Origin of the sequence: Vogesella alkaliphila (assembly GCF_014652475.1) — a bacterium.
Taxonomy (GTDB): domain Bacteria; phylum Pseudomonadota; class Gammaproteobacteria; order Burkholderiales; family Chromobacteriaceae; genus Vogesella; species Vogesella alkaliphila.
The window spans coordinates 240137-290141 of the sequence record NZ_BMYW01000005.1 but is presented as its reverse complement, the minus strand read 5'-3'; the positions used below and the strand labels follow the sequence as shown (position 1 = coordinate 290141).

Sequence of the window (50005 nt, the reverse complement as noted above, 5' to 3'; positions counted from 1 at the left end):
CAAGTCGTTGATTTCACAAGTACCCCACCAGCAACAAAAATGAAAAAGGTTGGCCGCAACGATTCTTTGGCGTGACGCAGCACGCGGCTGGCGATTCTGCTAATCTTGCTTTTTTGTTTCAGCGCGTGCTTTCACCACGGTTTCCGAGCGATTCGACAATGACAACACTGAAGTTTGATGTCCTGATTATTGGTAGCGGCCTGGCCGGCATGACCCTGGCGCTGCATCTGGCAGAGCATTACGAGGTCGGCCTGATCACCAAGCGGGATTTGCTGGAGGGCAGTTCTTCTTATGCGCAGGGCGGCATTGCCGCGGTGCTGGACACCGGCGACTCGGTCGCCAAGCATATAGACGACACGCTGATCGCCGGTGCCGGGCTGTGCAACGAAGAAACCACCCGCTTCATCGTCGAGAACTCGAAGGATGCCATTGACTGGCTGGTGGACCTCGGTGTGCCGTTCACCCGGGATGCCAGCCACCAGACCGGCTTTCACCTGACCCGCGAGGGCGGGCACAGCCATCGCCGCATCATCCACGCCGCCGATGCCACCGGCGCAGCGGTAACGTCCACGCTGGGCCAGAAGATCAAGGCTCACCCGCGCATCCGTGTGCTGGAAAACCATATCGCGGTCGACCTGATCACCGGCAAGAAGCTGGGCCGCGCGGAAAACCGCTGCTATGGCGCCTATGCGCTGGACAAGGAGCAGGACGAGGTGGTGACCATTGCGGCCAACCATACCATCCTCGCCTCCGGCGGCGCCGGCAAGGTCTACCTCTACACCACCAACCCGGATACCGCCACCGGCGACGGCATCGCCATGGGCTGGCGTGCCGGCTGCCGGGTCGGCAATATGGAGTTCATCCAGTTCCACCCGACCTGCCTGTATCACCCGCACACCAAGTCGTTCCTGGTCTCGGAAGCGGTACGCGGCGAAGGCGGCATCCTGCGCCTGCCGGACGGTACCCGCTTCATGCCACAACACGACGAACGCGCCGAACTGGCACCGCGCGACGTGGTGGCGCGCGCTATCGATTTCGAGATGAAGAAGCACGGCCTCGACTGCGTGTATCTGGACATCTCCTACAAGCCGGCCAGCTTCATCCAGGAGCACTTCCCCAATATCTACGCCCACTGCCTGGAACTGGGCATCGACATCACCCAGCAGCCGATTCCGGTGGTGCCGGCGGCGCACTATACCTGCGGCGGTCTGGTCACCGACCTGGAAGGGCGCACCGATGTCGACGGCCTGTACGCAGTCGGCGAAGTCGCCTGCACCGGCCTGCATGGCGCCAACCGTCTGGCCAGCAACTCGCTGCTGGAGTGCATGGTGATCGGCAAGGCGGCGGCGGCCAACATCGTGGCGTCGAAGACGGTGCCGCTGCCGGCGATTCCGGACTGGGACGACAGCCGCGTCACCGATCCGGACGAAGAGGTGGTGATCTCCCACAACTGGGACGAGCTGCGCCGTGCGATGTGGGACTACGTCGGCATCGTGCGCACCAACAAGCGGCTGGAGCGGGCGCTGCACCGCATCAACCTGCTGTCGGAAGAGATCAACGAGTACTACAGCCACTTCCACGTCAGCAACGACCTGATCGAGCTGCGCAACCTGGTGCAGACCGCCGAACTGATCGTGCGCTCGGCCCTGCTGCGCAAGGAGAGCCGCGGCCTGCACTTCAGCCGCGACTACCCGCAGACCGACGCCACCTGCCACGATACCGTGCTGACGCCGGCAGGCTGAGGCACAAGGTTGGCCGCAGCCGTTGCGGCCAACCTTTGCCGGCGTCCGGCTACTGCGCGCCGTTGTGGCCGGACAGCGGCAGGGTGAACCAGAACACGCAGCCGCCGGCCAGCGTGTCGCTGACGCCGAATTCGCCGTGGTGGAACTCGACGATGGAGCGGCAGATATTGAGGCCGATGCCCATCCCGTCCGGCTTGGTGGAATAGAACGGCGTAAACAGGTTGTCCTTCACCTCCTGCGCCAGCCCCGGCCCGCTGTCGCTGACCTCCACCCGCCAGAAGCGCTCGCCCGCCTCGGTGCGGATCGCCACCAGCGGCCGCCGCACGTCGGCCTCGCGCATCGCCTCCACCGCATTCTTGATCAGATTGAGCAGCACCTGCTCGATCAGCACCGGGTCCATCTGCACCGTCACCGGCTTGCCGCCCGGCTCCCACAGCAGCTGGGCGCCGTACTTCTCCGCCAGCGGCAGCGCCAGCGCGTGGGCGCGCGACACCGCCAGATCGGGATCCGCATTCTCCAGCTGCGGCGCGTGCTTCTTGACGAAGGCGCGGATGCTGTTGACGATCTGCCCGGCCCGGCGCGCCTGCTGCACGATGGCCTGGATCGCCTCCTGCACGCCGTGCTGCTGCTGCACCGCCTCCGGCAGCCGCCGCGACACGCCGGCGGCGTAGGTGGAAATGGCGGTCAGCGGCTGGTTCAGCTCGTGCGCGAGGCTGGACGCCATCTCGCCCATCGCGATCAGGCGCGAGGTGGTCTGGAAGCGCTCGTCCTGCGTGCGCGCCCGTTCGTCGCGCTGGCGCTGCTCGGTGACGTCGACCAGCATTGCCAGCCACGCCTCTTCATCGTTGACCCAGCTGATCTTGCGGTACTGCAGCTGGAACCAGTGTTCGTCGTGGTCCGGCGAGAACTCCAGCGACACCCGGTCCGCCTGTGCCGCGCCGGCCAGCCCCGGCAGCATCGGACAGTACAGCCCCGCCGGTTCGAACTGCGCCCACATCTCGGCGAAGGCCGGGTTGGCGTACAGCAGCTGCGAGCTGGCGCCGTCGGTCACGCACAGGCCGACGTCGAGGCCGTTGAGCACCGACAGGAAGCGCTGGTGCGAGTAGTTGAGCGCCAGCCGCTTTTTCTTCAGCTCGGTGATGTCGTACAGCGACGCCACCCAGCCGGTGTGGCGGCCGTCGTTGCCGCGCAGCGGCGTGGCGTAGAAGCGCACCTCGAAACGTTCGCCGTCGCGATGGCAGAACGGCAACTCGAAGCCGTGCTCCGGCAATTCGCCGTTAAGCACCGCCTGCATCGCCGCCTGCAGCAACGGCGCCTCGTCCTGCGGCCAGAAGGAATACGGCGGCGACTGGCCGACCAGCTCGGTGCTGTCCAGCCCGGTCAGCTCGCAGAAGGCGCGGTTGACGTGCACGATCTGGCCGCGCAGGTCCAGCGCCAGCAGCCCGCTTTTCATGCTGTTCTCGATCGCCTGGCGCAGGATCATCTCGTGCTGCAGCGCCTTTTCCGCCTGCGCCCGCTCGCGCACATGGCCGCGGATGCGCCACAGCGAATACAGCAGCGCCAGCGTCAGCAGGCCGATGAAGCTGGACAGCACCGGCAGCGCCAGCCCGACACCGGCACGGTAGCTGACCGCGCGCAGGCTGAGGCCGTAGCCGGGCGGATCGAAACTGATCTGGTGGAACAGCGTGTTCTGCGGCGGCGTCTGCTCGAACTTGCTGGCCAGCGCCTTACCCTCCAGATCGACCACGCTGATGTGGTACTGCGAGGCGATCCACCACGGCACCTGGTGGTGCAGCAGCGCCGCCAGGTCGTAGACGATGCGCACCCCGCCCTGGTAGCGGCCGTGCACCAGCACCGGCACCGCCAGGTCGAAACGGTACTTGCCGTCCGCGGCGCGATACGGCGCGCCGAACACCGGCCGCTTCAGGCGCTCGGCGCGCCACAGCGCGTCGTAGCTGCCGCCTTCGAGCTGCTGGCCACCGTTGCTCACGCCGCTGCCGTCGAGCAGCACGCGGCCACGGCCGTCCACCCACTGCACTTCGGCGATCTCGCGGCTCTCGCGCCGCAGCAGGCTGGCGGCGGCGACAAAGCGCTGCTGCCCGGCGGCGCCGCCCTGCAGCTCCGGCGCCATGTTCTCCACCGTCTGCTGGTGCCCTTCCAGATGCAGGCGCAGGCTCTGTTCCAGCCACAGCAGCTCCTGCACCAGGCTGTCGCGCTGCTCGTCGACCCAGTCGCGATAGACCACGGAATAGAGGCCGGCCAGCGCCGCCAGCAAGGCGGCCAGGGTCAGGATCACCCCCAGCCACAGCAGGCGGGGCGACGATTTCAACGGGGGGGTAGCTATCAATTGCATACGGGCAACCTGGGCAAACAGCATCAATCACTAGGGAAAACCCCAATGCGGAAGTCCCCAATGGTCAGCCCCCATTGCGGGAACTACTGTTGATGTGGCGGACAGTCCGTTTGTCTGACACGGACGATAACACGCACAACACGACAAATAACAGGAGAGTACCGAGATGAAACTGAAATATGCAGCCCTCGTAATCGGGGCCACCTTCGGCTTCGCTGGCGCAGCCCACGCCGCTGATTTCGTCATCAAATTCAGCCACGTCGTGGCGCAGGATACCCCGAAGGGCAAGGCCGCCGAATACTTCAAGAAGCTGGCCGAAACCCGCACCAAGGGCCGCGTACAGGTGCAGGTGTTCCCGAACAGCCAGCTGTACAAGGACAAGGAAGAACTGGAAGCGCTGCAGCTGGGCGCGGTACAGATGCTGGCACCGAGCCTGGCCAAGTTCGGCCCGCTGGGCGCCAAGGAATTCGAGGTCTTCGACCTGCCCTACATCTTCGACAGCTACGACGAGCTGCACAAGGTGACCCAGGGCCCGATCGGCATGCAGCTGCTGGCCAAGCTCGAAAACAAGGGCATCAAGGGTCTGGCCTACTGGGACAACGGCTTCAAGATCTTCTCCGCCAACAAGCCGCTGAAATCGCCAGCCGACTTCAAGGGCCTGAAGATGCGCATTCAGTCGTCCAAGGTACTGGAAGAAGAAATGCGCGCGCTAGGCGCCATGCCGCAGGTGATGGCCTTCTCCGAGACCTACCAGGCGCTGCAGACCGGCGTGGTGGACGGCACCGAGAACCCACCGTCCAACATGCTGACGCAGAAGATGCACGAAGTGCAGAAGCACGCCACGGTAACCAACCACGGCTACCTGGGCTACGCCGTGATCGTCAACAAGAAGTTCTGGGACGGCCTGCCGGCTGACATCCGCACCACGCTGGATGGCGCGATGAAGGAAGCCACCGTCTACGCCAACAAGATTGCACAGCAGGAAAACGAAAGCGATCTGGCCAAGATCAAGGCCTCCGGCAAGACCCAGATCTACATCCCGACGGCGGCAGAACGCGCCGCCTTCAAGAAAGCCCTGACTCCGGTTCACGCCAAGATGGACGACCGCATCGGCGAAGGCCTGGTACAGCTGATCTACAAGCAGACCGGCTACACCCCGAACTGAACCGTACCTGACTGACAAAAGGTTGGCCGCATCCCGCCGCATGGCATGCGGCCAACCTTTGTCTTAACCGGAGTCACTATCATGAAATTCCTCGACCACCTCGAGGAGTGGCTGATCGCCACCCTGATGGCCGCCGCGACGCTGATCACCTTCTTCGCCGTCGTGCACCGTTACGGGAGCGGCATCGAGCTGCTTCAACCCCTGCTTGCCGATATCCATACCAGCTGGGCGCAGGAACTGACCATCTACCTGTTCGTGTGGATGGCCAAGTTCGGCGCCGCCTACGGCGTGCGCACCGGCATCCACGTCGGCGTCGACGTGCTGATCAACAAGCTGTCCGACAACAATCGTGCCAAGTTCATCGTCATCGGCCTGCTCGCCGGCGCGCTGTTCACCGGCATCATCGGTACCCTGGGCGCCACCTTCGTCTGGGAAATCGGCCATACCGAGCAGACCTCGGCCGACCTGGAAGTACCGATGTGGCTGGTCTACCTCGCGGTGCCCTGCGGCTCTTACCTGATGTGCTTCCGCTTCCTGCAGGTAATGGTCAACTTCCTCAAGACCGGCGAGCTGCCCAAGCATGACCACAGCCACGTCGAAGGCATGGACGACGTCGCCGAAGACATCAATTGGTACGCCATGGACGACAACCTGCATCCGCACGACACCAGCCACAAAGGAGGCAAGCAATGAGCGCCCTCATCATTTTCAGCCTGCTGCTGGTGCTGATGCTGACCGGCATGCCGATCTCCATCTCGCTCGGCCTCACCGTGCTGACCTTCCTGTTCACCATGACCGACGTACCGATCGAGGCGGTGGCGCTGAAGCTGTTCACCGGCATCGAGAAGTTCGAGATCATGGCCATCCCGTTCTTCATCCTCGCCGGCAACTTCCTCACCCACGGCGGGGTGGCGCGGCGCATGATCAACTTCGCCTCGTCCATGGTCGGCCACTGGCACGGCGGCCTCGGCCTCGCCGGCGTGATGGCCTGCGCGCTGTTTGCCGCGGTATCGGGTTCCAGCCCGGCCACCGTGGTGGCCATCGGCTCCATCCTGCTGCCGGCCATGGTGAAGCAGGGCTTCCCCAACAGCTTCGGCGCGGGCGTGATCACCACCTCCGGCGCGCTGGGCATCCTGATCCCGCCGTCCATCGTGATGGTGATGTACTCGGTCGCCACCAACACCTCGGTCGGCCAGCTGTTCATGGCCGGCGTGATCCCGGGGCTGATGCTGGCCACCTTCCTCGGTCTGACCACCTGGTACCGCGCGCGCAAGTTCAACTACCCGCGCCTGCCGAAGGCCTCGTTCAAGCAACGCGTCAAGGCGCTGCGCGAGTCGATGTGGGGCCTGTTCCTGATCGTGGTGGTGATCGGCGGTATCTATACCGGCATCTTCACCCCGACCGAAGCCGCCGCGATGTCGGCCGTGTACGCCTTCGTCGTCGCCGTGTTCATCTACAAGGACCTGACGCTGAAGCAGGTGCCCAAGGTGCTGCTCGATTCGGCCAGCATGTCGGCGATGCTGCTGTACATCATCACCAACGCGGTGCTGTTCTCCTTCCTGATGACCAGCGAAGGCATCCCGCAGGCGATGGCCGGCTGGCTGATCGACGCCGGCCTCGGCCCGATCGCCTTCCTGCTGGTGGTCAACATCCTGCTGCTGGTCGCCGGCAACGTGATGGAGCCGTCGTCCATCGTGCTGATCTTCGCGCCCATTCTGTTCCCGGTGGCGATGCAGCTGGGCATCGACCCGGTGCACTTCGGCATCCTGATCGTGGTGAACATGGAAGTCGGCATGTGCCACCCGCCGGTGGGCCTCAACCTGTACGTCGCCTCCGGCATCACCAAGATGGGCATCACCGAGCTGACGGTGGCGGTGTGGCCGTGGCTGCTGACCATGCTGGCCTTCCTCGGCCTGGTCACCTACGTACCGATGATCTCGCTGTGGCTGCCCAAGACCCTGGGCATGATGTAACGAGCACGTTGGCCGCAAAACGCGACGGGATTTTCCCGTCGCGTTTTTTGTCGGACACGGCATAGCCCCCAACTAAGGGTTGGCCCTATAATGTCAACCCTCTCCACACCCTCATGAAATAATAATCAGGAGCCAACAGAATGGACGAGCAACTGCGTCAAGCCGCACTCGATTTCCACCAGTTCCCACAGCCGGGCAAGATCCAGGTCGCCCCTACCAAGCCGCTGGCCACCCAGCGCGACCTGGCCCTTGCCTACTCGCCAGGTGTGGCAGCACCTTGCGACGCGATCGTTGAAGACCCGCTGAACGCCTACAAGTACACCGCCCGTGGCAACCTGGTTGCCGTGGTCACCAACGGTACCGCCGTGCTGGGTCTGGGCAATATCGGCCCGCTGGCCGGCAAGCCGGTGATGGAGGGCAAGGGCGTACTGTTCAAGAAGTTCGCCGGCGTCGACGTGTTCGACATCGAGCTGAACGAGAACGACCCGGACAAGCTGGTCGACATCATCTGCGCGATGGAGCCGACCTTCGGCGGTATCAACCTGGAAGACATCAAGGCGCCGGAATGCTTCTACATCGAGAAGAAGTGCCGTGAACGCATGAACATCCCGGTGTTCCACGATGACCAGCACGGCACCGCCATCGTGGCCGCCGCCGCGGTACTGAACTCGCTGCGCCTGGTGAACAAGGACATCGGCAGCGTGCGCGTGGTGGCCTCCGGCGCCGGCGCCGCCGCCATCGCCTGCCTGGAGCTGCTGGTCGCCCTGGGCGTGAAGCGCGAGAACATCACCGTCTGCGACTCCAAGGGGGTGATCTACCAGGACCGCGACGACAAGATGGACGAGTCGAAGAAGCGCTTCGCCATCCCGGACAACGGTCAGCGCAAGCTGGCCGACGCCATGGTCGGCGCCGACATCTTCATGGGCCTGTCCGGTCCGAAACTGGTTTCCCAGGACATGGTGAAGTCCATGGCCGCCAACCCGGTGATCCTGGCCATGGCCAACCCGGAACCGGAAATCCTGCCGCCGCTGGTCAAGGAAGTGCGTCCGGATGCCATCATCGGCACCGGCCGCTCCGACTTCCCGAACCAGGTGAACAACGTACTGTGCTTCCCGTTCATCTTCCGCGGTGCGCTGGACGTGGGCGCCACCACCATCAACGAAGAGATGAAGCTGGCCACCGTGCGCGCCATCGCCGACCTGGCCATGGCCGAGCAGAACGACGTGGTGGCCACCGCCTACGGTGACCAGGAGCTGTCCTTCGGCCCGGAATACGTGATTCCGAAGCCGTTCGACCCGCGCCTGATCGTGAAGATCGCCCCGGCCGTGGCCCAGGCCGCGATGGACTCCGGCGTCGCCACCCGCCCGATCGCCGACATGGACGCCTACGCCGACCAGCTGGCGCAGTTCGTGTACAAGACCAACCTGTTCATGAAGCCGGTGTTCTCGCAGGCCAAGAAAGCGCTGAAACGCGTGGTGATGGCCGAGGGTGAAGACGAGCGCGTGCTGCACGCCACCCAGGAAATCGCCGCCCAGGGTCTGGCGTTCCCGATCCTGATCGGCCGCCCGACCGTGATCGAGAAGCGCATCAAGAAGCTGGGCCTGAAGCTGGAAATCGGCAAGGACTTCGAGCTGGTCAACAACGAATCCGACCCGCGCTACGCCGAGTACTGGAAGGACTACTACCAGCTGATGAAGCGCAAGGGCGTGAGCCAGGAGCAGGCGCGTCGCCGCGTGATCGGCAACACCACCCTGATCGGTGCGCTGATGGTGCGCCGCGGTGAAGCCGACGCGCTGATCTGCGGTACCTACGGCCCGTATCGCCAGCATTTCGACATCATCGAGAACGTGATCGGCTACGCCCGCAAGGACAAGGTGGCCGCCGCGATGAACGCGCTGATCCTGCCGACCGGCAACATCTTCATCGCCGACACCTACGTGAACCCGAACCCGGACGCCGAGCAGCTGGCCGCCATCACCGAGATGGCAGCGCAGTCGGTACGCCGCTTCGGCATCAATCCGAAGGTGGCACTGCTGTCCAACTCCAGCTTCGGCACCTGGAACTCGGAAGGCGCCTGCAAGATGCGCGACGCGCTGGCCCTGGTGCAGGAAGCCCATCCGGAACTGGAAATCGACGGCGAGATGCAGGGCGACGCGGCGCTGGTGGAAAGCATCCGCCAGCAGGCGATGCCGGAAAGCACGCTGAAAGGCGCGGCCAACCTGCTGGTGATGCCGAACGTGGAAGCCGCCAACATCAGCTACAACCTGCTGCGCGTATCGGCGTCCGACGGCGTGACCATCGGCCCGATCCTGATGGGCATGGCCAAGCCGGTACACATCCTGACCCCGATCTCCTCCGTACGCCGCATCATCAACATGGTGGCGCTGGCATCGGTAGATGTACAGGCAAATGGCTAAGCGCCGATAGTGGTTATACTGAACGGGTGAACGTCATGTTCACCCGTTTTTTTTATGTTGCGGCCAACCTTGTGGAGGTTACGATGAGTGCCGATTTCAATCCTGCCGATCCGTTCGCCCTGTTCCGCCAGATGATGCAAAGCGCGACCCCGCCGGGCGCGCAGCCCTTCCTGCCGCCGATGAGCGAAGAGGAAATCGACCGCCGCATGGCCGAGCTGCGCGTGGTGGAAACTTGGCTCACCATGAACCTGGGCGCGCTGTCGATGCAGATCCGTACCCTGGAAATGCAAAAGGCCGCCCTCGCCGCCCTGCGCCCGAAAAGCGAATAAAAAAACGTTGGCCGCAACATTGCGGCCAACGTTTGGTTCACGACGCGACGGGTTCAGCCCGCCAGTGCCGCGATGTCGAAACGGCAGGGATTGAGCGGCGTTTCCCCGTGCGGAATGCGGCTGGCGCTGCGCTCGTACCGCAGCCATAGCTGGCGCCGCGCCGGGGTGTCGAACATCCGCGCGTGCAGCTGGTCGAGGAAGTGCAACATGGTCTGCGCATCCACCCTGGCCTTGCCCAGCGTAGGCTCACCCAGCACGCAGGACATCGCGTAGCGTACCTGCGTCACCTCCGGCCCCAGCCTGGCCGGATCGGTCTGCCGCACCGCGCGCTGCCACGCCCGCGCCAGCTGGCTGCTGGCGGCAAACGCCGCCGCATTGCCGGCAAAACGCGCGGCGATCATGTCGCCGACGTCGTCGCGCAGCAGGTCGCCATTGCGATCCGGCGGAAACACGGACTCCGCCACCGGCAGGCGCTCCGGCGCCAGCAGCAACCACAACCCCAGTACGCCACCGCAGGCAGCGGCACTGATCAGCAATCGCCCGCTCATCCTCGTCTCCCGTTTCTGCTCGTCCTGTTCCTGCTTGTTCTATAGCAGAGACCGCCGGTACGGCAGCCCCTCCCGACTTACAGCAGCCCCAGCCCCTTCAGCATCACCAGCAGGATCAGCAGCGGGGTCACGTATTTCAGCAGCGCGTACAGCAGCTGCACCACGACACGGTTGTGCAGTACCCCCTCGTTCGACAGCGCCATCATCATCTTGTCCTTGCCCCACACCCAGGACACGAACAGGCAGATGAAGATGCCGCCTATCGGCAACAGGATGGACGACGACACGAAATCGAACAAGTCGAAGAAGGTCATGCCGAACAACTTGACGTCGGCCAGCACGCTGTTGGACAGCGCGCAGCTGGCGCCGATCACGCCCAGCAGCAGCAGGTTGATCAGCGTCGCCCTGGCACGGCTGATGTTGAAACGGCCGACCATTACCGACACCGGCACCTCCAGCAGCGACAGCATCGCCCCGGTGGCCGCCACCGCCGACAGCACGAAGAACAGCACCATGAACAGGTGTCCCATCGGCATGCTGGCGAATACCGCCGGAATGGTGATGAACAGCAACGACGGCCCGGCTTCCGGCTTGAAGCCGAAGGTGAACACCGCCGGGAACACCACGATACCGGCCAGCATCGACACGAACAGGTCGGCGCTCATCACCCGCACCGTGGTGGACGGAATATTCTGGTCGTCACGGAAATAGCTGCCGTAGGTCATCATGGTGCCCATGCCGATCGACAGCTTGAAGAACGCCAGCCCCATCGCGATCAGCGCCACTTCGGCGGTAATCTTGGCAAAATCCGGAGCGAACAAAAAGGCCAGCCCCTGCGCCGCACCCGGCAGCATCAGGCTGCGCACGCCCAGCACCAGCAGCAGGATGAACAGCACCGGCATCAGCTTCTTGGTGACCGCCTCGATGCCCTTGGCCACGCCCAGCAACAGGATGCCGCCGATGAACAGCAGCACGCCCCACTGCCACAGCAGCGACTGCAGCGGATCGGACACCAGCGCGCCGAACGCGGCCGAGGTCTGCGTCGGGTCCTTGCTCAGGATGTCGCCGCCGATGGCCTTGAACACGTAGGCGAACACCCAGCCCGCCACTTCGGAATAGAACGACAGGATCAGGAACGCCGCCAGCACGCCGGAGGCACCGATCAGCCACCAGTACTGCCCGGCCGGTGCCAGCACCCGCAGGGTGGTGACCGCGTCGGCCTTGGCTTTGCGGCCGAGCATGATCTCGGCAATCATCACCGGCAGGCCGACCAGCAGCGTGGCCAGCAGGTACACCAGCAGGAAACCGGCGCCGCCGTTGGCGCCGGTGACATAAGGAAACTTCCAGATATTGCCCAGCCCGACCGCGGAGCCGAGCGTCGCCGCCAGCACGCCGAAGCTGCTGGTAAAGGCATCACGCGCCTGACCCGCGGGTGTCGCGGGTTGCGTAGTTTGTTTCATGGTTTATCCCACCTTGAAATGACAACAAGCCCGCCGCCGTGGGTAACGGCGCGGGCATCACACTCCATTGCAATGGAGGGTCGGGATTTTGAAGGGGGAACGAAAGACAGTAAAGGAGATTCTTAGAGCGTGCTCATGATCCGCACGCTCACGCGAGACAAGGCGAAAACGGCTAAGGAAGCGGAGTTGGCATGGGGTCAATGAGCATTCCGAAGGCGTTTTCAACGCGGTATCGCCGAAGCGCAGCAGATCGTGAACAGGCTCTTACAGCCCGGCCGGGCGGGAAAGACGTGTAGTCAGCCGCAACAGCCAGTCGCGGCACAGCGCCAGCTGGCCAAGCTCGACAAACTCGTCGGGACGGTGCGCCTGCTCGATCGAGCCGGGGCCGCACACCACCGCGGCAATGCCGGCCTCGGCAAAGCGGCCGGCCTCGGTGGTGTAGGCCACCGCCTCGCCGCGGCAACCGTGGCACAGCGCGTCGACATGCTGGCGCACGCTGCTGCCGGCGTCCGACTCGAACGGCGGGCAATTGACCAGCGGCTCGAAGCTGATCGCCGCCTCCGGCGCCACCTGCTGCATCTCCGCGCTCAGCAGCGCCGCGTATTCGCGCACCGAGTCGACGAAACGCTGGTGATCGTCGCCCGGCAGCCAGCGGCACTCGAACACGAACTCGCAATCCTTGGGCACGATGTTGGCCGCGGTGCCGCCGTGGATGACACCGGTCTGCAAGGTGGTGAACGGCACGTCGTACAGCGCCTGGCGCATGCCGAAGCTCTGCTCGGCATCGGCCAGCTTGCGGATGTGCACGATCAGCCTGGCGGCATACTCGATGGCGTTGACGCCCCTGGGCGTCAGCGAGGAGTGCGCGGCGCGGCCGAGCACGCGGCAACGGTAGTGGGCGATGCCCTTGTGTGCGATCACCGGCCGCATCATGGTCGGCTCGCCGATGATGCAGCCCTCGACCGGCAGCTGCCGCCGCTGCAGGTCGGCAATCAGGCGCCCGACGCCCAGACAGCCGACCTCTTCGTCGTAAGACAGCGCGATGCCGATGGCGCGTTGCAGCTGGCCGGCTGCGGCCAACCTCGTCCACTCTTCGACCAGGGACAGCACGCAGGCGATGAAGCCCTTCATGTCGCAGCTGCCGCGGCCGTAGAGACGGCCGTTGCGCTCGCTCATGACAAAGGGGTCGCTTTGCCAGCTCTGGCCGTCGACCGGCACCACGTCGGTGTGCCCGGACAGCACCACGATCGGCAGCGCCGCGTCCCCGATCACCGCGAACAGGTTGGCCTTGTCGCCGGCATCGGAAAAGGTCAGCGTGCTGTCCACGCCAAACTGCGCCAGATAGTCCTGCACCCACCGGATCAGGGCCAGGTTGGACTCACGACTGGTGGTGTCAAAGGCAATCAGCTGGGCGAGGATGGCTTGCATGGCGCGATCAGAGGTAGTTGAACAGGGACAGGCTCTTCACCTGGGAAAAGGTTTTCTGCGTCACTTCCAGCGCGGTCCTCGCCATCTCGAAGTCGGACACCGCCTTGGCCAGATCCAGGTCTTCCAGATTGCTGATCTGCGACGCGTATTGCACGCTCAGCGCGTCACCCATCTCGATCAGCGAGTCGGTCTCCTGCATGCGCGAGCCCAGCGAGGCGCGGCTGGCCAGCACCTGCGACAGGCCATCATCCAGCCCCTGGATAGCCGTCGCAATATTGGTGGCGTAGTTGGGGTCCACCGAGCCGGCCGTCAGTGCCTCGTCGAATACCGACAGCGCCTGCCACAGCTCGTTGCCGGCGGCAGCCGGCCCTGCCGGTGCGGGGCCTGCCGGCGCCGAGGTGCGACCGAAGACCTGCGAGCCGGGCTCGGTCACCGCGATCTCGCGGCTGGACGAGATCGCCATGTACTGGCGCTGGTCGTTGCCCTGGTAGTTGATGTCCAGCTGCGGCACGGTCGCCTGTATGGTCAGGGTAAACGGCGGCTTGCTCTTGTCGGTCCCCCCGAAGATATAGTTCGACGCGCCGTCGGTGCTGTTGGCCAGCGAAACCAGCTCCTTCACCTTCTCGCGCATCTCGTTCTGGATCGCCTGCCGGTCCTCGTTGGTCAGCACGGTATTGCCCGCCTGCACTGCTAGGGTCTTGATCGAGATGATGGTATTCGACACGTTGCCGAGGATGGTATCGGTCACCGCCAGCTGCGACGCGGCCGCCTTGGCATTGCTGGATTGCTGCGTGTTCATCGACTTGGACTGGTTGATGTCGACCAGCGAGGCCGCCGCCACCGGATCATCCGATGCCCGGTTGATGCGTTTCAGCGTCGACAGCTGCTCGTTGAGGCGGTTGAGCTGGGAACCCTTGCTCTGCAGGTTGTAGGTACCCATGATGTACTGGGTGTTGCTGCTGACTCTCATTGCCTTATCCTCTGAAAACTATCAGCGCAGGTCCAGCAGCGACTGGAAAATTTCCTGCGCCACCTGAATGACCTTGCTCGATGCCTGATAGGCCTGCTGATAGCGTATAAGATTCGCCGCTTCCTCGTCGAGATTGACGCCGGAGAGCGATTCTCTCTTCAATTTGACTTCCTGCAGCGCCGCCTCCTGTGCCGTCAGGCTCACCTGGACCACGTTGGTACGGCTACCGACATAGCTGACGGTCTGGCCATAGAACGATTGCAAGCTACCGGTACGCGCGGCCCCAACGGCTGGCATGAAGGTCGAGGTGGAATTAGGCGTCGCCGCCATCAGTGGCCGTGTCTGCAAACGGGCCATCTCCAACAGGTTGGCGTTATCCAGCTGTGCCGACTCGCTGGCCGCGCCGGTACGTGGCGTCACCGGAATGGTCTGGGCGGTTGCCGCCTGCCCTTCAAACTTGAAGGCGATATGTTCGCCGCTGGCGAGGGTGAATTCGTAAACGCCGGACTGGGTAGCCGACTGGGTCACCGGCACGATGGTGCCACCGTAGTCCGCCTCGAACGGCGGGGTGTTACCCGGAATATAGTTCAATGCCAGCGCCGGAGCCGCCCCCAACAGCGGGTTGGCCGCCGGCGACAGATTGGACACCTGCCAGATTGCCGTAATGGCCGGCTTGCCACCCGGCACCTCGGTCGGGTCGACCGGTACGGCAGCACCGGCCTGGATGCCCGAGGCGACCGCCAGCTGGGCCGGGTCCTGCACCGCCACGGCAAAGCGACGCAAGGCATCTCGCATCGCCTTGGCCTCACCGGCCGGTGTGGTCGCATTCTCGGCATTGGTCCGGAACGCAGTCAGATCGGCAAACATCGGCGCCGTAGCAGGCTGGCCATTCAAGTCGACACCCAGTGCCTGCTGCCGGTTCATCGCGTCGGAAAACTCGACCGCCATGCGACCGAGGTCGGTCTGCACACGGGCGACATCGTATTGCAGCGTGGTCATGGCACCGGCGATGCTGCCACCACCGATCAGCTGGGAATTGAGCACCACCGTGTTGTTGGTACCTGGCAGCTTGATGGCCAATGACGGCGCTTCCGGGTCTTCCGGCTGCGCCGGTGCGCCGCGCGTCATGGTCATTTCGTAACTGGTCTCGCCGATCACCAGCGGGTGGCCCTGGCCGATGTAGACGCTGTACATGCCGTCGGACTGCTCCACTACGTCGGTCTTGATCAGCTTGTTCAGGTCGCGCACCAGCGTATCGCGCTGGTCCAGCAGGTCGTTGGGCACGCGGCCCTCGCCCTGGTTCAGGGAAAGAATCTGCTCGTTGAGGGCGGCAATCTGCCTGGCGTAGGAATTGACTCCATCCACCGAGGTATTGATCTGGTTGATCAGGCCGTTACGCACCTCTTCCATGCGCGTATTCATCGACTGGAAACGGCCGGACAACGACTCGGCCTGGCTGATCACCGACTGCCGCGCGGCGATGGAAGCTGGTTGCTGGCTGAGGGTCTGCAAACTGGCGTAGAAACCCTGCATCTGGTTGGAGAGACCGGCATTAGCATCGGTGATCAGGTTGTCGATATCGGAAAGTGCCGTAGCTTGGGCCTGGAAACCACTACTGGACGCAGTGACATTCTGCAGCTGCTCGTCCATGAAACTGTCGTACAGCCGCGATACCGCATACAGGTCGACACCACGGCCGGCGTAGCCGTAGCCGACAAACTGCGGCGTCGCCGCACTCTGGGAAAGACGCTGGCGGTTGTAGCCATCGGTATTCACATTGCTGATGTTGTGGCTGGTCACGTCCAGTGCCGCGCGCGCCGCATTGAGACCACTGATACCGATACTGAAAATACCACTCATGATTCACTCTCCCGTTGTTCTTTATCGGCAGTCAGGTGCCCGAACTTTAGCGTGCCAGCAGAGACTGGGCGACGCCGGCCAGTTTGCGCGCATACGCCGGATCGGTGGCGTAGCCGCCCTGCTGCAGCGCCACGGCAAAGCCCTGCGCGTTATCGCCCTGGTTCAGCGCGCGCTGGTAGCGGCTGCTGCCTTCCAGCAACTTGGCGTAATCGTCGAACGCCGCCTGCAGGCTCGGATAGGAGCGGAACGATTCCACCTGCTTGCGCGGCTTGCCGTCGACGTACTCGGTGGTCAGCGTCGCCACCGACTCGCCGCGCCACGAGCCGCCGGCCTTGATACCGAACAGGTTGTAGCTCTCGCGGCCGTCCGGGTGGCGGATGCTGCGACTGCCCCAGCCGCTTTCCAGCGCCGCATGGCCGACCAGCAACTCCGGCGCCACGCCGAGGCGCTCGGCCGCCTGGCCGGCATGCGGCAACAGGGTGCTGACAAATGCCTGCCGTTCGCTCGGAATCGCCACCGGTGCCGGTGCCGTCGTGGCGGTGCCGGCGGCTTCCGTGTACTGGCGGATGGCCTTCGCGGTCGCGGCGGGCAGCGCCGGCAGGGGCAGCATGCCGCCGCTGGCGGCCGGCGTCGCCGCCCGGTCTATCCGCGCCACGCCCTCGATCTGGCGGGCCAGCATCTCGGCCAACCCGGTCCCGCCGCCCTGCACCATCGCGTTGACCATCTGCTGGTCGAGCATGCCGCGATAGGTGCCTAGCTCCGAAGAATCCTCTTCGCCGTCGAAACCGTTGCTGCGCATCGACGCCATCATCTGGTTCAGCAGGATGGCCTCGAACTGACTGGCGACCTGCCGAATCGCTTCCTTCGGATTGCTGCGCGCAAGGGAAGACAAACGCTCGGTCGCATTGGGATCGATCGCTAACTGATTGCTGGCATCGCGGGAAACTTGCATGGCGGGAACGCTAAACAGACACAGACGCCGGGTTTACAGCAAGAATCAGGCCAGAAAAAAAGGCGATGCCCGTCGGGACATCGCCTTGCCTGCTGCTTGCGGCCAACCTTGCCGCTCAGATGATCTGCAGTTCCGCCTTCAGCGAGCCGGAAGCCTTCATCGCCTGCAGGATGGAGATCAGGTCCTGCGGCGTGGCGCCGACCGAATTCAGGGCGCCCACCACCTCCGACAGCGAGGCCCCGCCGGGAATGTTGACCACCTTGCTGCCGTCGGCGCTGACGCTGACGTCGGCCTTGCGGGTGACGGCGGTCTGGCCGCCGCTCAGCGGTGGCGGCTGGCTCACCGTCGAGGTGCTGTTGACCGTCACCGACAGGTTGCCGTGGGCAATCGCGCACGGGTCGATGCGCACCGCCTTGTTCATCACGATGGAGCCGGTGCGGGCGTTGATGATCACCACGGGGGAAACTTCTGCCGCCTCGACGGCAATATTTTCCAGCCGCGACAGAAACTGGATCCGTGCATTGCTGTCCTGTGGCGCCCGCACCTCGATCTGGCGGCCGTCCAGCGCACGCGCCGTCTGGCCGCCCAGCTCGCGATTGATCGCCTGCACCACGCGGTTGGCGGTGGTGAAGTCCGACTCCAGCAGCTGCAGCGCCACCATGTCGCCCATGCCCAGCGAGGCCGGCAGCTCGCGCTCGACCGTCGCCCCCGCCGGAATGCGGCCAACGCTGAGGTGGTTGATCTGCGTCTTGCTGCCCCCGGCGGCGGCACCGGCACCGCCGACCACCACATTACCCTGTGCCAGCGCGTAGATCTGGCCGTCGATACCCTTCAGCGGCGACAGCAGCAAGGTGCCGCCGCGCAGGCTCTTGGCGTCGCCGAGCGACGACACCGTGATGTCCAGCGCCTGGCCGCGCCGCGCAAACGGCGGCAGGGTCGCGGTCAGGCTCACCGCGGCCACGTTCTTCGGGTCGACCTTCATCCCCTGCGGGATCTGCACCCCGAGCTGGTTCAGCATATTGCCCAGCGACTGGCCGGTGAACGGCGAGGCACTGGCCTTGTCGCCACTGCCGTCGAGGCCGACCACCAGGCCGTAACCGATCAGCGGGTTGGAGCGCACCCCGGCCACGCTGGCCAGCTCCTTGATCTTCTGGGCGGCAAACAGCGGGCTGGCCAATAGCGCCAGACAGACCGCCAGTACAAAACGCGACATCGCTTATCCTTTAAAACGGCAGCAGTGACAGGAAGATTTTCTGCAGCCAGCCGGTGTCATTATAAGCGCGGCTGCGGCCCTGGTTGATCTGCTCGATGCGGGCATCGGCCATGCGCGTCGATTCGACGTTGTTGCCCTGCTTGATGTCTCGCGGATTGATCACCCCGGACAGGCGGATGAACTCGTGCTCGCCGTTGATCTTCATCTGCTTCTCGCCGCTGACCAGCAGGTTGCCGTTCGGGTAGACGTCGATCACGGTCACGGTGATGGAGGCGTTGAAGGAACTGCTGTTGGTGTTGCTGCTGGAGCCGCTCTCGCTGGCGCTGCCACTGCCGTTCAGACTGGCACCGCCCAGCTTCTTCTCGATGGCACCGGGGAAGAACGGCAGCGACACGCCGGCATTGATGCCGCCGTTGATGGACGAGTCGCGCTCGCCCTCGGTTTCTTCCTTGCTGCTGGAGCGGTTGTTCTCGCGGATGGTGACGGTGAGGATGTCGCCGACGCGCACCGGCACCTTGTCCTCGAACAGCGGCTGGTAGCTGGCGGCCTGGAAGATGGAGCCGTCGGCCGGCAGCTGCGCCGGCTGCGGCTGCGGCCGCACCGCCATCGGCTGGTGCGTGATCGGCGCCGTCTGCACCGCGCAGGCGGCCAGCAGCAGCGCCGAGCACAGCGGCAACACGAGATTCGGCAGGCGCTTCATGGGCTACTCCTTAGACTTAGAGCTGGGTCAGTTTCTGCAGCATTTCGTCGGCGGTCTTGATCGCGCGCGAGTTGATCTCGTAGGCGCGCTGCGCGGTGATCATGTTGATCAGCTCTTCGGTCACGTTGACGTTGGAACCCTCGACATAACCCTGCGAAATGGTGCCGCGGCCATCGAGGCCGGGCTGGCCTTCGATCGGGTCGCCGGACGCGCCGGTCGCCAGATACAGGTTGCCGCCTATGCTCTCCAGCCCTTGCGGGTTGATGAAGGTGGCGGTGTTGATCTGGAACGAACCGGTGGCGGTCGTCGCCCCAGCGTCGAAATACTCCAGCAGACCTTCCGGCGACAGCGTGATCTTGGTGGCGGTCGCCGGAATGGTGATCGCCGGGTCCAGCGCGAGGCCGGCGGCGTTGACCACCAGGCCTTCGTTGTTGCGCTTGAACTCGCCGTTGCGGGTGTAGGCGATGGTGCCGTCGGTCTGCTGGATGCGGAAGAAACCGTCGCCGGCAATCGCCATGTCCAGCGACTGCTCGGTGCGGATCATCTCGCCCTGGGTGTGCACCCGCGCGGTGGCCACCGGTGCGGCACCGGTGCCGGCGTGCAGGCCGGTTGGCAGCACGTTGCCGTTCGACAGCTGGGCGCCGGGCTGGCGCAGGGTCTGGTAGTACAGGTCTTCAAAAATGGCGTTGGAGCGCTTGAAGCCCTTGGTATTCACGTTGGCGAGGTTGTTGGACACCACGTCCAGCTTGAACTGGCTGGCGTCCATACCGGTCTTGGCCACATACAAGGCACGAATCATCTTGTTATCCTGTTATTGCTTCGTTAGCCGGTAATCGACAGCAATTCTGTCGCCTGGCGGGCATTCTGCTCCGCCGTCTGCATCAGCTTGATGTTGAGGTCGTAATGGCGGGAGTGGCTGATCATCTGCACCAGGCTCTCGACCGCATTGACGTTGCTGGCTTCCAGAAAGCCGCTCTTCAGCTGCACGTTGGCCGCAGCCGGCGCGTCCTGGCCGTCGTGCTGGCGAAACAGGCCGTCATCGCCCTTGTACACCGCCCGCTCCGCCGGATTGACCAGCTTGATGCGACCCAGCACCTGCACGGTACGGTCGGCGCCGACACTGGCCGAGGCCGACACCGTGCCGTCGATGCCGAGGGTGATCCGCGAGCCCGGCGGCACCACGATCTGGCCGCCCTCGCCCTGGATCGCCAGGCCGGAACGGGTGCGCATCACGCCCTCGGTGTCGATGACGTAGCCGCCGTCACGGGTATAGGCCTCGCCACCACCCGGCGCCTGCACCGCGAAAAAACCCGGCGTCGCCAGCGCGAAGTCGCTTTCGTTGCCGGTCTGCTGCAGCGAACCCTGGCTCATGTCGTGACCGACGGTATTGTCGACCTGATAGGTGCGCGTCGGCGCACCGTCGCCAACCACGCGCAGCGCCCGGAAAGACGCCAGATCGGCCTTGAAGCCGTTGGTATGGACGTTGGCAAGGTTGTTGGACGTGGTCGCCTGTTGCCATGCGACGTGCTTCGCCCCGTTCATTGCCAGATACAGCACCTTATCCATGAATCCGTCTCTCCGCGCTCAGCGTGTCAACCCGCATTAACGCAGGTTGAGCAGGGTCTGCATGATGGTGTCTTGGGTCTTGATCGTCTGCGCATTGGCCTGGTAGTAGCGCTGCGCGATGATCATGTTCACCAGCTCGGCGGTGGTATCGACGTTGGACTCCTCCAGCGCCGACGGCTTGATGTAGCCCATGCCGCCGGAGTTGGGGTCGGCCATGCTGCGGGCGCCGGCGTCGCTGGTGTACAACCAGCGGTTGTTGCCGTTCGGCACCAGGCCCTGGATGTTGGAGAAGTTGTACAGCGTGATCTGCCCGATCGGCTCGGTCACGCCGTTGGTGTAGTTGGCGTAGATCACGCCGGCAGAGTCGGCGCCGATCCCGGTGAACTTGCCGGCCGGATAACCGCCGGCCACCTGGCGCGTGACGCTGTAATCGCCGCTGAACTGGGTGGTGTTACTGATATCGATATCGAACGCCGGGTGCGCCGAAGCGGCCGAGACATCGGCGGCGATGGTGATCGGCGTACCCGTCGAAATCAGCTGGCCGTTCTGGTCGAACTGCACCTGCGCCACGGCGGCAGGGTCGGCCGGGTAGGTACCGCCGGCCGGGTTGGTCACGATCACGCCGTCTACCGCGTGGTAGAGATCCCAGTTGTTGATTTCCGGCGGGCCGGCGACCGGATCACGGCGGGCAAAGTACACCGATACGGTGTGCACGTTGCCGTAGTTGTCGTAGAACTTGGCGCCGCTGGTGTAGGAGTAGGTGGACGCGTCCAGCGGGTCGAAGACGTTGGTCACCGGATCGATCACCGCGGCGCCGCCGTTCAGGTTGAAGCTCCAGTCGATGCCGCGCTCGCCGGTGGCGCCGGTCGCCTTGGCGATACCGCTGTTGATGGTGGACACCTGCAGCGGTTGCTCGGCACCGGTCTTGACGCCGTTGACCATGCGGTAGCCGTTCAGGTAGTAGCCGTTGTTGACGATGTAGCCTTCCTTGTCCAGCTTGAATTCGCCGTTGCGGGAAAACGCCTCGATCCCGCCGTTACCGGTGTTTTCACTGGTCAGCCGGTAAAAGCCGTTGCCGGAAATCGCCATGTCCAGCGGGTTGTTGGTGGTGGTGATGTTGCCCTGCTGGAACTGCTGCGACACTGCCAGCACCTGCACCCCGACGCCGGCCTGGGTGTTGGTGCCCGCCTGGGTCGAGGCCGAGGCCAGCGAGCGCGCGTACAGATCGCCAAACTCGACGCGCGAGCCCTTGAAACCGATGGTGCTGCCGTTGGCAATATTGTTGCCGATCACGTCCAACTGTTTGGACGCTGCGCTCAGACCACTCAAACCTTGCTGGAAACCCATGTTCTATCCCCCGAATGCTTAACCGGAATGTCTTAGATAAGTTGCGTCACGTCGCTCATCGACATCCGCTTGCCGTTTTCCAGCACCAATGAAGAAACACCCTTGTCGATCGCCACACTGCTGATCTTGACCGGGTTCAGGATCTTGGCATCCACCGCCACCGAGCCGTTCACCGCCTTGATCGAGATCGAATACTGGCCGTCCGGCTGCTGCACGCCGGCCGCGTTCTTGCCGTCCCAGCCGACCGTCAACTGGCCGGCGGTCTGCGCGCCCAGCTTGATCTCGCTGACCACCACGCCGGCGGCGTTCTTGATGGTGACCACCGCGTCGCTGGCCGACTGCGGGAAATCCACCACCGCCTTGGCTGCGCCGCCGCTGAGGCTGACTTCGTTGCCCGGGATCAGCGCGTAGCGGCCGATCATCAGCGTCGCCAGCAGCGACTGGCTGGCGGACTGGTTGTCCGACAGCGCCTTGATCGACTGGTTGACGCTTTCCAGACCGCTGACGGTGCTGATCTGCGCCATCTGGCTGGTCATCTGCGCGTTGTCCATCGGGTTCGACGGGTCCTGGGTTTTCAGCTGCGTGGTCAGCAGCTTCAGGAAGCGGTTCTGGATGTCTTCGGCGTTACTGGCCGCCTTGTTGCTGGCGACGTTGAACGACTCGTAGTCGATGCCGGTGGCGCTGTTTACGGTTGCCATGCGAGACCTCTAACGGTTACTGGCCTAGCTGCAAGGTTTTTTGCAGCAGGGTCTTTGCGGTATTCATTACTTCGACGCTGGTCTGGTAGGAGCGCGAAGCGGAAATCATGTCGGCCATTTCTTCCACCGGGTTGACGTTGGGCATCTTGATGTAGCCGCGTTCGTCGGCCAGCGGATGGCCCGGTTCGTACTTGAGGCGGAACGGTGAGGTGTCCTCGACGATGGAGGTCACCCGCACGCCGGCCACCTGCGGCAGGTCGGCGCTCACCGGCGTGGCGGTGAACACCGCGTGGCGGCCGCGGAACGGCTCGCCGGTGGAGCTGGTGGCGCTCTCCGCGTTGGCGATATTGCTGGCCACCAGGTTCAGGCGCATCGACTGCGCCGTCAGCGCCGAGCCGGCGATATTGAAGACATTAGACAGCGACATGCTTATTGCCCACCCTTGATTGCGTCCATCAGCCCGCTGATGCGCCGGTTAAGGAAAGTCAGCGTGGACTGGTATTTCATCGCGTTGTCGGTAAACGCGGCGCGCTCGACGTCCATGTCGACGGTGTTGCCGTCGAGGCTGGGCTGGACCGCGCTGCGATACTGCAGGCCGCCATCGCCAGCGCTGGCGTGACCCTGGGCCGCCAGATGGCGCTCGTTGCTGGTGGTCAGCGCCAGCCCGCTTTGCGATGCGCGCAGCTGGCCTTGCAGCGCCTTGCCGAAATCGAAATCCACCGCCTTGTAGCCTGGCGTATCCGCGTTGGCGATATTGCTGGCGATCACTTCCACCTTCTTGGCACGCAGGCCAAGCGATTGCTGGAAGAAGTTGAGGTGGTCGGAAATCTTGTCGAGCATGATCGGTCGTCCGTTAAGTTGGCATCCTTAAAGCATGAACCGTGCCAATCAAGAACAGCCGACGAAATGCTCAAGTTCCGCCCTCGGCGGCCGAAAAACCCTGCCCGACAACGCATCCGGCAGCGGCAAGGCGGCAAGATTTGCCGCCGCGCGCCGCAAACGGCAACGCCACCGGCAAGGGTGGCGTTGTGAGCGGCAATGGCGGCCAAGGTTGGCCGCAAGGCGACGGGCTCAGTCGTCGCTGCGGATCTCGAAGTCGTGCGTGATGTCCGCGGTCTTGCCGAGCATGATCGAGGCCGAGCAGTACTTCTCCGCCGACAGCTTGATGGCGCGCTCCACCACGTCCGCCTTCAGCTCGCGCCCCACCACCACGAAGTGGAAGTGGATCTTGGTAAACACCTTCGGATCGCTGTCGGCGCGCTCGGCGTCCATCTCCACCCAGCAGTCGCGCACGTCCTGGCGCGACTTCTTCAGGATGTTGATCACGTCGTAGCTGGTGCAGCCGGCGGCGCCCAGCAGCAGCAGTTCCATCGGTCGCGGGCCGAGGTTGCGGCCGCCGCCCTCCGGCGCGCCGTCCATCACCACCGCGTGGCCGCTGCCGGTTTCGCCCATGAAACACACGCCGTCCACCCACTTCAGTCTTGCTTTCATCTTGCTTCCCCCAGGATTCGGACCGCAAGCGTATCACTGCCGATTTGGGCGAACAAAGAATCACCGGTAAAATGGAAAGATTGTTTAGTTTTGAAGCCACTCACATGCTCGTATTGGGAATTGAATCGTCTTGCGACGAAACCGGCGTCGCGCTGTACGACACCGAACGCGGCCTGATCGCCGACCAGCTGCACTCGCAGATGGCGATGCACGCCGAATACGGCGGCGTGGTGCCGGAGCTGGCCAGCCGCGACCACATCCGCCGCGTCACGCCGCTGACCCGCGCCTGTCTCGCCGAAGCCGGCAAGACGCTGCAGGACATCGACGCCATCGCCTACACCGAAGGCCCGGGCCTCGGCGGCGCGCTGCTGGTCGGCGCGAGCTTCGCCAATGCGCTGGCGGTGGGGCTCAACATCCCGGTGATCGGCGTGCACCACCTCGAAGGCCACCTGCTGTCGCCGCTGCTGGCCGAGCCGCGGCCGGAATTCCCGTTCCTCGCGCTGCTCGTCTCCGGCGGCCACACCCAGATCATGGCGGTGCGCGGCGTCGGCGATTACGAGATCCTCGGCGAGACCGTGGACGACGCCGCCGGCGAGGCCTTCGACAAGACCGCCAAGCTGCTCGGCCTGCCCTATCCCGGCGGCCCGCTGCTGTCGAAACTGGCGGAAGAAGGCGACCCGGAACGCTTCACCCTGCCGCGCCCGATGCTGCACAGCGACAACCTGGACATGAGCTTCTCCGGCCTGAAAACGGCGGTGCTGATGCTGAAAAAGCAGGTCGAGGCCGAATACGGCAGCATCGACGAACAAACCCGCAAGGACATCTGCCGCGCCTTCCAGGAGGCCATCGTCGACGTGCTGGTCAGCAAGTGCGTGAAGGCGCTGAAACAGCACGGCCTGCAGCGCATCGTGGTCGCCGGCGGCGTCGGCGCCAACAAGCAGCTGCGCGCGGCACTGGATGCCGCCGCAGCCAAGCGCCGTTTCGGCGTGTTCTACCCGCCGCTGAAGCTGTGCACCGACAACGGCGCGATGATCGCCTTCGCCGGCGCCATGCGCCTGCAGTACGCGCGCCCCGCCGGCAGTTTTACCGTGAAGCCGCGCTGGGACCTGTCCACCCTGCCCAAGGCCTGACCCTCACCCGCCGGCCGCCACGCGGCGGCCGCCCTACCGAATCGACATGATCCAGCTAAAAAACCTGTCCCTGCGCCGCGGCCTGAAAGAACTGCTTGTTGCGGCCAACCTCACCATCAACCCCGGCAACAAGGTCGGCATGACCGGCGCCAACGGCGCCGGCAAGTCCAGCGTGTTCGCGCTGCTGAAGGGCGAACTGCACGCCGAAAGCGGCGAGGTGCTGCTGCCGCCGCACTGGACCATGGCGCACGTGGCGCAGGAAACCCCGGCGCTGCCGCAGTCGGCACTCGATTTCGTGCTCGACGGCGACGCCGAGCTGCGCAGCCTGCAGCAAAGGTTGGCCGCAGCCGAAGCCAGCGGCGACGGCAACGCCATCGGCAGCCTGCACGCCGAGCTGGACCGCATCGACGGCTACTCCGCCGCCGCCCGCGCCGGCAAGCTGCTGGCCGGCCTCGGCTTCCCCGTCGAACACCAGGGCCGCGCGGTGTCCACCTTCTCCGGCGGCTGGCGCATGCGCCTGAACCTCGCGCAGGCGCTGATGTGCCGCTCCGACCTGCTGCTGCTGGACGAACCGACCAACCACCTGGACCTGGAAACGGTGCTGTGGCTGGAAGACTGGCTGAAGGCCTACGAGGGTACGCTGATCGTGATCTCGCACGACCGCGACTTCCTCGACAGCGTGGTCACGCACATCGTCGACGTGTCGCAGCAGAAGCTCACCCTCTACACCGGCAACTACAGCCAGTTCGAGGTGATGCGCGCGGAAAAGCTGGCGCAGCAGCAGGGCAACTACGAGAAGCAGCAGCGCCAGGTCGCACACCTGGAGTCGTTCATCACCCGCTTCAAGGCCAAGGCCAGCAAGGCACGCCAGGCGCAGAGCCGCATCAAGGCGCTGGAGAAGCTGGAACGCATCGCGCCGGCGCACGTCGATTCGCCGTTCGACTTCCACTTCGACACCCCGGACAACCTGCCCAACCCGCTGCTGAAGCTGGAACGCGCCGACGTCGGCTACGGCGACACCCCCATCCTGCGCCAGCTGTCGCTGTCGGTGGAATCCGGCAGCCGCATCGGCCTGCTCGGCGTCAACGGCGCCGGCAAGTCGACGCTGGTGAAGCTGCTGGCCGGCGAGCTCAAGCCGCTGGCCGGCGAGGTGATCGGCGCCAAGATGCTGCGCATCGGCTACTTCACCCAGCACCAGCTCGACACCCTGCGCGCCGACGAGACGCCGCTGTGGCACATGCAGAAGCTGGCGCCGCAGGCACGCGAGCTGGAGCTGCGCAGCTTCCTCGGCGGCTTCAACTTCCGCGGCGACACCGTCAACAACCTGGTCGGGCCGATGTCCGGCGGCGAGAAGGCGCGCCTGGCGCTGGCGCTGCTGGTGTGGCAGAAACCCAACCTGCTACTGCTGGACGAACCGACCAACCACCTCGACCTCGACATGCGCCACGCGCTGATGCTGGCGCTGCAGGACTTCGGCGGCGCGCTGATCGTGGTGTCGCACGACCGCTCGCTACTGGAATCCACCACCGACGCCTTCTGGCTGGTGGCCGGCGGCAAGGTACAGCCGTTTGACGGCGACCTGGAAGACTACCGCCAGTGGCGCCTGCAGCAGCAGGCCGACAACGGCAAGGCGCCGGGCAGCACCGCCAGCGACGGCGTCAACCGCAAGGAACAGAAGCGACTGGAGGCCGATGCCCGCAACAGGCTGGCGGCGCAGCGCAAGCCGCTGCAGACCAAGCAGAACAAGCTGGACAAGGACATGGCGACGCTTAACGCCGAAAAGGCCGAGCTGGACGCCTTCCTGCTGCTGGAAGAGGCCTACCAGGAGCACAACAAGGCACGACTGGCCGCCGCGCTGAAGCGCCAGGGCGAGCTCACCGCCCAACTGGACGAGATGGAAATGGCGTGGCTGGAACTACAGGAGGCGATGGAAGCACTGGAGGGCTGAGCCGGCGACACACCCGGCTGCCACCATGCGACAAGGGCTTGCTGTCGGCAAGCCCTCATCAATGCCAGCCGGCCTCTCCCGCCACCAGAATCAGAGCCTGGTCACGTCAGCCACCAGCAGCACGCTGCCGCCCGCCCGTGCGACAGCGTACGCAGCCGCACCTAGCGACTCGCTGGACTGGCGAGAAGCCCCCCCCTACACCCTACCCCCTACCGGCGACAGGCGACACACCACATCCTGCAACAGCAACTGGCACCCGAGGCTGGCCGTAAGCAGTCAGTATCGGCATCGCCAGCCATTGATGCAGTCGCGATGCCGTCAGCCCACCACAGCACGCCGACGAGGACATGCACCAGGGCACGCTGAGAGCCGTGCCGTACCGTACTGCATCCGCAACACGATCCCGCCTACCCACCCTAAATGATGGCGACCAACCCCCCCCCTGAGTTGGCCACCCACTCCCCCGCCTCTCCAGGATCCGCCCTCACCCCATCGTCGTATTTTCGCCACAGATAAATCGGACATATTGTCGTAATTCTTTTCAAAACATCAACAATTTAGACAATAAGTCAAAAATAAACACGGGTTTACACCAGTAAAACGAGCAAGCCAGGCTTATCACAGCAATAATTCGGACAAAATGTTAATTTAAGGACAATACACCTGACCGAAGGAACTGCCATGCTCGCCAACCCCGCCCGCAAATACACCGCCTTCCGACCGCTGCCACTGCCAGAACGACAATGGCCGCAACGCCAGCTGCGGCACGCCCCGCAATGGCTCAGCACTGACCTGCGCGACGGCAACCAGGCCCTCCCCCGCCCCATGGACAGCGCCACCAAGCTGCGCTATTTCCACATGCTGCTAGCGTGCGGCTTCAGGCAGATCGAAGTCGCCTTTCCTGCCGCATCACAGACCGACTTCGATTTCGTCCGCACGCTGATCCGTGACGGCCACGTACCGGACGACGTCACGCTTCAGGTCATCACCCAGTCACGTCCGGACCTGATTGCCCGCACTTTCGAATCGCTGCAGGGTGCGCCGCGCGCCATCGTGCACCTGTACAACGCCATAGCGCCGGCATGGCGCGAGCAGGTATTCGGCATGGGTCGTGACGGTGTACGGCAGCTGGCCGAGCGCGGAGCAACGCAAATCAGGGACATGGCACAGGCACAACCGGACACGGCATGGCAGTTCCAGTACTCACCGGAAACGTTCTCGGCAGCGGAGCCGGAGTTTGCGCTGGAAGTCTGCGACGCCGTCAGCGCCATCTGGCAGCCGACACCGGATGCCCGGATGATCATCAACCTGCCGGCCACGGTCGAAATGTCCACACCGAACACTTACGCCGACCAGATCGAATGGATGCATACCCGGCTGACACGGCGCGACAGCCTGATTCTGAGCGTGCATCCGCATAACGACCGGGGCTGCGCGGTCGCCGCCGCCGAACTGGCGCTACTGGCCGGGGCGGAACGGGTGGAGGGCTGCCTGTTCGGGCATGGCGAGCGCACCGGCAATGTGGACTTGCTGACCCTGGCGCTCAACCTCTACAGCCAGGGCATCGCTCCCGGGCTGGATTTTTCCGACATCGATGCCGTACGCCAGCACGTGGAAGACAGCATCGGCCTGCCCGTGCACCCACGGCATCCGTATGCTGGCGATCTGGTTTACACCGCCTTTTCCGGCTCGCATCAGGACGCCATCCGCAAGGGCATGGCACTGCGCCAGCCGGACGCACCGTGGAATGTGCCTTACCTGCCCCTGGATCCGGCCGACGTTGGCCGCAACTACGAAGCCGTCATCCGCGTCAACAGCCAGTCCGGCAAGGGCGGCATCAGCTGGCTGCTGGAACAGGTGCACGGCCTGCACCTGCCGCGCGGACTGCAACAGGCATTCAGCCACCAGGTCCAGCACTACACCGACCGCAGCGGCCAGGAAGCGGATGCCGCCACGCTGTGGCAGCTGTTCCGGCAACACTACCTGCATGGGCAGGGGCGCTGGCAATACCGCAGCCACCAGCAACAGCAACACGGCACGCAGACCATGCTGCAGCTGGTACTGGAACGGGACGGCCAGGCGCACGTTTGCAGCGGCAGCGGCGAGAGCCCGCTGGCAGCGATGCTACAGGCACTGGCCGTGCCACTGGAGATCACCGAGCATGCCGGGCATCCCCTTGGCCAGGGCGGCAGCACCGGCTCCATCTGCTATGTGCAACTGACACACCATGACGGCCGCCAGGCCTACGGTGTCGCCGAAGACAGCGACACCCAGCGGGCGGCACTGAAGGCCGTTCTGGCCGGTGTCAACATGCTGGCCAACTGAACAGGCACAGGGTTGGCCGCAAGGCGTACGGCAGCCGGCTCAGCGCTGGCTGAACAGCGCCTTGCTGATGAAGTGGCGCGACACCCGCGTGCGCGGCACCTTCATGTCGAACCACTCGCGCACGTCCGCCTCCAGCCCGATGCCGTGCATGTAGTTGTACAGCGCCTTGTTCAGCGCGCGGCCCATCGCGTCGTGGTCGGTGCCGGTCGGGTCGATGAAGCCGATGTCGTTCTTGGCGAAGGTCACCTCCGGCAGCGGAATCAGCTTGACGCCGTACTCCTCCGGGTTCTGCCCCACCGGCGAGTGCACGGTGCAGGCGAAGCGGTGGAAGAAGCCGCTCTGGATGCAACCGTTCTCGAACAGCTGGCGCACATACTCCAGCGCGTCCACCGTGTCCTGCACCGTCTGCGTCGGGAAGCCGTACATCAGGTAGGCGTGCACCAGCACGCCGGCCTCGGTAAAGCCCTGCGTCACCCGCGCCACCTGGTCCACCGACACGCCCTTCTTCATCAGCTTCAGCAGGCGGTCGGAGGCCACCTCCAGCCCGCCGGAGATGGCGATGCAGCCGGATTCGGCCAGCAGCTGGCACAGCTCGGGGGTAAACGACTTCTCGAAGCGGATATTGCCCCACCACGAGATGCTGACATTGCGGCGCAGCAGCTCCTCGGCCAGCGCGCGCAGCATCTTCGGCGGTGCCGCCTCGTCCACGAAGTGGAAGCCGGTCTGGCCGGTCTCGGCGATGATGGCATCGATGCGGTCGACCAGCGTGGCGGCGGACGCCGTCTCGTAGCGCGAGATGTAGTCCAGCGTCACGTCGCAGAAGCTGCACTTCTTCCAGTAGCAGCCGTGCGCCACGGTCAGCTTGTTCCAGCGCCCGTCGCTCCACAGCCGGTGCATCGGGTTGAGCATGTCCAGCAACGACAGATACTTGTCGATCGGCAGCCCGTCCCAGGTCGGCGCGCCGACGTCCTCGAAGGCGATGTCGCCTTCCATCATGTTCACATAGCGCACGGCATCGCCGTCTCGCACATAGGTACGCACCAGCCGGCTGATGCCACGCTGCCCCTGCAGGTGCTCCAGCAGCGCCAGGATGGGCTTTTCGCCGTCGTCCAGCGTCACGAAGTCGAAGTAGTCGAACACGCGCGGCTCGCGCAGTTCGCGCAGCTCGGTATTGACGAAGCCGCCGCCCAGCGCGGTGCGGATATGCGGCCAACGTTGCTTGATGGTCTGCGCGATGCGGAACGCCGCGTACACCGAACCGGGGAACGGCACCGACAGCAGCACCAGATCCGGCTGGTGCTGCTCGATGGCGGCCAGGGTCAGCGCCTGCAAGGTGTCGTCCACCAGTGTCGGCGGCGCCGAAAGTGCCTGCGCCAGCGGCTCGAAGGTGGGCTGACTCATCGCCAGCGATTCGGCGTAGCGCACGAACTCGAAGCGCTCGTCCACCGCGTCGCGCAGCACGTCGGACAGGTCGTTCAGGTACAGCGTGGCCAGGTGCCGCGCCCGGTCCTGCGCGCCCAGCGCGCCGAACGCCCACGCCAGCGGATCGCCGCCGTCCGGATCGTCCGGGTCGACGTAGTTGTCCAGCGCGGCAAAGCGCGCCCCCTCCGGCAGAAAGCCGCGGCTGCAGATGCGGTGACTGACGGTGGAGTCGCCCCCCTGCAGGAAGCGGATCACCGGGCCGATGGTGGCGAGATAGCGCTCGAAGAATTCGACGAAGTGGCGCACCTGATGGCTGCGCTTCTTCGGTGCGATGGCGTCGATGCGCTCGCGCACCGCCTTCAGACCGGCCACCGAGAACAGCCGCAACACCAGCGCCAGCGCCAGGTCCTCCTGCACCGCGTCGATCCCGCGCGAGCGCAGGAAGCCGGTGATGTAGGCGGTGGACGGGTAAGGCGTGTTCAGCTGCGTCATCGGCGGGATGATGGACAGCACGCGGGGTGAAGCGTGGTGGGGCATGGCAAGGTTCCGGCTGCAAAACAAGGCGGGCAGCTGCAAGCTGCCCGTGACGCCGGGGATTTTCTCATGAAACGGCGGGCGTGGGCAGCACTGCGGCCAACCTTGCGGCTAGCGCACGACCAGCTCCACGCTCTGGCTATGGCTCAGGCTGCCGCTGCTGCCGGTGACCAGCAGGCTGCGGCTGCCGACCGGTGTCGTCTTGGCGGTCTTGACCGTCAGCGTCGACGAGCCGGCGCCGGCCACCGGATTGGGGCTGAAGCCGAAGGTGGCGCCGGCCGGCAGGTTGGACACGCTGAGCGTGACGGCGCCGCTAAAGCCGTTCAGCGGACTGATGGTAGCGGTATAGCTGGCGCGGCCGCCGCGCTTCACCGTGCGACTGGAGGGCGACACCGCCAGCGCGAAGTCGGCGCTCGGCGCCGTCACCACCAGTGTGGCCGTGCTGCTGCGGCTCAGCCCGCCGCCTATGCCGCTGATCAGCAGCGGGTAGCTGCCGGCGGCGGTATTGCCGGCGGTTGACACGCTGAGGGTGGCCGACCCGCTCCCGCCGCTGAGCGGATCGGGGCTGAAGCTGCCGCTGGCACCAAGCGGCAGGCCGCTGACGCTGAGATCGACACTGCTGCCGAAGCCGCCCGTGGCGGTGACGGTGGTGGTGTAGCTGGTGCTGCCGCCGCTGACCACGCTGCGGCTGGCCGGGGTCGTGCTCAGCGAGAAGTCCGGGCTCGCCACCGCGGCGACCAGCGGGCCGCGCGACAGGTCGAGCGCGAAGCTGCCGCCCTTGCCGTTGTTGACGTCATCGACGGCGCCCTTCACCTCGATGCGGTAGGTGCCGGCCACGGTCGGCATCGCGTGCAATGTTTCCTGGCGGCCGAGCGCCACCAGCGGCGCGCGCGGCGCGGCGCAGTCCGTGCCCTCGCCCATGCAGCCGCTGGCCGACAGCAGCGTACCGTCCGGCGCCAGCAGCCGGGCGTCGAGATCCGGGTCCCACTGGTAGGCAAAGCAGAAACCGCCAAACTGCAGCACGCACAGCGGCTGGCCGACGATGGTCACCGTGGCCGCCAGCGGCTGGCCGAGATCACTCTCCGCGAGGTTGAAGCTGTGGCTCCACACCTGGTTGTTGCCGACACTGGCGTCCAGATGCACGGCGGTGGGCAGCGCGGTGCTGACGCTGGCGGCGGCATTCTGCGCGCGGGCGACAAAGGCGTAGCCGTCGAGCAGGCCGGCACCCCATTCATTGTCCTTGCCGCTGGCGCCGCGATCCTGCGCGCTCCCCTCCAGCAGGCTGCGCACCTGCGCCGGATTGCCCTTCAGCGCCGGGTTGGCCTCCAGCGCCAGCGCCACGGCGCCGGCGACAAACGGCGTCGCCATCGAGGTGCCGCTATAGACCACGTAGTCAGCGACGCTGCCGGACTTGGCCGCGGCAATGCGGTGCCCCGGGGCGCAGACATCGGGCTTGATGTAGCTGGTGCTGGCGTTCACCGTGATCGGGCCGCGGCTGGAAAACGCCGTCAGGTACACGCCGTCGGAATGGTTGGCCGCAGCCGGCGCTGCCGACCACTCGGCACAGGCGCCGACGGTGATCGCTCCCGCCGCCGCACCGGGCGAACCGACAGTACCGGGTTCGTCGCCGTCATTGCCGGCGGCCACCACCAGCACCTTGCCCGCCGCCACCGCGGCGTCCACCGCCTGGCTCATCGCGTCCTTGCCGTCGGCCGGCGGCAGAGCGGCCAGGCTCATGGAAATGACGTGCACCCCGGCCTGCGCGGCGCACCACTGGATGCCGGCGACCACATTGCTTTCCGCCCCGCTCCCCTGCGCGTCGAGCACCTTGGCGGCGTACAGCGCGGCGTCGCTGGCGACACCCCGGAACGCCGCGGCGGCCGATCCGCCGCTGCCGTCACCGGCGGCGATGGCGGCAACGTGGGTGCCGTGGCCGTTATCGTCGTAAGCCACGCTGCGGCCGGCGACATAGTCGATGAAGGCCGCCACCTTGCCGTTGTCCAGCTGTTCGTGCAGCGGGTCGACGCCGGTGTCGACGATGCAGACGCCGACATTGCGCCCGCTCAGGCCGCCGGCGGCCAGACCGCGCGCCGCCTCGATGCCGAAGTCGGCGCGCGCGGCGTCGAGCTGGGTGCGCACCGTGGCGTCTTCCTCGATGCGCAGCAGGCCCGGCGCGTGCATCAGCCCGCGGATCTGCGCCGCGCTGAGGCGGCCGGCAAAACCGGGGATCAGCTTGAATTCATGACGCGGCACGAAGTTGCCCAGCGTCTGGCGTGCGGCCGCCGCCTGCGCCGGCTGCCGGAAGGTGACCACCACGTCGAAGCGCGCGTCCGGCGCCGCCGTGGCCAGCCGCTGCTGCAGGCTGTCGCCGAGACCGTCGCCGTCGCGATCCGCAAGTACCGCCGGAGGCGCCAGCAGCGGTGCCGCCGCGGTCGGCGCAAGCTTGGCCGCAGTGGCGAAACACGGAAACAGCAAGGCCAGACAGCAAAGCAGGATGGAACGATGCATGGCATTCACCTTCGCGCCGGATCACAGCCAGACCGCAACGGCCGCCGCTCACCACGCCCAGTGCCGGTCACGCCGCGGCCAGCGCCCCCCATGCGGTGGCGGCACGCCGGCGCGGCGACCGGTTTTATTGCAACGGCGCGGCCGCTTGCCGCGCGCCAAGCCGACCCTGCGGCGGCAACCCGGCCGGAAAGGTCATCTCACCGTTATAGAAGGCTGCCGGCGAAAAGCCCACACCCGCCGGCAGCGATGCTCCTGGTGCAGTACGGCAGCGGCAGGCGCTTTGCGTGCGGGAGGACTGAACGGGGCACGTGACGGTGAGCGGACGGCAAGAGACAGCCGGCGCGGCAGGCCGCCACGCGGGGGAAAGGCGGGACAAGGCATGGCGCAGACGAGTGCACGACGACCGGGCCGCGCCGGCACGCTGCGGCAACCCTCACGCCTCGTCGTCACCGCGCCGGAAGCGTCGCAGCAAGGCCTGCCACTGCGCGTCGCTGCCGCCTTCCGGCTGCTCCAGACGCAGCAACTGCAGGTGCAGCAGCAGGTTTTCCAGCACCAGCCGCGCGGTGGACAGCAGGTAGATCAGCTGGCACTCCTCGGCCGAGGCGCTGGCCTGCAGTTGCTCGTCGCGCTGCAGCAGGTCGCTCAGCACTAGCCGTCGCAGCTGGTCCTCGTCCATCGGCAGGTCGGCAAAATCCAGCGGGTCGCCCTGCTCCACTTCCTGCAGCAGCTGCAGCATTTCCTCCAGCCCCAGCTTCATCGCTCGTCCTCCCGGCTCCCTGACTTTGAGTGTAGCCAGTAAACGGCGGCGGTGCGGCGGCCGGGGCTTGCGGCCAACCTTGGCCGGCACACGGGCCAGGACCGCGCCGGCTCAGGCCAGGTCGAACAGCAGCGCCTGCAGCGGCTCGCTGCCGGTGTTGCGCAGGGTGTAGGCCGGCAACTCGCTGACGCGGGCGCCATCGCCCGGCGCCAGCTGCACGTCCGCCAGTTGCAGGCTGCCGCGGATCAGGTGCACGTAGCTGCGGCGGCCGCTGGCCTGCGCGAAATCCAGCGCCGCACCCGGTGCCAGCAGCAGCTGGTATAGGCGCGCGTCCTGGCGGATGGCGAGGCTGCCGTCGGCGCCGTCCGGCGAGGCCACCAGCGTCAGCCCCGGCTGCAGGCCGAAGTCCTTCTGCCGGTAGGCCGGCGCGCCACCGGTCTCGCGCGGCTCGATCCAGATCTGCAGGAAGTGCAGCGGCGCCTCGTTGCTGGCGTTGAACTCGCTGTGCAGGATGCCGCGACCGGCGCTCATCACCTGGAATTCGCCGGCGCGCAGCACCGCCTCGTTGCCGGCGGAATCGCGGTGGCGGATGGCGCCGTCGAGCACGTAGCTGATGATTTCCATGTCGCGGTGGCCGTGGGTATCGAAGCCGGCGCGCGGCGCGACGCGGTCGTCGTTGATCACGCGCAGGTCGGAAAAGCCCATGTGCGCCGGGTCGTAGTAGCGGCCGAAGGAAAAGCTGTGGAGGCTCTGCAACCAGCCAAAATCGGCCTTGCCGCGGGCGTGGGCGGGACGGATAGCAATCATGTTCTGGCTCCTTGGGTGTTCTGACTGGCGGTGGCCAATCCCGATGCCGGCACTGTAGCGCCCGCGCCGCGCGCACCATAGCGGAAAAAACCGACGGCCCGTTCAGGAAAACCGAACAAGGGACAGAACACCATCCGCCAGCAAACAGGGCCAGCCGGCGCCGGGCACCCCGCTTCGCGATACAGCGGCTATAAAGCACTACGGGGTGCGGCAGCGAGGCACCCGCAACCGATACGGAGGCAGAGACCATGGGTGACAAGATCAATGAACTGGTGGCCAGCTGGTGCAGCGGGACCGCCAGTGCCTATAGCTGCGACCTGCGCAGCTCCTCGGTGCGCAATGTGTCCGGCCCGGTGCCGGCGGCGCTGGTGCGCGAGCTGGAAGCGCTGGCCCACCTGCGGCAGCGCGATCCGGCGTGCATGGTCGGCGACCTGCTCGCCGCCGCCATCAGCGATGCGCTGGCCGCGCTGCCGGACACGGTGCGCGCCCAGCTGAAGGAAGAGCGCATCGCCACCGCCCGCGCCGCGGCGGAAGAACAGCGCGAGGTGCTGAGCTGGCACGTGGGGGGGACCTAGGCGCTGGCGGTCGCCGGCCGCCTGCCGGTGAGCGCTTGGCCGCAGCTACCGCCGCAGGCCAACTCGCCACCGGCAGCAGCGTTTGCCGTCGACGCCAGGGCGCGCCGGACACGAACCAACACTCGCCACCGCGCCACACCCCGGCTGGCAACGGGGGAGCGCGGCCGGCCGGTAGCCTTGCGGCCAACGTTGGCCGCAAAAAAACAACCGTGGCGGTGGTGACACCGCGCACGGTTGCTGTTGACGGGGTAAAGCGCAGGGCGCCGGCGCGTCAGGCGGTCCTGGCTTCGTCCAGCCCCAGCTTGTCCTTCATCTGCTGCCGCATCATGAACTTCTGGATCTTGCCGGTGATGGTCATCGGGAAGGCGTCGACGAACTCGATGTAGCGCGGGATCTTGTAGTGCGCGATCTGGCCGTCGCAGAAGGCGCGGATCTCTTCCACGGTGCAGCTTTCGCCGTCGCGCAGCCGTATCCACGCGCACAGCTCCTCGCCGTACTTGGCGTCCGGCACGCCCACCACCTGCACGTCCTGCACCTTGGGGTGGCGGTAGAGGAATTCCTCGATCTCGCGCGGGTAGATGTTCTCGCCGCCGCGGATCACCATGTCCTTCACGCGGCCGACGATGTTGCAGTAGCCGTCATCGTCCAGCACCGCCAGGTCGCCGGTGTGCATCCAGCCGGCGGCGTCGATCGCCTCGCGCGTCTTCTCCTCGTCGCCCCAGTAACCCAGCATCACCGAGTAGCCGCGGGTCAGCAGCTCGCCGGTCTCGCCGCGCGGCACGATGCGGCCCTCGACGTCGACGATCTTGACCTCCACATGCGGGTGGATGCGGCCCACGGTGGACACCTTCTTTGCCACCGGGGTGTCGGTGTAGCTCTGGAAGCTGACCGGGCTGGTCTCGGTCATGCCGTAGGCGATGGTCACCTCGGCCATGTGCATCTGCGCCACCACCCGCTCCATCACCGAGATCGGGCACGGGCTGCCGGCCATGATGCCGGTGCGCAGCGTGGACAGGTCGAACTCGGCGAAGCGCGGGTGATCCAGCACCGCGATGAACATGGTCGGCACGCCGTGCAGCGCGGTGCATTTTTCTTCCGCCACCGTCTGCAGCACCGCCAGCGGCTCGAAGGCCTCCGACGGGAACACCATCGCCGCGCCGTGGGTGAGGCAGGCCAGCACGCCCAGCACCATGCCGAAACAGTGGTACAGCGGCACCGGGATACACAGCCGGTCGTGCTCGGTGAGGCGCATCGCCTCGCCGACGAAAAAGCCGTTGTTGAGGATGTTGTGATGGGTGAGCGTGGCGCCCTTGGGGCTGCCGGTGGTGCCGGAGGTGAACTGGATGTTGATGGCGTCGTCGAACTGCAGCGTGGCGCCGACTGCAGCCAACGCGGCGCGCTCGTCCGCCGTCGGCTCGGTCAGCAGCGCCGGGAAGTTGAGCATGCCCGCCGTCGCCTCTTCGCCGAGGCGGATCACCCAGCGCAGCGCCGGCAGCTTGGCCGCCTGCAATTCGCCCGGTCGGCTACTCGCCAGCTCCGGCGCCAGGTCGGTCACCATCGCCAGGTAATCGCTGCTCTTGAAGCTCGGCGCCAACACCAGCGCGCGGCACTCGACCTTGTTCAGCGCGTATTCCAACTCGCTGCGACGATAGGCTGGATTGATGTTGACCAGCACCAGCCCGGCCTTGGCAGTGGCGAACTGCATCAGCAGCCATTCGCTGTTGTTCTGCGACCAGATGCCGATGCGCTCGCCCGTCTGCAGCCCCAGTCGGCGCAGCCCGCAGGCGAGGCGCGTCACCTGCTCCTGCAGCTCGGCATAATTCCAGCGCACGCCCTGGTGACGCACGATCAGCGCGTCGCGCCCGGCAAAGCGGCGGCAGGCGTCGTCAAAAAACTGGCCGATGGTCTGGCCGATCAGCGGCTTGTCACCGGTGCCGTGCACATAACTGGGTAGAGCGGACATCGACGTCATGGTGTGTTCTCCGTTGCATTGTGCTGTTATCGCTTTGCCGCTAACTTACTATTACGTTAACGTAATCTCAAGCCTTGTCGCGGCAAGGCCGGCAAAAAACGCTACAATCGCGCCAGACCAACAGGAACCATCATGAGCGAAGAACGCCTTTTCACCATTTCCGACCTGGCGCGGGATTTCGACATCACCCTGCGCACCATCCGCTTCTACGAGGAACAGGGCCTGATCGAGCCGCAGCGCGAAGGCCGCCAGCGCCTGTTCACCCACCGCGACCGGGCGCGGCTGAAACTGATCCTGCGCGGCAAGCGCATCGGCCTCGCACTGTCGGAGATCCGCGAGATCCTGGACCTGTACGAGCTGGCGCGTGACGAGGCCAGCCAGTCGCTGAAGCTGCTGCAGCTGTTGTCCGAGCGCAAGAAGCAGCTGGAAGAACAACGCAACGACATCGACGCGGTGCTGTCCGAGATCGTGGTGCTGGAAGGCCACTGCCGCCAGGTGATCGACACCATGACCGGCAAGGACGCCACAAACTGAGGCTTTCACGCCATCCCGGTGGATGGTTTCGTCATTTCGTATTGACGTTAACGTAAGCGTAATTCAAGATTAAGCCATGCATCAGCGCAGATGGCGCAATCGCCGCCATCCGCTACAACACAGAGATAGCCGCCACGAGATGCCACCGGCACCGGGCAGTTCGCATAAAGGAGAGACACATGTACAGCAGCTTGCGCTTTGCCCACGGTGACACCTACGACATGCTGCGCGAAACGGTGCGCGACTTCGCCCAGAGCGAGATCGCGCCGCGCGCCGCCGACATCGACCGCGACAACCTGTTCCCGGCCGACCTGTGGAAGAAGTTCGGCGACCTGGGCCTGTTGGGCATCACCGTCAGCGAGGAATACGGCGGCGCCAACATGGGCTACCTCGCGCACATGATCGCGATGGAGGAAATCTCCCGCGCCAGCGCCTCGGTGGCCCTCTCCTACGGCGCGCACTCCAACCTGTGCGTGAACCAGATCTACAAGAACGGCAACGAAGAGCAGAAGCGGAAATACCTGCCCAAGCTGATCTCCGGCGAACACGTCGGCGCGCTGGCGATGTCCGAGCCGAACGCCGGCTCCGACGTGGTGAGCATGAAGCTGCGCGCCGACAAGGTCGACGGCGGCTACAAGCTCAACGGCAGCAAGATGTGGATCACCAACGGCGGCGACGCCGACACCTTGGTGGTGTACGCCAAGACCGATGTCAACGCCGGGCCGAAAGGCATCACCGCCTTCATCATCGAGAAGGGGTTTGCCGGCTTCAGCCACGGCAGCAAGCTGGACAAGCTGGGCATGCGCGGCTCCAACACCTACCCGATCTTCTTTGATGACTGCTTCGTGCCGGATGAGAACGTGCTGGGCGGCGAAGGCAATGGCGTGAAGGTGCTGATGAGCGGCCTCGACTTCGAGCGCGCGGTGCTGTCCGCCGGCCCGCTGGGCATCATGCAGGCCTGCATGGACGTGGTGGTGCCGTACCTGAACGACCGCAAGCAGTTCGGTCAGGCCATCGGCGACTTCCAGCTGATGCAGGGCAAGCTGGCCGACATGTACGTGAAGCTGTCCGCCAGCCGCGCCTACGTGTACGCGGTGGGCCAGGCACTGGACCGCGGCGAATCCGGGCGCCAGACGCGCAAGGACGCCGCCGGCGCCATCCTCTACGCCGCCGAGAGCGCTACCCAGATGGCGCTGGACGCCATCCAGTGCCTGGGCGGCAACGGCTACATCAACGAGTACCCGACCGGCCGCCTGCTGCGCGACGCCAAGCTGTACGAGATCGGCGCCGGCACCAGCGAGATCCGCCGCTGGCTGATCGGCCGCGAACTGATGGCGGAAACCCGCTAAATCTCTTTTCGCCACAGAACCCACGGAAAACACAGACTAAACCAGCCGTTCAAACCGCTGCTTTCTTGCTGTTCTTTTCCATGGTTTCTGTGGATTCTGTGGCAAAAATAAAAGGTCTTCCAGATCATGCCCATCATCGAATCCAAGCTCTCCCCCCGCGCCGCCGATTTCCAGGCCAACGCCGCCAAGATGCACGCCATCGTGGCCGATCTGAAAGACAAGGTCGCCCGCGCCGCGCTGGGTGGCGGCGACAAGGCGCGTGCCAAGCACGTGGCCCGCGGCAAGCTGCTGCCGCGCGAACGCATCGACCTGCTGCTGGATGCCGGCTCGCCGTTCCTGGAGCTGTCGCAGTTGGCCGCCTACGGCATGTACGGCGACGACGCGCCGGGCGCCAGCGTCATCACAGGGATTGGCCGCATCGGCGGCATCGAATGCCTGATCATCGCCAACGACGCCACCGTCAAGGGCGGCACCTACTACCCGATGACGGTGAAGAAACACCTGCGCGCGCAGGAGATCGCCCGCGAAAACCGCCTGCCCTGTGTCTACCTGGTGGATTCCGGCGGCGCCTTCCTGCCGCTGCAGGACGAGGTCTTCCCGGACCGCGACCACTTCGGCCGCATCTTCTACAACCAGGCCAACCTGTCCGCCGCCGGCATTCCGCAGATCGCGGTGGTGATGGGCAGCTGCACCGCCGGCGGCGCCTACGTGCCGGCGATGAGCGACGAGACGGTGATCGTCAAGGAACAGGGCACCATCTTCCTGGGCGGCCCGCCGCTGGTGAAGGCCGCCACCGGTGAAGTGGTGTCGGCGGAAGAACTGGGCGGCGGCGACGTGCACACCCGCGTGTCCGGCGTGGCCGACCACCTGGCGCAGAACGATGCCCATGCGCTGGCCATCGCCCGCCGCATCGTGTCCGACCTCAACTGGAAGAAACAGGGCGAGCTGGACCGCGCCGAGCCGAAGCCACCGCGCTACGCCGCGGAGGAAATCTACGGCGTGATTCCGGCCGATGCGAAAAAGCCGTTCGACGTGCGCGAGATCATCGCCCGCCTGGTGGACGACTCGGACTTCGACGAATTCAAGCAGAACTACGGAACAACTCTCGTTACCGGCTTTGCCCGCCTGAACGGCTACCGCGTCGGCATCATCGCCAACAACGGCATCCTGTTCAGCGAATCCGCGCTCAAGGGCGCGCACTTTGTCGAGCTGTGCTGCCAGCGCGGCATCCCGCTGATCTTCCTGCAGAACATCACCGGCTTCATGGTGGGCAAGAAATACGAAAACGGCGGCATCGCCAAGGACGGCGCCAAGCTGGTGACCGCCGTGGCCTGCGCCAGCGTGCCCAAGTTCACCGTGCTGATCGGCGGCAGCTTTGGCGCCGGCAACTACGGCATGTGCGGCCGCGCCTACTCGCCGCGCTTCCTGTGGATGTGGCCGAACAGCCGCATCTCGGTAATGGGCGGCGAACAGGCCGCCGGCGTGCTGGCGCAGGTGAAGAAGGAACAACTGGGCGACGCCTTCACGCCGGAGCAGGAAGAAGCGCTGAAAGCGCCGGTGCGCGAGCAGTACGAGCATCAGGGCCACCCCTACTACGCCAGCGCGCGGCTGTGGGACGACGGCGTGATCGACCCGGCGCAAACGCGCGAGGTACTGAGCCTGGCGCTGGAAGCCAGCCTCTCGGCACCGGTGGAAAAAACACGCTTTGGCGTGTTCCGCATGTAATTTTCTTTAGCCACGGAATCCACAGAAAACACGGACAACGGCGCCCGCATGGATGGCCGCCACAGCGTAGAAACATCCAGGCTGGCGTGACTTCGGTGTTCTTCCGTGGCTTCTGTGGCAAATAAAAAGAAAGGGTTTTCCAATGACTTACAGCACCTTGGAAATCGAACGCGCCGGCCAGGTCGCCACCGTGTGGATGAACCGCCCGGAGCTGCACAACGCGATGAACGAGCACCTGATCGCCGATCTCACCGCCGCCTTCCGCACTCTGAACGAGGATGCCGGTGTGCGCGTGATCGTGCTGGCCGGACGCGGCAAGAGCTTTTCCGCCGGTGCCGATCTGGACTGGATGCGTCGCGCCGCCGGCTACAGCGAGGCGCAGAACCTCGACGACGCGCGCAAGCTGGCGGCGATGCTCAAAGGCATCTACCGCAGCAAGAAGCCGGTGATCGCGCGCATCCACGGTGCGGCGATGGCCGGCGGCACCGGCCTGACCGCGGTATGCGACATCGCCATCGCCACCGACGCCGCCAAGTTCGCGCTGACCGAAGTACGGCTGGGGCTGATCCCGGCCACCATCGGCCCCTACGTGGCGGATGCCATCGGCTGGCGCCAGGCGCGACGCTACTTCCTCACCGCCGAACGCATCGACGCCGCCACCGCCGAACGCATCGGCCTGGTGCACGAGGTGGTGCCCGTCGAGGCCTTGGATGCGCGCGTGACCGAGGTGGCCGCCGAACTGGTCCGTGGCGGGCCGCACGCGCTGACCGCCGCCAAGGAGCTGCTGGGCGACCTGCGCCAGGACTCGCCGCTGGACGACACGCTGCTGGACGATACCGCGCACGCCATCGCCGCCATCCGTGTCACCGACGAGGCACGCGAAGGCCTGGCCGCCTTCTTCGACAAGCGTCCACCCAGCTGGATTTGATCCCCCTTTAGCCACAGAAACCACAGAACAACACCGACATGAACCCGGTACCCAGCGAAGGCTTCCGTGTCTTTCGTGGGTTCTGTAGCAAAAAGTTGAAGAGATGCCATGCACGCCTACCCTACTCCTTGCGCCAGCCGCGCTGCGGCCAACCTTGAGCAGACCACTAGCCAGGTAACCAGCCCCATGTTCACCAAGATCCTCATCGCCAACCGTGGCGACCAGCAGCCGCAAGGCTGCGCAGCTGCGCAGCAAAATCGCCTGGCGGCACGCATGTGCCGCGGCGGGTTCGCCACGGGAGACCACCATGTTCACTAAGATCCTCATCGCCAACCGTGGCGAAATCGCCTGCCGCGTGATCAAGACCGCCCGCGCCATGGGCATCCGTACCGTGGCGGTGTACTCCGATGCCGACGCGGGTGCCCGCTTCGTGAAGCTGGCGGATGAAGCCTACCGCCTGGGACCGGCACCGGCGGCCGAGTCCTACCTCAAGGCCGACCTGATCCTCGACATTGCCAAGCAAAGCGGCGCGCAGGCGGTGCACCCGGGCTACGGCTTCCTGTCGGAGAACGAAGACTTCGCCGCCGCCTGCGAGGCTGCCGGCATCGCCTTCATCGGCCCGCCGGCTTCCGCCATCGCCGCCATGGGCAGCAAGTCCGCGGCCAAGGCGCTGATGGAAACAGCCAACGTGCCGCTGGTGCCGGGCTACCACGGCGACAATCAGGATGAACAGTTCCTGAAGACGCAAGCCGACAACATGGGCTACCCGGTGCTGATCAAGGCCAGCGCCGGCGGTGGCGGCAAGGGCATGCGCATCGTGGAGCGCAGCGACGACTTTATCGCCGCGCTGGCCAGCTGCCAGCGCGAGGCGCGCGCCAGCTTCGGCGACGACAAAGTGCTGGTCGAGAAATACCTGACCCGCCCGCGCCATGTAGAGATTCAAGTGTTCGCCGACAGCCTGGGCGGCTGCGTCTACTTGTTCGAGCGCGACTGCTCGGTGCAGCGCCGCCACCAGAAAGTGCTGGAAGAAGCCCCGGCGCCGCACCTGCCGGCGGCAACCCGCCAGGCGATGGGCGAAGCAGCAGTGGCCGCCGCCCGCGCCGTGGGTTACGTGGGCGCCGGCACCGTGGAATTCATCATGGACGTGGAGTCGGGGCAGTTCTACTTCATGGAAATGAACACCCGCCTGCAGGTGGAGCATCCGGTCACCGAGATGATCACCGGCCAGGACCTGGTGGCCTGGCAGCTGAAGGTGGCCAGCGGCCAGCCGCTGCCGTTGCAGCAGCATGAGCTTGCTATCCACGGCCACAGCATCGAGGCGCGCATCTACGCCGAAGACCCGGACAAGGGCTTCCTGCCGGCCACCGGCACGCTGCTGCACCTGGTACCGCCAGTGGAAAATGCCCACGTGCGCGTCGACACCGGCGTGCTGCAGGGCGATACCATTTCGCCGTTCTACGACCCGATGATCGCCAAGCTGATCGTGTGGGGCGAAACGCGCGAGGCGGCGCTGCAGCAGCTGGACGCCGCGCTGGCCGCCTACCAGGTGGTGGGCGTCACCACCAATATCCGCTTCCTGCGCCGCATTGCGGCCAACCCGGCGTTTGCCAGCGGCGACGTCGACACCGGCCTGATCGCCCGCTACCACGACAGTCTGCTGCCCGCGCCGGTAGCACCGTCCAGCGAGCAGCTGGCGCTGCTGGCGGTGGGCGAAACGTTGGCCGCCGCCAGCAGCGACGACCACGCCTTCGGCGCGCTGCAGGGCTGGCGCCTAAACGGGGAGCTTACGCGCCGCATCGGCTTTACCCACGGCGAGCAGCGCTGCGACGTGCTGCTGCGTTACGACGGCAAGGGCTTCGTGCTCACCATCGGCGATGACACCTTCCACGCCAGCGCCAGCCTGCACGGCAAGCGGCTTGCGGCCAACCTTGGCGGCAAGCAGTTGCAGGCCACGCTGGTGCGCCACGGCTTGCAGCGCGTGCTGTTTACCGGCGGCGAACGCATTGCCGTGGACTACCTCGATCCTTACGCCTATGAAGAAGCAGGCGTGCACGGCGAAACCCACATGAAGGCGCCGATGCCAGGCCGCGTGGTGGCACTGCTGGCCGAAGCCGGCGCCCGCGTGGCCAAGGGCGAGCCGCTGCTGATCCTGGAAGCGATGAAAATGGAACACACCATTACCGCGCCGGCCGACGGCAAGGTGCTGGCCTTCTACTTTGCCGCCGGCGAACAGGTGAACGACGGCGACGAGCTGGTGGATTTCGAAGCCGACTGAGCCGGCAAAGGACATAGCCATGACACATGTAAAGATCGTCGAAGTCGGCCCGCGCGACGGGCTGCAGAACGAAAAGCACAGCATCAGCCTGGCCACCAAGCTGGAGCTGATCGAAAGGTTGGCCGCGGCCGGCTTGCGTACCATCGAGGCCGGCGCCTTCGTGTCGCCCAAGTGGGTGCCGCAGATGGCGGACAGCCTGCAGGTACTGCAGGCGCTGGACCTGAACGCCGGCATCGACTACCCGGTACTGGTGCCCAACGACAAGGGCCTGGACGCGGCGCTGGAGGCCGGCGTGCGCGAAATCGCGGTGTTCGGCGCCGCCAGCGAGGCGTTCAGCCAGAAGAACATCAACGCCAGCATCGCCGAGAGCCTGCAGCGCTTCGAGTCGGTGATGAAGCGCGCGCTGGCCGAAGGCATCAAGGTGCGCGGCTACGTGTCCTGCGTGCTGGGCTGCCCGTACGAGGGCGACATCGCCCCGTACAAGGTGGCCGAGGTGGCGCGGGCGCTGTACAACATGGGCTGCTACGAAATCTCGCTGGGCGATACCATCGGCGTGGGCACCCCCAACAAGGTGACGGCGATGCTGGACGCGGTGAGCGAGGCGGTGCCGGTGGCCAAGCTGGCCGGTCACTTCCACGACACCTACGGCATGGCCATCGCCAACATCCACACCGCGCTGCAGGCCGGGGTGCGCACCTTCGACAGCTCGGTGTCCGGCCTGGGCGGCTGCCCGTACGCCAAGGGCGCCTCCGGCAACGTGGCCACCGAGGACGTGGTCTACCTGCTGCATGGCCTGGGCTACCACACCGGGGTGGACCTGGACAAACTGGCCGATACCGCCTGGTTCATCGCCGAGGCGCTGGTGCGCGAGCCGGGTTCGCGCTACGCCAAGGCGCGCGGCCTGCGCAGCTGAGTCCTTGCCGTCCACGCGGCCAGCCGGCGACCAAGATCGCCGGCTGGCCGTTGTCTTTGCCGCTGCCGGCGGCTCGTGTTACGTCGCCAAGGCCAGTACAATCCGGCATGATTCAGTCTCGTGGCGGTGCGCCGCCGCACTGCGACCTTCCCGACCGACTTCCGCAAGCAAAGAGCAACATGACCATTCTGGTAACCGGTGGTGCCGGCTTCATCGGCGGCAATTTCGTGCTGGACTGGCTGGCCGGCAGTGACGAGCCGGTCGTCAACCTGGACAAGCTGAGCTATGCCGGCAATCTGCAGACGCTGGCCAGCCTGCATGGCGATGACCGTCACCGCTTCGTGCATGGCGATATCGGTGACAGTGACCTGCTGGATCGCCTGCTGGCCGAACACCAGCCGCGCGCGGTGATCCACTTTGCCGCCGAGAGCCACGTCGACCGCTCGCTGCACGGCCCAGGCGACTTCATCGATACCAACATCGTCGGCACCTTCAAGCTGCTGGAAGCGGTGCGCGGCTACTGGAGCGGGCTGCCCGCCAGCGACAAGGCCGCCTTCCGCCTGCTGCACGTGTCCACCGACGAGGTCTACGGCACCTTGGCCGCAGACGACGCCCCGTTTACCGAAGCGCACCGCTACCAGCCGAACAGCCCCTACTCCGCCAGCAAGGCCGCCGCCGACCACCTGGTGCGCGCCTGGCACCACAGCTACGGCCTGCCGGTACTGACCACCCACTGCAGCAACAACTACGGCCCGTACCACTTCCCGGAGAAGCTGATCCCGCTGGTCATCCTCAACGCGCTGGCCGGCAAGCCGCTGCCGGTTTACGGCGACGGCCAGCAGGTCCGCGACTGGCTGTATGTGACGGACCACTGTGCCGCCCTCCGCCGCGTGCTGGACGCCGGCACGCCGGGCGAGACCTACAACGTCGGCGGCGGCAACGAAAAAACCAACCTCGACGTGGTGCGCACCATCTGCCGCCTGCTGGACGAATTGCGCCCGCGCGCCGACGGCAAGGGCTACGCCGAACAGATCAGCCATGTGCAGGACCGCCCCGGCCACGACCGCCGCTACGCCATCGACGCGCGCAAGCTGGCACGCGAGCTGGGCTGGCAACCGGCGGAAACCTTCGACTCCGGCATCCGCAAGACCGTGCGCTGGTATCTGGACAACCAGGACTGGGCCGCGGGCGTCAGCAGCGGCCGTTACCGCGACTGGCTAACACAACAATACGGAGACCAGCCATGAACTACCCGGCAAGAATCCTGATCACCGGCGGCAGCGGCCAAGTCGGCTTCGAGCTCCGGCGCGCGCTGGCGCTGCACGGGGTGCTGAGCTGCCCCGACCGCCGGCAATTCGACCTGGCGGCCCCGCACACCCTCAGCGCGACGCTGGACGCCCTGCAGCCCGACATCATCGTCAATGCCGCGGCCTATACCGCGGTCGATCAGGCCGAGGACGAGATCGCGCTGGCCCATGCCGTCAACGCCGCGGCGCCGGCACTGCTGGCCCAGTGGGCCGCGGCCAACAAGGCGCTGCTGGTGCACTACTCCAGCGACTACGTGTTCGATGGCAGCAAGTTCGGCGCCTGGCAGGAAGACGACGCCGCCAATCCGCAATCGGTGTACGGCCGCAGCAAATGGCTGGGCGAACAGGCGATCCGCGACAGCGGCTGCCGCCACTACATCCTGCGCAGTTCGTGGGTGGCCGGCGTCTACGGCCAGAACTTCCTGAAGGCCATGCTCAGGTTGGCCGCAACGCGCGACCGCCTCACCGTGGTCGACGACCAGTTCGGCGCCCCGACCCCGGCCAGCCTGCTGGCGGACGTGTGCGCGCTGTTGCTGCCGCACTACGCCAACTACCCCGACAGCACCAGCTACGGCACCTACCACCTTGCCGCCAGCGGCCGCACCAGCTGGCACGACTACGCCGCCCACGTCATCGCGCTGGCCCGCGACGCCGGCTGGGCGCTGATGCTGCCACCGGATGGCCTGCACGCGGTCAGCAGCGACGAGTACCCGCAACGGGCCACGCGGCCGGCCAATTCCGTGCTCGACTGCAGCAAGCTACGGCAGACCTTCGGCCTGCAGCTGCCGTCGTGGCAGGAAGGCGTGACGCAGGTGTTCCAGACCCTCGATAACGCAAGAAAACCATGAACCGCAAAGGCATCATTCTCGCCGGTGGCGCCAATAGCCGCCTGTATCCGGCCACCCTGGCGGTCAGCAAGCAGTTGCTGCCGGTCTACGACAAGCCGCTGATCTACTACCCGCTGACCACGCTGTTGCTGGCCGGCATCCGCGACATCCTGATCATTTCCACGCCGCAGGACACGCCGCGCTTCCGGCAGTTGCTGGGCGACGGCAGCCAGTGGGGCATCCGGCTGCAATACACGGTACAGCCAAGCCCGGACGGCCTGGCGCAGGCCTTCATCCTCGGCGAGTCCTTCCTCGCCGGCGCCCCGTCCGCACTGGTGCTGGGCGACAACATCTTCTACGGCGCCGAGCTGGCCAGCCAGCTGCAGCGCACCGCGGCGCAGACACAGGGCGCCACCGTGTTCGCCTATCGCGTCAACGATCCGGAGCGCTACGGCGTGGTCGAGTTCGATGGCGCAGGCCAGGCCATCAGCATCGAAGAGAAACCGGCGCGACCCAAGTCCCACTACGCCGTCACCGGCCTGTACTTCTACGACGCGCAGGTGGTCGACATCGCCAAGTCGATCAAGCCGTCGCCGCGTGGCGAGCTGGAGATCACCGACGTCAACGCCGCCTACCTCGCGCGCGGCGCGCTCACGGTCGAGACCATGGGCCGCGGCTACGCCTGGCTGGATACCGGCACCCACGACTCGCTGCTGGAGGCCAGCCAGTTCATCGCCACCCTCGAAAAACGCCAGGGCCTGAAGGTGGCCTGTCCGGAAGAGGTGGCGTGGCGCATGGGCTATATCGACGACAGCCAGCTGCAAAGCCTGGCCGCACCGCTGGCCAAGACCGGCTACGGCCGCTACCTGCTGCAATTGCTGCAAGAAGGGCGCTGAATGAGCCAGTTCCGCGAAACCGGTCTGTCCGGCCTGTGGCTGATCGAACCCCGCATCCACGGCGACGAGCGCGGCTTCTTCTACGAGAGCTTCCACCAGCAGCAATTCGATGCCGCCATCGGCCACCATGTCGAATTCGTGCAGGACAACCACTCCCGCTCCAGCCGCGGCGTGCTGCGCGGCCTGCACTACCAGCTGCCGCCACAGGCGCAGGGCAAGCTGGTGCGCTGCGTGGCCGGCGAGGTGTTCGATGTCGCCGTCGACCTGCGTCGTGGCTCCGCCACCTTTGGCCGGCATTTCGGCATCGTCCTGTCCGCGGCCAACCATCGCCAGCTGTGGATTCCGGAAGGCTTCGCCCACGGTTTTGTCACGCTCAGCGAACACGCCGAACTGCTGTACAAGACCACCGCCTACTGGAGCCCGCAGCACGAGCGCGCGCTGCGCTGGGACGACCCGCAGCTGGCGATCGCCTGGCCGCTGCGCGACGGCCTGCAGCTGTCGGCCAAGGATCTCGCCGCGCCCTTGCTAGCCGACGCCGAATACTGAACGCCGAATACCGAACCCTGGCGCCGCCGCGCCTGCGCTTATCTTGCCTCAAGGAAAGCGGCGCGACGGGTGCGTAAGCTGGGCACCGTTACAGACAGGAGTCCATCCATGCACACCCACACCTCTGATTTGTCGGTTTTCCCTTTTGATGCGCGCGGCGTGGCCAAGCGTTTCCGTCATGCCGCCATTTTTGGCGCGCTGGAATCGCTGAACCACGGCGAGCGCATGCGCTTCGTCAACGACCACGACCCGCTGCCGCTGCTCGGCCAGATCGAGCAGCGCTACGGTGGTCAGGTGCTGATCAACTACGTGGAGCGCTCGCCGCAACAGGTCGTCATCGACTTCACCATCCATGTCGCCGACAGCGAGCCGGCACCGGCCCAGGCGCCGGCGCAACAGCAAAGCGGTTGTGGCGGCGGCGGCGGTTGCGGCTGCTCCGGCGGCTAAGCAAGACGGCAACGGGCTGGCATCTGCCAGCCCGTTTTGCTTTCCGTGAGCCGCACCTGCGGCGCCGC

At 65.6% G+C, this 50005-nt stretch carries 43 protein-coding genes; 22 read left to right on the top strand and 21 right to left on the bottom strand.

The annotated features are described in order from the left end of the window. The first annotated feature begins 158 nt into the window (after positions 1-158). Positions 159-1742, top strand: a complete 1584-nt coding sequence (gene nadB / locus IE100_RS10000; protein ID WP_189373930.1) for an L-aspartate oxidase — start codon at positions 159-161, stop codon at positions 1740-1742. A 49-nt stretch (positions 1743-1791) separates the two neighbouring features. On the opposite strand, the gene IE100_RS09995 is transcribed toward nadB, so the two are convergent. Then, the gene (locus tag IE100_RS09995) at positions 1792-4095 is read right to left on the bottom strand and encodes a PAS domain S-box protein (protein WP_189373929.1); all 2304 of its coding nucleotides are present in this window, start codon (positions 4093-4095) and stop codon (positions 1792-1794) included. 166 nt (positions 4096-4261) lie between these two features. On the opposite strand from IE100_RS09995, the gene IE100_RS09990 reads away from it, so the two are divergent. The 5 genes from IE100_RS09990 (at position 4262) to IE100_RS09970 (ending at position 9979) form a co-directional block, all read left to right on the top strand. Further along, a complete protein-coding gene (locus IE100_RS09990; protein ID WP_189373928.1) occupies positions 4262-5260 on the top strand; it encodes a TRAP transporter substrate-binding protein in 999 nt (332 codons plus the stop codon). Between the two features lie 81 nt (positions 5261-5341). Then, positions 5342-5953 carry a TRAP transporter small permease gene (locus tag IE100_RS09985; protein ID WP_189373927.1) on the top strand — a complete coding sequence of 204 codons (612 nt, stop codon included), beginning with the start codon at positions 5342-5344 and terminating at the stop codon, positions 5951-5953. Then, the gene (locus IE100_RS09980) at positions 5950-7233 is read left to right on the top strand and encodes a TRAP transporter large permease (protein ID WP_189373926.1); all 1284 of its coding nucleotides are present in this window, start codon (positions 5950-5952) and stop codon (positions 7231-7233) included. The genes IE100_RS09985 and IE100_RS09980 overlap by 4 nt, the downstream gene beginning before the upstream one ends. A 140-nt stretch (positions 7234-7373) precedes the next feature. Beyond that, a complete protein-coding gene (locus IE100_RS09975; protein ID WP_189373925.1) occupies positions 7374-9650 on the top strand; it encodes an NADP-dependent malic enzyme in 2277 nt (758 codons plus the stop codon). Between the two features lie 35 nt (positions 9651-9685). Next, positions 9686-9979, top strand: a complete 294-nt coding sequence (locus tag IE100_RS09970) for a PhaM family polyhydroxyalkanoate granule multifunctional regulatory protein (RefSeq protein ID WP_229800320.1) — start codon at positions 9686-9688, stop codon at positions 9977-9979. 53 nt (positions 9980-10032) lie between these two features. On the opposite strand, the gene IE100_RS09965 is transcribed toward IE100_RS09970, so the two are convergent. The 15 genes from IE100_RS09965 to IE100_RS09895 form a co-directional block, all read right to left on the bottom strand. Further along, positions 10033-10527: a hypothetical protein gene (locus IE100_RS09965; RefSeq protein WP_189373924.1), complete on the bottom strand. Its 495-nt coding sequence runs from the start codon at positions 10525-10527 to the stop codon at positions 10033-10035. 77 nt (positions 10528-10604) lie between these two features. Then, positions 10605-11987: a sodium-dependent transporter gene (locus IE100_RS09960; protein ID WP_189373923.1), complete on the bottom strand. Its 1383-nt coding sequence runs from the start codon at positions 11985-11987 to the stop codon at positions 10605-10607. Positions 11988-12251: 264 nt separating this feature from the next. Next, positions 12252-13415 (bottom strand): acetylornithine deacetylase, encoded by a 1164-nt coding sequence (gene argE / locus IE100_RS09955; protein ID WP_189373922.1) that lies wholly within the window; start codon positions 13413-13415, stop codon positions 12252-12254. Positions 13416-13422: 7 nt separating this feature from the next. Further along, positions 13423-14385: a flagellar hook-associated protein FlgL gene (gene flgL, locus IE100_RS09950; RefSeq protein ID WP_189373921.1), complete on the bottom strand. Its 963-nt coding sequence runs from the start codon at positions 14383-14385 to the stop codon at positions 13423-13425. Positions 14386-14406: 21 nt separating this feature from the next. Further along, entirely contained in the window at positions 14407-16245 is a 1839-nt protein-coding gene (flgK, locus tag IE100_RS09945; protein ID WP_189373920.1) for a flagellar hook-associated protein FlgK, read from the bottom strand. Positions 16246-16291: 46 nt separating this feature from the next. Continuing rightward, positions 16292-17197, bottom strand: coding sequence for a flagellar assembly peptidoglycan hydrolase FlgJ (gene flgJ / locus IE100_RS09940; protein ID WP_189373919.1), 906 nt, complete (start codon positions 17195-17197; stop codon positions 16292-16294). 115 nt (positions 17198-17312) lie between these two features. Next, a complete protein-coding gene (locus IE100_RS09935) occupies positions 17313-18410 on the bottom strand; it encodes a flagellar basal body P-ring protein FlgI (protein WP_189373918.1) in 1098 nt (365 codons plus the stop codon). 10 nt (positions 18411-18420) lie between these two features. Next, positions 18421-19110: a flagellar basal body L-ring protein FlgH gene (locus IE100_RS09930; RefSeq protein WP_189373917.1), complete on the bottom strand. Its 690-nt coding sequence runs from the start codon at positions 19108-19110 to the stop codon at positions 18421-18423. 16 nt (positions 19111-19126) lie between these two features. Further along, on the bottom strand, positions 19127-19909 hold the full coding sequence (flgG, locus tag IE100_RS09925; RefSeq protein WP_047967015.1) for a flagellar basal-body rod protein FlgG: 783 nt from the start codon (positions 19907-19909) through the stop codon (positions 19127-19129). Positions 19910-19932: 23 nt separating this feature from the next. Continuing rightward, positions 19933-20676, bottom strand: coding sequence for a flagellar basal body rod protein FlgF (locus IE100_RS09920; RefSeq protein WP_189373916.1), 744 nt, complete (start codon positions 20674-20676; stop codon positions 19933-19935). A gap of 36 nt (positions 20677-20712) precedes the next feature. After that, positions 20713-22023: a flagellar hook protein FlgE gene (gene flgE, locus IE100_RS09915; RefSeq protein WP_189373915.1), complete on the bottom strand. Its 1311-nt coding sequence runs from the start codon at positions 22021-22023 to the stop codon at positions 20713-20715. Between the two features lie 32 nt (positions 22024-22055). Then, entirely contained in the window at positions 22056-22721 is a 666-nt protein-coding gene (locus IE100_RS09910) for a flagellar hook assembly protein FlgD (RefSeq protein ID WP_189373914.1), read from the bottom strand. A 16-nt stretch (positions 22722-22737) separates the two neighbouring features. Further along, positions 22738-23148: a flagellar basal body rod protein FlgC gene (gene flgC / locus IE100_RS09905; RefSeq protein ID WP_189373913.1), complete on the bottom strand. Its 411-nt coding sequence runs from the start codon at positions 23146-23148 to the stop codon at positions 22738-22740. 2 nt (positions 23149-23150) lie between these two features. Further along, positions 23151-23561 (bottom strand): flagellar basal body rod protein FlgB, encoded by a 411-nt coding sequence (gene flgB / locus IE100_RS09900; RefSeq protein ID WP_189373912.1) that lies wholly within the window; start codon positions 23559-23561, stop codon positions 23151-23153. Between the two features lie 231 nt (positions 23562-23792). Continuing rightward, positions 23793-24212: an OsmC family protein gene (locus tag IE100_RS09895; protein WP_189373911.1), complete on the bottom strand. Its 420-nt coding sequence runs from the start codon at positions 24210-24212 to the stop codon at positions 23793-23795. Between the two features lie 104 nt (positions 24213-24316). Here IE100_RS09895 and tsaD point away from each other — a divergent pair, with 104 nt between their 5' ends. From tsaD to IE100_RS09880, 3 genes are all read left to right on the top strand, one after another. Continuing rightward, on the top strand, positions 24317-25342 hold the full coding sequence (gene tsaD / locus IE100_RS09890; RefSeq protein ID WP_189373910.1) for a tRNA (adenosine(37)-N6)-threonylcarbamoyltransferase complex transferase subunit TsaD: 1026 nt from the start codon (positions 24317-24319) through the stop codon (positions 25340-25342). A 46-nt stretch (positions 25343-25388) separates the two neighbouring features. Next, complete coding sequence (locus tag IE100_RS09885; RefSeq protein ID WP_189373909.1) at positions 25389-27290, top strand: ATP-binding cassette domain-containing protein; 1902 nt, start codon at positions 25389-25391, stop codon at positions 27288-27290. Between the two features lie 681 nt (positions 27291-27971). Further along, positions 27972-29615, top strand: coding sequence for a 2-isopropylmalate synthase (locus tag IE100_RS09880; protein WP_189373908.1), 1644 nt, complete (start codon positions 27972-27974; stop codon positions 29613-29615). 39 nt (positions 29616-29654) lie between these two features. On the opposite strand, the gene IE100_RS09875 is transcribed toward IE100_RS09880, so the two are convergent. The 4 genes from IE100_RS09875 to IE100_RS09860 form a co-directional block, all read right to left on the bottom strand. Then, complete coding sequence (locus tag IE100_RS09875; protein WP_189373907.1) at positions 29655-31574, bottom strand: B12-binding domain-containing radical SAM protein; 1920 nt, start codon at positions 31572-31574, stop codon at positions 29655-29657. Positions 31575-31682: 108 nt separating this feature from the next. Next, entirely contained in the window at positions 31683-34079 is a 2397-nt protein-coding gene (locus IE100_RS09870) for a S8 family serine peptidase (protein WP_189373906.1), read from the bottom strand. Between the two features lie 433 nt (positions 34080-34512). Continuing rightward, entirely contained in the window at positions 34513-34836 is a 324-nt protein-coding gene (locus tag IE100_RS09865) for a hypothetical protein (RefSeq protein WP_189373905.1), read from the bottom strand. A gap of 111 nt (positions 34837-34947) precedes the next feature. Then, on the bottom strand, positions 34948-35643 hold the full coding sequence (locus IE100_RS09860; RefSeq protein WP_189373904.1) for a pirin family protein: 696 nt from the start codon (positions 35641-35643) through the stop codon (positions 34948-34950). Positions 35644-35891: 248 nt separating this feature from the next. Here IE100_RS09860 and IE100_RS09855 point away from each other — a divergent pair, with 248 nt between their 5' ends. Next, complete coding sequence (locus IE100_RS09855) at positions 35892-36218, top strand: hypothetical protein (RefSeq protein WP_189373903.1); 327 nt, start codon at positions 35892-35894, stop codon at positions 36216-36218. 271 nt (positions 36219-36489) lie between these two features. On the opposite strand, the gene IE100_RS09850 is transcribed toward IE100_RS09855, so the two are convergent. Continuing rightward, complete coding sequence (locus IE100_RS09850; protein WP_189373902.1) at positions 36490-38190, bottom strand: AMP-binding protein; 1701 nt, start codon at positions 38188-38190, stop codon at positions 36490-36492. 132 nt (positions 38191-38322) lie between these two features. Here IE100_RS09850 and IE100_RS09845 point away from each other — a divergent pair, with 132 nt between their 5' ends. The 12 genes from IE100_RS09845 (at position 38323) to IE100_RS09795 (ending at position 49937) form a co-directional block, all read left to right on the top strand. After that, positions 38323-38724, top strand: a complete 402-nt coding sequence (locus tag IE100_RS09845; RefSeq protein ID WP_189353048.1) for a MerR family transcriptional regulator — start codon at positions 38323-38325, stop codon at positions 38722-38724. A 179-nt stretch (positions 38725-38903) separates the two neighbouring features. After that, positions 38904-40073 (top strand): isovaleryl-CoA dehydrogenase, encoded by a 1170-nt coding sequence (locus tag IE100_RS09840; protein WP_189373901.1) that lies wholly within the window; start codon positions 38904-38906, stop codon positions 40071-40073. A 126-nt stretch (positions 40074-40199) separates the two neighbouring features. After that, positions 40200-41798, top strand: a complete 1599-nt coding sequence (locus IE100_RS09835; RefSeq protein WP_189373900.1) for a carboxyl transferase domain-containing protein — start codon at positions 40200-40202, stop codon at positions 41796-41798. A gap of 142 nt (positions 41799-41940) precedes the next feature. After that, entirely contained in the window at positions 41941-42726 is a 786-nt protein-coding gene (locus tag IE100_RS09830) for an enoyl-CoA hydratase/isomerase family protein (protein ID WP_189373899.1), read from the top strand. 186 nt (positions 42727-42912) lie between these two features. Continuing rightward, entirely contained in the window at positions 42913-43044 is a 132-nt protein-coding gene (locus tag IE100_RS16525) for a hypothetical protein (RefSeq protein WP_268245123.1), read from the top strand. After that, a complete protein-coding gene (locus IE100_RS09825) occupies positions 43034-45001 on the top strand; it encodes an acetyl/propionyl/methylcrotonyl-CoA carboxylase subunit alpha (protein ID WP_189373898.1) in 1968 nt (655 codons plus the stop codon). Before IE100_RS16525 ends, IE100_RS09825 begins: the two co-directional genes overlap by 11 nt. A gap of 19 nt (positions 45002-45020) precedes the next feature. Continuing rightward, positions 45021-45914 carry a hydroxymethylglutaryl-CoA lyase gene (locus IE100_RS09820; RefSeq protein WP_189373897.1) on the top strand — a complete coding sequence of 298 codons (894 nt, stop codon included), beginning with the start codon at positions 45021-45023 and terminating at the stop codon, positions 45912-45914. A gap of 179 nt (positions 45915-46093) precedes the next feature. Next, positions 46094-47161 carry a dTDP-glucose 4,6-dehydratase gene (gene rfbB, locus IE100_RS09815; RefSeq protein ID WP_189373896.1) on the top strand — a complete coding sequence of 356 codons (1068 nt, stop codon included), beginning with the start codon at positions 46094-46096 and terminating at the stop codon, positions 47159-47161. Continuing rightward, positions 47158-48069 (top strand): dTDP-4-dehydrorhamnose reductase, encoded by a 912-nt coding sequence (gene rfbD, locus IE100_RS09810; protein WP_189373895.1) that lies wholly within the window; start codon positions 47158-47160, stop codon positions 48067-48069. Before rfbB ends, rfbD begins: the two co-directional genes overlap by 4 nt. After that, a complete protein-coding gene (gene rfbA, locus IE100_RS09805; protein WP_189373894.1) occupies positions 48066-48944 on the top strand; it encodes a glucose-1-phosphate thymidylyltransferase RfbA in 879 nt (292 codons plus the stop codon). Before rfbD ends, rfbA begins: the two co-directional genes overlap by 4 nt. Beyond that, positions 48945-49490, top strand: coding sequence for a dTDP-4-dehydrorhamnose 3,5-epimerase (rfbC, locus tag IE100_RS09800; RefSeq protein ID WP_189373893.1), 546 nt, complete (start codon positions 48945-48947; stop codon positions 49488-49490). It abuts the gene before it with no gap. A gap of 108 nt (positions 49491-49598) precedes the next feature. After that, positions 49599-49937, top strand: coding sequence for a DUF2249 domain-containing protein (locus tag IE100_RS09795; protein WP_189373892.1), 339 nt, complete (start codon positions 49599-49601; stop codon positions 49935-49937). Positions 49938-50005: the final 68 nt, after the last annotated feature.

Excerpts from the sequence above, each read along its gene's own strand:
- nadB (WP_189373930.1), top strand. The coding sequence starts at position 159 with ATGACAACACTGAAGTTTGATGTCCTGATTATTGGTAGCGGCCTGGCC.
- IE100_RS09995 (WP_189373929.1), bottom strand. The coding sequence starts at position 4,095 with ATGCAATTGATAGCTACCCCCCCGTTGAAATCGTCGCCCCGCCTGCTG.
- IE100_RS09990 (WP_189373928.1), top strand. The coding sequence starts at position 4,262 with ATGAAACTGAAATATGCAGCCCTCGTAATCGGGGCCACCTTCGGCTTC.
- IE100_RS09985 (WP_189373927.1), top strand. The coding sequence starts at position 5,342 with ATGAAATTCCTCGACCACCTCGAGGAGTGGCTGATCGCCACCCTGATG.
- IE100_RS09980 (WP_189373926.1), top strand. The coding sequence starts at position 5,950 with ATGAGCGCCCTCATCATTTTCAGCCTGCTGCTGGTGCTGATGCTGACC.
- IE100_RS09975 (WP_189373925.1), top strand. The coding sequence starts at position 7,374 with ATGGACGAGCAACTGCGTCAAGCCGCACTCGATTTCCACCAGTTCCCA.
- IE100_RS09970 (WP_229800320.1), top strand. The coding sequence starts at position 9,686 with ATGTTCACCCGTTTTTTTTATGTTGCGGCCAACCTTGTGGAGGTTACG.
- IE100_RS09965 (WP_189373924.1), bottom strand. The coding sequence starts at position 10,527 with ATGAGCGGGCGATTGCTGATCAGTGCCGCTGCCTGCGGTGGCGTACTG.
- IE100_RS09960 (WP_189373923.1), bottom strand. The coding sequence starts at position 11,987 with ATGAAACAAACTACGCAACCCGCGACACCCGCGGGTCAGGCGCGTGAT.
- argE (WP_189373922.1), bottom strand. The coding sequence starts at position 13,415 with ATGCAAGCCATCCTCGCCCAGCTGATTGCCTTTGACACCACCAGTCGT.
- flgL (WP_189373921.1), bottom strand. The coding sequence starts at position 14,385 with ATGAGAGTCAGCAGCAACACCCAGTACATCATGGGTACCTACAACCTG.
- flgK (WP_189373920.1), bottom strand. The coding sequence starts at position 16,245 with ATGAGTGGTATTTTCAGTATCGGTATCAGTGGTCTCAATGCGGCGCGC.
- flgJ (WP_189373919.1), bottom strand. The coding sequence starts at position 17,197 with ATGCAAGTTTCCCGCGATGCCAGCAATCAGTTAGCGATCGATCCCAAT.
- IE100_RS09935 (WP_189373918.1), bottom strand. The coding sequence starts at position 18,410 with ATGTCGCGTTTTGTACTGGCGGTCTGTCTGGCGCTATTGGCCAGCCCG.
- IE100_RS09930 (WP_189373917.1), bottom strand. The coding sequence starts at position 19,110 with ATGAAGCGCCTGCCGAATCTCGTGTTGCCGCTGTGCTCGGCGCTGCTG.
- flgG (WP_047967015.1), bottom strand. The coding sequence starts at position 19,909 with ATGATTCGTGCCTTGTATGTGGCCAAGACCGGTATGGACGCCAGCCAG.
- IE100_RS09920 (WP_189373916.1), bottom strand. The coding sequence starts at position 20,676 with ATGGATAAGGTGCTGTATCTGGCAATGAACGGGGCGAAGCACGTCGCA.
- flgE (WP_189373915.1), bottom strand. The coding sequence starts at position 22,023 with ATGGGTTTCCAGCAAGGTTTGAGTGGTCTGAGCGCAGCGTCCAAACAG.
- IE100_RS09910 (WP_189373914.1), bottom strand. The coding sequence starts at position 22,721 with ATGGCAACCGTAAACAGCGCCACCGGCATCGACTACGAGTCGTTCAAC.
- flgC (WP_189373913.1), bottom strand. The coding sequence starts at position 23,148 with ATGTCGCTGTCTAATGTCTTCAATATCGCCGGCTCGGCGCTGACGGCG.
- flgB (WP_189373912.1), bottom strand. The coding sequence starts at position 23,561 with ATGCTCGACAAGATTTCCGACCACCTCAACTTCTTCCAGCAATCGCTT.
- IE100_RS09895 (WP_189373911.1), bottom strand. The coding sequence starts at position 24,212 with ATGAAAGCAAGACTGAAGTGGGTGGACGGCGTGTGTTTCATGGGCGAA.
- tsaD (WP_189373910.1), top strand. The coding sequence starts at position 24,317 with ATGCTCGTATTGGGAATTGAATCGTCTTGCGACGAAACCGGCGTCGCG.
- IE100_RS09885 (WP_189373909.1), top strand. The coding sequence starts at position 25,389 with ATGATCCAGCTAAAAAACCTGTCCCTGCGCCGCGGCCTGAAAGAACTG.
- IE100_RS09880 (WP_189373908.1), top strand. The coding sequence starts at position 27,972 with ATGCTCGCCAACCCCGCCCGCAAATACACCGCCTTCCGACCGCTGCCA.
- IE100_RS09875 (WP_189373907.1), bottom strand. The coding sequence starts at position 31,574 with ATGCCCCACCACGCTTCACCCCGCGTGCTGTCCATCATCCCGCCGATG.
- IE100_RS09870 (WP_189373906.1), bottom strand. The coding sequence starts at position 34,079 with ATGCATCGTTCCATCCTGCTTTGCTGTCTGGCCTTGCTGTTTCCGTGT.
- IE100_RS09865 (WP_189373905.1), bottom strand. The coding sequence starts at position 34,836 with ATGAAGCTGGGGCTGGAGGAAATGCTGCAGCTGCTGCAGGAAGTGGAG.
- IE100_RS09860 (WP_189373904.1), bottom strand. The coding sequence starts at position 35,643 with ATGATTGCTATCCGTCCCGCCCACGCCCGCGGCAAGGCCGATTTTGGC.
- IE100_RS09855 (WP_189373903.1), top strand. The coding sequence starts at position 35,892 with ATGGGTGACAAGATCAATGAACTGGTGGCCAGCTGGTGCAGCGGGACC.
- IE100_RS09850 (WP_189373902.1), bottom strand. The coding sequence starts at position 38,190 with ATGACGTCGATGTCCGCTCTACCCAGTTATGTGCACGGCACCGGTGAC.
- IE100_RS09845 (WP_189353048.1), top strand. The coding sequence starts at position 38,323 with ATGAGCGAAGAACGCCTTTTCACCATTTCCGACCTGGCGCGGGATTTC.
- IE100_RS09840 (WP_189373901.1), top strand. The coding sequence starts at position 38,904 with ATGTACAGCAGCTTGCGCTTTGCCCACGGTGACACCTACGACATGCTG.
- IE100_RS09835 (WP_189373900.1), top strand. The coding sequence starts at position 40,200 with ATGCCCATCATCGAATCCAAGCTCTCCCCCCGCGCCGCCGATTTCCAG.
- IE100_RS09830 (WP_189373899.1), top strand. The coding sequence starts at position 41,941 with ATGACTTACAGCACCTTGGAAATCGAACGCGCCGGCCAGGTCGCCACC.
- IE100_RS16525 (WP_268245123.1), top strand. The coding sequence starts at position 42,913 with ATGTTCACCAAGATCCTCATCGCCAACCGTGGCGACCAGCAGCCGCAA.
- IE100_RS09825 (WP_189373898.1), top strand. The coding sequence starts at position 43,034 with ATGTTCACTAAGATCCTCATCGCCAACCGTGGCGAAATCGCCTGCCGC.
- IE100_RS09820 (WP_189373897.1), top strand. The coding sequence starts at position 45,021 with ATGACACATGTAAAGATCGTCGAAGTCGGCCCGCGCGACGGGCTGCAG.
- rfbB (WP_189373896.1), top strand. The coding sequence starts at position 46,094 with ATGACCATTCTGGTAACCGGTGGTGCCGGCTTCATCGGCGGCAATTTC.
- rfbD (WP_189373895.1), top strand. The coding sequence starts at position 47,158 with ATGAACTACCCGGCAAGAATCCTGATCACCGGCGGCAGCGGCCAAGTC.
- rfbA (WP_189373894.1), top strand. The coding sequence starts at position 48,066 with ATGAACCGCAAAGGCATCATTCTCGCCGGTGGCGCCAATAGCCGCCTG.
- rfbC (WP_189373893.1), top strand. The coding sequence starts at position 48,945 with ATGAGCCAGTTCCGCGAAACCGGTCTGTCCGGCCTGTGGCTGATCGAA.
- IE100_RS09795 (WP_189373892.1), top strand. The coding sequence starts at position 49,599 with ATGCACACCCACACCTCTGATTTGTCGGTTTTCCCTTTTGATGCGCGC.